Annotated in this window: 53 protein-coding genes and 4 pseudogenes (1 of these 57 only partly in view); 25 read left to right on the top strand and 32 right to left on the bottom strand. The window is 60.9% G+C overall.

Annotated features, from left to right (window positions below; translation table 11 throughout):
- From ACODSV_RS17855 to ACODSV_RS17865, 3 genes are all read left to right on the top strand, one after another.
- A partial coding sequence (locus tag ACODSV_RS17855) for an RHS repeat-associated core domain-containing protein (RefSeq protein WP_489046013.1) occupies window positions 1-525 on the top strand: 525 nt, incomplete at its 5' end.
- 1 nt (window position 526) lies between these two features.
- On the top strand, window positions 527-910 hold the full coding sequence (locus ACODSV_RS17860) for a hypothetical protein (RefSeq protein WP_150055530.1): 384 nt from the start codon (window positions 527-529) through the stop codon (window positions 908-910).
- Window positions 911-1,262: 352 nt separating this feature from the next.
- Window positions 1,263-1,472, top strand: coding sequence for a hypothetical protein (locus ACODSV_RS17865; RefSeq protein WP_317845867.1), 210 nt, complete (start codon window positions 1,263-1,265; stop codon window positions 1,470-1,472).
- 178 nt (window positions 1,473-1,650) lie between these two features.
- Here ACODSV_RS17865 and hemB read toward each other — a convergent pair whose 3' ends face one another.
- The 3 genes from hemB to ACODSV_RS17880 all read right to left on the bottom strand — a co-directional run bounded on the left by hemB (window position 1,651) and on the right by ACODSV_RS17880 (window position 4,286).
- On the bottom strand, window positions 1,651-2,625 hold the full coding sequence (gene hemB / locus ACODSV_RS17870) for a porphobilinogen synthase (RefSeq protein ID WP_150054079.1): 975 nt from the start codon (window positions 2,623-2,625) through the stop codon (window positions 1,651-1,653).
- Between the two features lie 116 nt (window positions 2,626-2,741).
- On the bottom strand, window positions 2,742-3,584 hold the full coding sequence (locus ACODSV_RS17875; protein ID WP_150054078.1) for a PhzF family phenazine biosynthesis protein: 843 nt from the start codon (window positions 3,582-3,584) through the stop codon (window positions 2,742-2,744).
- Between the two features lie 3 nt (window positions 3,585-3,587).
- Window positions 3,588-4,286, bottom strand: a complete 699-nt coding sequence (locus tag ACODSV_RS17880) for a glutathione S-transferase N-terminal domain-containing protein (protein WP_150054077.1) — start codon at window positions 4,284-4,286, stop codon at window positions 3,588-3,590.
- A 254-nt stretch (window positions 4,287-4,540) separates the two neighbouring features.
- Here ACODSV_RS17880 and ACODSV_RS17885 point away from each other — a divergent pair.
- Together ACODSV_RS17885 and ACODSV_RS17890 are read left to right on the top strand one after the other, a co-directional pair.
- Window positions 4,541-5,244, top strand: a pseudogene (locus ACODSV_RS17885) (histidine phosphatase family protein).
- Between the two features lie 103 nt (window positions 5,245-5,347).
- A complete protein-coding gene (locus ACODSV_RS17890; RefSeq protein WP_150054076.1) occupies window positions 5,348-6,403 on the top strand; it encodes a permease in 1,056 nt (351 codons plus the stop codon).
- On the opposite strand, the gene mnmH is transcribed toward ACODSV_RS17890, so the two are convergent.
- From mnmH to ACODSV_RS17910, 4 genes are all read right to left on the bottom strand, one after another.
- Window positions 6,393-7,496, bottom strand: a complete 1,104-nt coding sequence (gene mnmH, locus ACODSV_RS17895) for a tRNA 2-selenouridine(34) synthase MnmH (RefSeq protein ID WP_150054075.1) — start codon at window positions 7,494-7,496, stop codon at window positions 6,393-6,395. The two genes, ACODSV_RS17890 and mnmH, sit on opposite strands and share 11 nt — an antisense overlap.
- Entirely contained in the window at window positions 7,496-8,530 is a 1,035-nt protein-coding gene (selD, locus tag ACODSV_RS17900) for a selenide, water dikinase SelD (RefSeq protein ID WP_024074484.1), read from the bottom strand. Before selD ends, mnmH begins: the two co-directional genes overlap by 1 nt.
- Before the next feature lie 94 nt (window positions 8,531-8,624).
- The gene (locus ACODSV_RS17905; RefSeq protein WP_069075652.1) at window positions 8,625-9,374 is read right to left on the bottom strand and encodes a TerC family protein; all 750 of its coding nucleotides are present in this window, start codon (window positions 9,372-9,374) and stop codon (window positions 8,625-8,627) included.
- Between the two features lie 29 nt (window positions 9,375-9,403).
- Entirely contained in the window at window positions 9,404-9,655 is a 252-nt protein-coding gene (locus ACODSV_RS17910; protein ID WP_102625629.1) for a hypothetical protein, read from the bottom strand.
- 134 nt (window positions 9,656-9,789) lie between these two features.
- Between ACODSV_RS17910 and nhaR the strand changes: the two genes are divergently transcribed.
- The gene (gene nhaR / locus ACODSV_RS17915) at window positions 9,790-10,692 is read left to right on the top strand and encodes a transcriptional activator NhaR (protein WP_024074481.1); all 903 of its coding nucleotides are present in this window, start codon (window positions 9,790-9,792) and stop codon (window positions 10,690-10,692) included.
- 4 nt (window positions 10,693-10,696) lie between these two features.
- Here the strand turns inward: nhaR and ACODSV_RS17920 are convergent, their stop codons facing one another.
- Complete coding sequence (locus tag ACODSV_RS17920; RefSeq protein WP_150054074.1) at window positions 10,697-11,854, bottom strand: MFS transporter; 1,158 nt, start codon at window positions 11,852-11,854, stop codon at window positions 10,697-10,699.
- Between the two features lie 239 nt (window positions 11,855-12,093).
- On the opposite strand from ACODSV_RS17920, the gene sstT reads away from it, so the two are divergent.
- Window positions 12,094-13,314, top strand: coding sequence for a serine/threonine transporter SstT (gene sstT, locus ACODSV_RS17925; protein WP_150054073.1), 1,221 nt, complete (start codon window positions 12,094-12,096; stop codon window positions 13,312-13,314).
- Window positions 13,315-13,377: 63 nt separating this feature from the next.
- Here the strand turns inward: sstT and ACODSV_RS17930 are convergent, their stop codons facing one another.
- Window positions 13,378-13,887, bottom strand: a complete 510-nt coding sequence (locus tag ACODSV_RS17930) for a DUF1993 domain-containing protein (protein WP_024074478.1) — start codon at window positions 13,885-13,887, stop codon at window positions 13,378-13,380.
- 205 nt (window positions 13,888-14,092) lie between these two features.
- On the opposite strand from ACODSV_RS17930, the gene ACODSV_RS17935 reads away from it, so the two are divergent.
- Entirely contained in the window at window positions 14,093-14,743 is a 651-nt protein-coding gene (locus ACODSV_RS17935; protein ID WP_069075649.1) for a YceH family protein, read from the top strand.
- A gap of 120 nt (window positions 14,744-14,863) precedes the next feature.
- Here ACODSV_RS17935 and ACODSV_RS17940 read toward each other — a convergent pair whose 3' ends face one another.
- A complete protein-coding gene (locus ACODSV_RS17940) occupies window positions 14,864-15,682 on the bottom strand; it encodes a shikimate 5-dehydrogenase (protein ID WP_150054468.1) in 819 nt (272 codons plus the stop codon).
- Window positions 15,683-15,838: 156 nt separating this feature from the next.
- Between ACODSV_RS17940 and ACODSV_RS17945 the strand changes: the two genes are divergently transcribed.
- The 3 genes from ACODSV_RS17945 to ACODSV_RS17955 all read left to right on the top strand — a co-directional run bounded on the left by ACODSV_RS17945 (window position 15,839) and on the right by ACODSV_RS17955 (window position 16,914).
- Entirely contained in the window at window positions 15,839-16,213 is a 375-nt protein-coding gene (locus ACODSV_RS17945; protein WP_041160888.1) for a hypothetical protein, read from the top strand.
- A 232-nt stretch (window positions 16,214-16,445) separates the two neighbouring features.
- The gene (locus ACODSV_RS17950) at window positions 16,446-16,640 is read left to right on the top strand and encodes a hypothetical protein (protein WP_024074474.1); all 195 of its coding nucleotides are present in this window, start codon (window positions 16,446-16,448) and stop codon (window positions 16,638-16,640) included.
- Window positions 16,641-16,731: 91 nt separating this feature from the next.
- A complete protein-coding gene (locus ACODSV_RS17955; RefSeq protein WP_150054467.1) occupies window positions 16,732-16,914 on the top strand; it encodes a hypothetical protein in 183 nt (60 codons plus the stop codon).
- Between the two features lie 3 nt (window positions 16,915-16,917).
- Here the strand turns inward: ACODSV_RS17955 and ACODSV_RS17960 are convergent, their stop codons facing one another.
- Window positions 16,918-17,985, bottom strand: coding sequence for an AI-2E family transporter (locus ACODSV_RS17960; protein ID WP_024074472.1), 1,068 nt, complete (start codon window positions 17,983-17,985; stop codon window positions 16,918-16,920).
- A 160-nt stretch (window positions 17,986-18,145) separates the two neighbouring features.
- Here ACODSV_RS17960 and trhP point away from each other — a divergent pair, with 160 nt between their 5' ends.
- The gene (trhP, locus tag ACODSV_RS17965) at window positions 18,146-19,468 is read left to right on the top strand and encodes a prephenate-dependent tRNA uridine(34) hydroxylase TrhP (RefSeq protein ID WP_150054466.1); all 1,323 of its coding nucleotides are present in this window, start codon (window positions 18,146-18,148) and stop codon (window positions 19,466-19,468) included.
- 4 nt (window positions 19,469-19,472) lie between these two features.
- Here the strand turns inward: trhP and ACODSV_RS17970 are convergent, their stop codons facing one another.
- The 3 genes and pseudogenes from ACODSV_RS17970 to ACODSV_RS17980 form a co-directional block, all read right to left on the bottom strand.
- On the bottom strand, window positions 19,473-20,294 hold the full coding sequence (locus tag ACODSV_RS17970; RefSeq protein ID WP_371128941.1) for a methyl-accepting chemotaxis protein: 822 nt from the start codon (window positions 20,292-20,294) through the stop codon (window positions 19,473-19,475).
- A gap of 36 nt (window positions 20,295-20,330) precedes the next feature.
- Window positions 20,331-21,152: pseudogene (locus ACODSV_RS17975) on the bottom strand (cache domain-containing protein); the annotation flags it as partial.
- 162 nt (window positions 21,153-21,314) lie between these two features.
- A complete protein-coding gene (locus ACODSV_RS17980; RefSeq protein WP_162163605.1) occupies window positions 21,315-22,634 on the bottom strand; it encodes a Na+/H+ antiporter family protein in 1,320 nt (439 codons plus the stop codon).
- Between the two features lie 459 nt (window positions 22,635-23,093).
- Here ACODSV_RS17980 and ACODSV_RS17985 point away from each other — a divergent pair.
- Both ACODSV_RS17985 and ACODSV_RS17990 read left to right on the top strand, forming a co-directional pair.
- A pseudogene (locus ACODSV_RS17985) lies at window positions 23,094-24,164 on the top strand (cache domain-containing protein); the annotation flags it as partial.
- A 348-nt stretch (window positions 24,165-24,512) separates the two neighbouring features.
- Window positions 24,513-25,022 (top strand): annotated as a pseudogene (locus tag ACODSV_RS17990) (methyl-accepting chemotaxis protein); the annotation flags it as partial.
- Window positions 25,023-25,347: 325 nt separating this feature from the next.
- Here ACODSV_RS17990 and ACODSV_RS17995 read toward each other — a convergent pair.
- The 4 genes from ACODSV_RS17995 to ACODSV_RS18010 are packed head-to-tail and all read right to left on the bottom strand — an operon-like array spanning window position 25,348 to window position 27,945.
- On the bottom strand, window positions 25,348-26,667 hold the full coding sequence (locus ACODSV_RS17995; protein WP_024074467.1) for a sensor histidine kinase: 1,320 nt from the start codon (window positions 26,665-26,667) through the stop codon (window positions 25,348-25,350).
- On the bottom strand, window positions 26,664-27,332 hold the full coding sequence (locus ACODSV_RS18000) for a response regulator transcription factor (protein ID WP_069075642.1): 669 nt from the start codon (window positions 27,330-27,332) through the stop codon (window positions 26,664-26,666). The genes ACODSV_RS17995 and ACODSV_RS18000 overlap by 4 nt, the downstream gene beginning before the upstream one ends.
- A complete protein-coding gene (locus ACODSV_RS18005) occupies window positions 27,332-27,643 on the bottom strand; it encodes a PepSY domain-containing protein (protein ID WP_150055296.1) in 312 nt (103 codons plus the stop codon). The genes ACODSV_RS18000 and ACODSV_RS18005 overlap by 1 nt, the downstream gene beginning before the upstream one ends.
- The gene (locus tag ACODSV_RS18010; protein WP_024074464.1) at window positions 27,643-27,945 is read right to left on the bottom strand and encodes a PepSY domain-containing protein; all 303 of its coding nucleotides are present in this window, start codon (window positions 27,943-27,945) and stop codon (window positions 27,643-27,645) included. The genes ACODSV_RS18005 and ACODSV_RS18010 overlap by 1 nt, the downstream gene beginning before the upstream one ends.
- A 210-nt stretch (window positions 27,946-28,155) precedes the next feature.
- Between ACODSV_RS18010 and ACODSV_RS18015 the strand changes: the two genes are divergently transcribed.
- The 6 genes from ACODSV_RS18015 to codA all read left to right on the top strand — a co-directional run bounded on the left by ACODSV_RS18015 (window position 28,156) and on the right by codA (window position 34,469).
- On the top strand, window positions 28,156-29,235 hold the full coding sequence (locus ACODSV_RS18015; RefSeq protein ID WP_024074463.1) for a patatin-like phospholipase domain-containing protein: 1,080 nt from the start codon (window positions 28,156-28,158) through the stop codon (window positions 29,233-29,235).
- 122 nt (window positions 29,236-29,357) lie between these two features.
- Window positions 29,358-29,714 (top strand): 6-carboxytetrahydropterin synthase QueD, encoded by a 357-nt coding sequence (queD, locus tag ACODSV_RS18020; RefSeq protein ID WP_150055295.1) that lies wholly within the window; start codon window positions 29,358-29,360, stop codon window positions 29,712-29,714.
- 206 nt (window positions 29,715-29,920) lie between these two features.
- Window positions 29,921-30,544: an NUDIX hydrolase gene (locus ACODSV_RS18025; RefSeq protein ID WP_024074461.1), complete on the top strand. Its 624-nt coding sequence runs from the start codon at window positions 29,921-29,923 to the stop codon at window positions 30,542-30,544.
- Window positions 30,545-30,736: 192 nt separating this feature from the next.
- Window positions 30,737-32,005 (top strand): cytosine permease, encoded by a 1,269-nt coding sequence (gene codB / locus ACODSV_RS18030; RefSeq protein WP_024074460.1) that lies wholly within the window; start codon window positions 30,737-30,739, stop codon window positions 32,003-32,005.
- Complete coding sequence (locus ACODSV_RS18035; protein ID WP_024074459.1) at window positions 32,002-33,207, top strand: PucR family transcriptional regulator; 1,206 nt, start codon at window positions 32,002-32,004, stop codon at window positions 33,205-33,207. Before codB ends, ACODSV_RS18035 begins: the two co-directional genes overlap by 4 nt.
- Before the next feature lie 26 nt (window positions 33,208-33,233).
- Window positions 33,234-34,469, top strand: coding sequence for a cytosine deaminase (codA, locus tag ACODSV_RS18040; RefSeq protein ID WP_024074458.1), 1,236 nt, complete (start codon window positions 33,234-33,236; stop codon window positions 34,467-34,469).
- A gap of 8 nt (window positions 34,470-34,477) precedes the next feature.
- On the opposite strand, the gene ACODSV_RS18045 is transcribed toward codA, so the two are convergent.
- The 5 genes from ACODSV_RS18045 to ACODSV_RS18065 all read right to left on the bottom strand — a co-directional run bounded on the left by ACODSV_RS18045 (window position 34,478) and on the right by ACODSV_RS18065 (window position 41,562).
- Window positions 34,478-36,634: a lipase family protein gene (locus ACODSV_RS18045; protein ID WP_024074457.1), complete on the bottom strand. Its 2,157-nt coding sequence runs from the start codon at window positions 36,632-36,634 to the stop codon at window positions 34,478-34,480.
- A 14-nt stretch (window positions 36,635-36,648) separates the two neighbouring features.
- The gene (locus tag ACODSV_RS18050; protein ID WP_150055294.1) at window positions 36,649-37,428 is read right to left on the bottom strand and encodes a hypothetical protein; all 780 of its coding nucleotides are present in this window, start codon (window positions 37,426-37,428) and stop codon (window positions 36,649-36,651) included.
- Window positions 37,421-38,257, bottom strand: coding sequence for a DUF4123 domain-containing protein (locus tag ACODSV_RS18055; protein WP_150055293.1), 837 nt, complete (start codon window positions 38,255-38,257; stop codon window positions 37,421-37,423). The genes ACODSV_RS18050 and ACODSV_RS18055 overlap by 8 nt, the downstream gene beginning before the upstream one ends.
- Entirely contained in the window at window positions 38,257-40,275 is a 2,019-nt protein-coding gene (gene tssI, locus ACODSV_RS18060) for a type VI secretion system tip protein TssI/VgrG (RefSeq protein ID WP_150055292.1), read from the bottom strand. The genes ACODSV_RS18055 and tssI overlap by 1 nt, the downstream gene beginning before the upstream one ends.
- Before the next feature lie 294 nt (window positions 40,276-40,569).
- A complete protein-coding gene (locus tag ACODSV_RS18065; protein ID WP_150055291.1) occupies window positions 40,570-41,562 on the bottom strand; it encodes a diaminopimelate epimerase in 993 nt (330 codons plus the stop codon).
- A 360-nt stretch (window positions 41,563-41,922) separates the two neighbouring features.
- Here ACODSV_RS18065 and ACODSV_RS18070 point away from each other — a divergent pair, with 360 nt between their 5' ends.
- Window positions 41,923-43,074 carry an MFS transporter gene (locus ACODSV_RS18070; protein WP_024074452.1) on the top strand — a complete coding sequence of 384 codons (1,152 nt, stop codon included), beginning with the start codon at window positions 41,923-41,925 and terminating at the stop codon, window positions 43,072-43,074.
- 32 nt (window positions 43,075-43,106) lie between these two features.
- Here the strand turns inward: ACODSV_RS18070 and ACODSV_RS18075 are convergent, their stop codons facing one another.
- From ACODSV_RS18075 to ACODSV_RS18090, 4 genes are all read right to left on the bottom strand, one after another.
- The gene (locus ACODSV_RS18075) at window positions 43,107-43,655 is read right to left on the bottom strand and encodes a type III secretion effector protein (protein ID WP_150055290.1); all 549 of its coding nucleotides are present in this window, start codon (window positions 43,653-43,655) and stop codon (window positions 43,107-43,109) included.
- A gap of 1 nt (window position 43,656) precedes the next feature.
- On the bottom strand, window positions 43,657-44,019 hold the full coding sequence (locus ACODSV_RS18080) for a hypothetical protein (protein WP_150055289.1): 363 nt from the start codon (window positions 44,017-44,019) through the stop codon (window positions 43,657-43,659).
- Window positions 44,020-44,621: 602 nt separating this feature from the next.
- A complete protein-coding gene (locus ACODSV_RS18085; protein WP_454843871.1) occupies window positions 44,622-45,236 on the bottom strand; it encodes a hypothetical protein in 615 nt (204 codons plus the stop codon).
- A 1,004-nt stretch (window positions 45,237-46,240) separates the two neighbouring features.
- Window positions 46,241-46,678: a tautomerase family protein gene (locus ACODSV_RS18090; RefSeq protein WP_150054258.1), complete on the bottom strand. Its 438-nt coding sequence runs from the start codon at window positions 46,676-46,678 to the stop codon at window positions 46,241-46,243.
- Between the two features lie 95 nt (window positions 46,679-46,773).
- Here ACODSV_RS18090 and ACODSV_RS18095 point away from each other — a divergent pair, with 95 nt between their 5' ends.
- Window positions 46,774-47,736 (top strand): GlxA family transcriptional regulator, encoded by a 963-nt coding sequence (locus ACODSV_RS18095; protein ID WP_150054259.1) that lies wholly within the window; start codon window positions 46,774-46,776, stop codon window positions 47,734-47,736.
- Between the two features lie 250 nt (window positions 47,737-47,986).
- Window positions 47,987-48,520: an NADPH-dependent FMN reductase gene (locus ACODSV_RS18100; RefSeq protein ID WP_024074445.1), complete on the top strand. Its 534-nt coding sequence runs from the start codon at window positions 47,987-47,989 to the stop codon at window positions 48,518-48,520.
- 63 nt (window positions 48,521-48,583) lie between these two features.
- Here ACODSV_RS18100 and ACODSV_RS18105 read toward each other — a convergent pair whose 3' ends face one another.
- The 5 genes from ACODSV_RS18105 to ACODSV_RS18125 all read right to left on the bottom strand — a co-directional run bounded on the left by ACODSV_RS18105 (window position 48,584) and on the right by ACODSV_RS18125 (window position 54,715).
- Window positions 48,584-49,618 carry an alpha/beta hydrolase family protein gene (locus tag ACODSV_RS18105; protein ID WP_150054274.1) on the bottom strand — a complete coding sequence of 345 codons (1,035 nt, stop codon included), beginning with the start codon at window positions 49,616-49,618 and terminating at the stop codon, window positions 48,584-48,586.
- Window positions 49,619-49,772: 154 nt separating this feature from the next.
- Window positions 49,773-51,293, bottom strand: a complete 1,521-nt coding sequence (locus tag ACODSV_RS18110) for an MDR family MFS transporter (protein WP_150095332.1) — start codon at window positions 51,291-51,293, stop codon at window positions 49,773-49,775.
- Window positions 51,283-52,410 carry an HlyD family secretion protein gene (locus ACODSV_RS18115; RefSeq protein WP_102624322.1) on the bottom strand — a complete coding sequence of 376 codons (1,128 nt, stop codon included), beginning with the start codon at window positions 52,408-52,410 and terminating at the stop codon, window positions 51,283-51,285. Before ACODSV_RS18115 ends, ACODSV_RS18110 begins: the two co-directional genes overlap by 11 nt.
- The gene (locus ACODSV_RS18120) at window positions 52,407-53,858 is read right to left on the bottom strand and encodes an efflux transporter outer membrane subunit (protein ID WP_024074441.1); all 1,452 of its coding nucleotides are present in this window, start codon (window positions 53,856-53,858) and stop codon (window positions 52,407-52,409) included. Before ACODSV_RS18120 ends, ACODSV_RS18115 begins: the two co-directional genes overlap by 4 nt.
- A gap of 107 nt (window positions 53,859-53,965) precedes the next feature.
- Window positions 53,966-54,715 carry an AraC family transcriptional regulator gene (locus ACODSV_RS18125; RefSeq protein ID WP_024074440.1) on the bottom strand — a complete coding sequence of 250 codons (750 nt, stop codon included), beginning with the start codon at window positions 54,713-54,715 and terminating at the stop codon, window positions 53,966-53,968.
- Between the two features lie 157 nt (window positions 54,716-54,872).
- Here ACODSV_RS18125 and ACODSV_RS18130 point away from each other — a divergent pair, with 157 nt between their 5' ends.
- Together ACODSV_RS18130 and ACODSV_RS18135 are read left to right on the top strand one after the other, a co-directional pair.
- Window positions 54,873-55,673 (top strand): glucose 1-dehydrogenase, encoded by an 801-nt coding sequence (locus tag ACODSV_RS18130; protein ID WP_024074439.1) that lies wholly within the window; start codon window positions 54,873-54,875, stop codon window positions 55,671-55,673.
- On the top strand, window positions 55,666-55,956 hold the 5' end (the start) of the coding sequence (locus ACODSV_RS18135; protein WP_150054261.1) for a glycoside hydrolase family 15 protein. The gene runs 1,536 nt beyond the window's last position; the window shows 291 of its 1,827 coding nt (coding positions 1-291); the start codon lies at window positions 55,666-55,668; the stop codon falls past the right edge of the window. The genes ACODSV_RS18130 and ACODSV_RS18135 overlap by 8 nt, the downstream gene beginning before the upstream one ends.

Here is a 55,956-nt window from a genome sequence, read left to right on the forward strand (position 1 = left end):
GATGTTGGTCGTTACCTGACACCGGATCCGGTGAAGTTGGCGGGTGGGATCAATGGGTACCAGTATGTGCCCAATCCTACGGGGTGGGTGGATCCGCTAGGTTTGAGTACTTGTCCAGACGGAGATAAATGCAAGCCGAGCACCAGTGTTGAAGATCCAACAGCAAAAACACACGTTAATGAAGGCAGTCCACTCAGCCCCACAAGTTCAAACTCTCCACCTACACTGGGCTACCATAATGAAACCTTTGCCAATAAACCTGTAAAGCCGGAAGAAACCATTCAGAAATGGGATGAATTTCTGGGACCTGGCCCTCACACAAACACCAACCCACGAACTGGGAAGCCCGACCGCGACAGAATTGTTTCCAGCGACGCAAAAAGGAGTATTCGTTACGGGGCTCATGAAATGAACAGCAAGCCAAGCAAGCATCACTACCATGAGGAGACATGGACGTTCGAGATGAAAACCAACACCATGAACGTCGACAATACTGTTGTACGCGTTCCCCTGAAGAAGAAGTGAAATGAAGATAAAAGTAACTGATGTTTTTTCTGAAAAAGGCACTTTGAGAGTAAAATTCAACTCACCCTTTGGAAATGCCACGGCTTTATGGGGCGGAATCACGTTAAAAATTGGTGAAACTCTGGATGTAGAATTAGAACTGGATGAAATATTTTCATGGGGACAAAACATTATGTCCTCATCCGGCACAACACCAGAGATCACATCTGTAAACGGGGCTCATAAAATTATCGGCGAGCTTATCCAAGATGCAGACCAAAGTTGCGCAATACTAAAAATCGGCGAATCAATAACGCTGATTGAACTTGACAAACCAATCACCCAAAAGTCCAGATTTGTTGAAGTTATAGCAACTAACATTCTTCTTCACCCAACAAATGCCTGAGCATAAAATCGCCTACCCTATAGCCGCTCATTACGTGTACAAAACACGCCAACCACCGGATATATTTTACTTATGGGAACAAATAGGACTGCCAGAAAGGACTCAGAAAGGGGACACCCATTAGCCGGTCTCAAGTGAGCAGACAATGCTGAAGTGTCCATTCATGAATACTCCTTACACTCCTGATATCTCTCATATATTGGGAACTTTATTGATATACGACCTTGAGGAGACAGCTGGCAAATAACTATGGAAGTACAACCCCAACAATGAAAAAGACAGAGAGACAATTATAATTTCTTTTGTTTTGAAGAACCTTATGTATCTGTCATACAGACATCGCTTCGCATTGATGTCTACACTCAAGGATGCCCTAGACAAACCTGACTTTGAATTTTCAAAAGAATTCGAAAGTGATTACGACGAACACATAACTATGGCTTGGGACGAAACGGAAATCGCCGACCCTAGAGGCTTCTTCGCCGATATCTACCGGCTAGCCAATGAGGTATGGAAAGACGACCTGCAAAAAGCCAGCCTCGAAGACCAGTCAACGTGGTAACACCACCACTTTCCCTGACAGCCCAAAACGCTGTGGCGAGCGAGCTTGCTCGCGTTGGGCCGCGAAGCGGCCCCAGTCAGGGCGATGCGGTGTTTCAGGCAGTTCAGCGGTGTCGGTTTTAGGGCTGCTACGCAGCCCAACGCGAGCAAGCTCGCTCGCCACAGGGTTTGCACTGTTCTCAGATACCGGCCAACGCCAAGTCCATCGCGAAGTAGGTGAAGATCAAATCCGCACCCGCGCGTTTGATCGAGCCGAGGGTTTCACGCACCACCCGATCCTCATCAATCGCCCCCGCCTGGGCACCGAACTTGATCATCGCGTATTCGCCGCTGACCTGATACGCCGCCACCGGCAGGCGCGAGGCTTCGCGGATGTCGCGGATGATGTCGAGGTAGGCACCGGCCGGTTTGACCATCAGCGCGTCCGCGCCTTCCTGTTCGTCGAGCAGCGATTCGCGCACGGCTTCGCGGCGGTTCATGGGGTTCATCTGGTAGCTCTTGCGGTCGCCCTTGAGCGCGCTGCCACCGGCTTCGCGGAACGGGCCGTAGAGGGCCGAGGCGAATTTGGTGGAGTAGGCCATGATCGGGATATGGGTGAACCCGGCGTCATCCAGGGCGCGGCGAATCGCCTGGACCTGGCCGTCCATCGCCGCCGACGGTGCAATCACATCGGCTCCGGCGCGGGCGGCGGCAACGGCTTGCTTGCCCAGGTTGACCAGGGTCGCGTCGTTGTCGACGTGGGCACCGTGCATTACGCCGCAGTGGCCGTGGTCGGTGTATTCACAGAAGCAGGTGTCGGACATCACGATCATTTCCGGCACGGCGTCCTTGATGATCGAGGACATGCGCGAGACCAGCCCGCGTTCCTTCCAGGTGTCACTGCCACTGGCGTCCAGGTGGTGGGACACGCCAAAGGTCATCACCGACTTGATCCCGGCACGGGCATAGCGCTCGACCTCATGGGCCAGCTTCTTCTCGGGAATGCGCAACACCCCCGGCATGCTGGTGATCGGCACGAAGTCGTCGATTTCTTCTTCGACGAAAATCGGCAGCACCAGGTCGTTGAGGGTGAACTCGGTTTCCTGGAACAAACCGCGCAGCTCCGGGGAGCGGCGCAGGCGACGTGGGCGGGCTTGGGGAAACTGGCTGGTCATGGCTTTCCTGACTGAAGACTGAAAACTTTGGGGCGAAAGCTTATGCCCCTTGACCCCGGCAGCACAAATGCCCAGGGGCCAACAGTGTATTGCCAGGCCCGTAATAATTCATTGATCTAGAGCTGTAGACGCCCCTCGATGCACACCGCAACTGCGCCGCCGACCCAGATTTCATCGCCCTGGCGCTCGATGTGAATGCGCCCCGCACGCCCCATGGCCGTGCCCTGACTGACCACATAACGCGCTGGCGCCAGCCCCTCGCTCAGTAACCATTGCGCAATGCCAGCATTCAAGCTGCCGGTGGCCGGGTCTTCCTGGGCGCCATCGCCTGCGACAAAGGCACGCACTTCAAATTGCGCATCCACGTCGTCGTGGGCAGGGTTGCAAGGGGCGATGACACCCACGGCCAAACCGAGCAGTTGCGAATAGTCTGGCTGCAAGCCCAGCACTTGATTGCGATCGGCCAACATTATCGCCAGCCAATCGGCCCCGTTATCAACCCATTGGCTGCGCACAATCGCTTGCGGCTCCAGGCCCAAGGCCAGGCGCACGCGCTCGACCAACGGCGCTTCCACCGGGCCGTCGCGCAATAACGGCGGCGCAATAAACGCCAGTTCATCCCCTTGGCGGCGGACACGCACCAGGCCGATTTCACATTCCTGGATGATCTCCTCGCCCTTGGGGATACCTCCGGCCTGGAGCCACGCATGGCAACTGCCCAATGTGGGGTGCCCGGCGAATGGCAGCTCCTTCAAGGTAGTGAAAATTCGTACGCGGTAGTCGGCCCGTGGATTACGGGGTGTCAGCAAAAACGTGGTTTCACTGAGATTGGTCCATCGGGCAAAGTCGGCCATTTGCTGGTCGCTGAGGCTATCGGCGCCCAGCACCACTGCCAGAGGATTACCTTTGAGCGACTCGCGGCTAAATACGTCCAGTTGTTTGAAATCGAAAGTCGGCATGCTTCAGCTCGGAATACTCAGACCACGGATCACGGCTGGCCGGGCAACAAAACCGTCCAGCGCGCGCAGTACATTGGGGAAGTCGGCAATGCCGACCAGATCGCCCGCTTCATAGAAACCGATCAGGTTGCGAATCCACGGAAAAGTGGCGATGTCGGCGATGCTGTAGTCGTCGCCCATGATCCAGGTGCGCCCCAGCAAGCGTTTCTCCAGCACTGCCAACAAGCGACGGGACTCGGCGACGTAGCGGTCGCGCGGGCGTTTGTCTTCGTAGGCCTTACCGGCGAATTTGTTGAAGAACCCCACCTGGCCGAACATCGGACCGATGCCGGCCATCTGAAACATCAGCCACTGAAAGGTTTCGTAGCGGGTGGCCGGGTCTTCTGAGAGCAGTTGGCTGGTCTTTTCCGCCAGGTAAATCAAGATCGCGCCGGACTCGAACAGCGCCAACGGCTGGCCGCTGGGACCATTGGGGTCGATGATCGCGGGAATCTTGTTGTTGGGGTTCAGGGACATGAACTCGGGCGACAGCTGGTCCTGGGTGTCGAAACTGACCTTGTGCGCTTCGTAGGGCAGGCCCAGCTCTTCGAGCATGATCGAGACCTTGACTCCGTTAGGCGTGGGCAGCGAGTACAGCTGCAGGCGCTCAGGGTGCTGGGCGGGCCATTTGCTGTTGATCGGGAAGGCAGCAAGCGAATTCATCGGGAAACCCCAAGGCAGAAAGTCACCATGATAGCCACCCGCCTGCCGTCTTGCATAAGTCATCATTGCGCAACATTGGCGAGCTAATGTCCCGCACGGGCGAACCAAAGTGCCCAAGCGCACTCCTACAATGCGCCCGAACGGTAAATGGAGGCACCTGCTGTATTGACAGGGAACACACCGCAGGACGCTATCGGCGTGACTGGGGCCGGGCTTGTCCGCCTTAACCTGACGCACGAAGACTCGAACCTACAATGAAGATCAAGCCTCTGCGCCATGTACAACGACTGAAACGCTATGCATACGGCATGCTGCCGCTGCTGCTGGTCAGAGCGCCGCCATGGTCGCCGCCCTGGACGCTCGCGAAAGCCGCGCCCAACCGGTGGATGGCGTGCAAACCCTGGTTTTCCTGCGCCACGGCGAAAAACCCGCCGGCGGCCTGGGCCAGCTCAATTGCCAAGGCCTGAACCGTGCGATGAACCTGGCCACCGTATTGCCGGAAAAATTCGGCAAGGCTAACTTCGTGTTTGCTGCCAACCCCACGCGCAATATCGAAGAAGGCGAGAAAGATAACTCGTACAGCTACATTCGCCCCCTGATGACCATCAGCCCCAGCGCGATCAAGCTCGGCCTGCCGGTGAACATCAAGTTTTCGGCGAATGACACCAGCGCCCTCGCCGACGAACTGGTGGAAGACAAGTACCACAACGCCATCATCTACACTGCCTGGTCCCACGGTTACCTGCCGGAGTTGATCAACAAGGTGGCCAGTGAAGCGGTGGGCGAAAAGCACACCATCACCAATGACTGGTCCGGCAGCGACTACGACACGCTGTATGTGCTGACGCTGACCTGGCACAACGGCAAGGCCTCGTTGCTGAGCCGTAACTACAAGCAGGGGCTGAATAACGGCGAAGAAACTTGCCCGCAAGCGACCCAGGCCAGTGCCGATCTCTGACGCGCACCGTTTCGGCTTGAGCTTTGCGCACGCCGGCGCGCGGGTATGATCGAGGGCAGGGGCGTATGATGCTGCGCTCTTGACTCTCCTGCGGAACCTTTCCATGCCCAACCTCACCTCCACCCAGCCCAACCGAGGCTGGTCGTTCTGGTGGAAACCAGCGTTATTCCTGCTGGTGGCCTGCGTGGGCCTCTACTACGTGAAGTGGTCGCCTTATTACCTCAAGGCATTTGTGGCCGCTGATAACCACAGCATCGGTGCCTCGATTCTCAATGACCAGCAAAGCTCGCCGCTGGCGGCGGCGCTGGCCTATGCCCAGGTGTATTTCCTGGCGATCTGGAAAGCCGCTGTGTTGGCGGTGATCCTTGGTTCCTTGCTGCAAGTCCTGATCCCCCGCGATTGGCTGTTGCGCCTGTTCGGCCGCGCCGGGCTGGGTTCGACCTTGCGCGGCGGGCTGTTCGCCTTGCCGGGGATGATGTGCAGTTGCTGCGCGGCACCGGTTGCGGCGGGCATGCGCCGCCAGCGGGTGTCGGTGGGCGCCGCGCTGGCATTCTGGATCGCCAACCCGGTGCTGAACCCGGCCACGCTGGTGTTCATGGGGTTTGTGCTGGGCTGGGGGTTTACCGCGTTACGGCTGGTGGCCGGCGTGGTGCTGGTGGTGGGTGTGTCCCTGGTGGCGCAACGGATTGCACGCCCCGAACAGGTCCCGGACGCGGCACTGGACGCGATGGACGCGGTCAGCACCGTCGAATCACAGCCGTTCCTGGTCCGTTGGTTACGTACGCTGTGGCAGCTGTTCTGGAGCACTATCCCGGTGTACATCCTGGCCGTACTGGTATTGGGCGCGGCGCGGGTCTGGCTGTTTCCCCATGTGGATGGCGCCATGACCAACAGCCTGGTGTGGCTGGTACCGCTGGCAATTGTCGGCACCCTGTTCGTGATCCCGACCGCCGCGGAAATTCCTATCGTACAAACCATGATGACCCTGGGCATGGGCACCGGCCCCGCCGTGGCCTTGCTGATGACCTTGCCCAGCGTGAGCCTGCCGTCGCTGTTGATGCTGCGCAAGGATTTCGATGCGCGGGTGCTGGTGACGGTGGCCGGGTTGACCATGCTGGTGGGCGTGGTGTGCGGCTTGATCGGCGCAGCTATCCTTTAATCAGGGCGCGCTCGCGCAGATACGCCGTGACAGCGCCCTGCTCTCCTGCAAATTCGATGCGTGCGCCTTTGCTTTCACGCTGGAAGGCGTACATCGGATCGTAGTACTCGCGCAGCAAACCTTCGATCCACAGCCGATGCAAATCGACGATGCCGGTGCACGCCTGTTCCGCCAGGGCCTCCTGCAGAATCACCTGCAATCGCTGGAAGCGCTCGCCCCCCAGGCGCTTGTAGATATTGGCCAGGCCCTGGGTCAAGCGCTCGGCAAACAGCGCCTGGCCCTGCTCGCCAAACACCTCGATAAATTCCGCGCTCAGATCGACGACGTAATCGTTGAGGATTCGCTCGACGCGCCCTTCGATACTGTCCTCCAACCACACCATCGGAAAGGACTGCATGCCTTTGTGCAAGGGCAACGGCAGTGCGCAACTGCCGATCATGCGGCTTTCATCCTCGACGACGAACTGCTCGATGCCCGCCGCGCGCTTTTTCAGCAGGTCTACCGCCAGACGGTTTTCAAAGTCGATATTGGACGGCTGCGCCGTGGCCCGCTTGCCGAAGCTGGAACCCCGGTGGTTGGCGTGGCCTTCCAGGTCCAAGGCATTGCGCAACTGGCCCAGGACCTCGGTTTTGCCCGCGCCGGTCATGCCCCCCAGCAGCACGAAATCACACTCGGCGGTGGCGCGCTCGACGGTGTCGAGCAGAAAGGAGCGCATCGCTTTGTAGCCGCCGCCGACACGGGGGTACTCAATACCGGCCTCGGTTTTCAACCATTGCTGCACAATCTGCGAGCGCAGCCCGCCACGAAAGCAGTACAGGTAACCGTCGGGATGGGCCTGGGCAAATCGTGCCCACTGTTCGATGCGTTCGGCCTTGATCGCCCCCGACACCAGTTCATGACCCAGCACGATTGCCGCCTGCTGGCCCTGTTGCTTGTAGCAGGTGCCGACGCGCTGGCGCTCGTCGTCGGTCATCAACGGCAGGTTGATCACCCCGGGAAACGCGCCTTTGCTGAATTCGATCGGCGCGCGGGTATCCATCATGGGTCGGTCGTTGAGGAAGATATCGCGGTAATCGGTGATGTCAGTGGCCATCAAGACACCTCTACCGCGTTGGTCTGTCGCTCCACCAACTGGCCAATCGGCTCAAGAGCCAGGCCCAGTTCAGCCGCGACCGCGTGAAACTCGGCATCACCGTCGGGGCTGACAGCGATCAGCAGGCCACCGCTGGTTTGGGGGTCGCACAGCACGCGCTTGTGCAGTTCCTGCAGGCGCCCGAGCTTGCTGGCGTAGCTGTCGAAGTTGCGCAAGGTGCCGCCAGGGACGCAGCCTTGGTCAAGGTAGTACTCCACGCCAGGCAGGCGTGGGACCTTTTCGTACTCGATGCGCGCAGTCAGGCCACTGCCGTCAGCCATTTCCACCAGATGCCCCAGCAGGCCGAAACCGGTGACATCGGTCATCGCGGTCACGCCGGCCAACTTGCCGAAGCGACTGCCAGGCTTGTTGAGGGTGCACATCCAGTCACGGGCCAGGCCGATATCCGCCTCACGCAATTTGCCCTTCTTTTCGGCAGTGGTGAGGATACCGATGCCCAGAGGCTTGGTCAGGTACAGCTGGCACCCGGCGGTGGCCGTGTCGTTGCGCTTCATATGGCGCTTTTGCACGATGCCGGTCACGGCCAGGCCGAAGATCGGCTCCGGCGCATCGATGGAGTGCCCACCCGCCAACGGAATGCCGGCTTCGTCACACACCGAGCGCCCGCCTCGGATGACTTCGCGGGCGATCTCCGGGGCCAGCACGTTGACCGGCCAGCCGAGAATGGCGATGGCCATCAGCGGGTCGCCGCCCATGGCGTAGATATCGCTGATGGCATTCGTGGCGGCAATGCGACCGAAATCGAAGGGATCATCGACAATCGGCATGAAAAAATCCGTGGTGGAGACGACTCCACGCTCATCATCGATGGCATACACCGCCGCATCATCGCGCGAGGCGTTGCCCACCCACAGCTTGGGGTCAAGGTTCTGTGCTCCGCTGCCGGCCAGGATCACTTCCAGCACCTGGGGGGAAATCTTGCAGCCGCAACCCGCACCGTGGCTGTACTGGGTAAGTCGAATCGGCTCGTTCATGGTGGACCTCAAGCTATCAAGTGGGCCGATTCTAGCAGACAGCAAAAGGCCGGCTGGGCTCGGATGAGCGCAGCCGGCCTGTTTGTTCCAGCCGTTACTGACGGGCAGCGAGCAAACGCTTGTGCCGGTTACGCCGCGCGATGTTCAAGCATTCGATTGCCGCCGAGAACGCCATCGCCGCATATACATAGCCTTTTGGCACATGGGCACCGAAACCTTCGGCGATCAGCGTCATGCCGATCATGATCAGGAAGCCCAGGGCCAGCATCACCACAGTCGGGTTGTCGTTGATGAACTTGGCCAGCGGTTCAGCCGCCACCAGCATCACGATGACCGATGTCACCACGGCAATGATCATGATCGGCAAGTGCTCGGTCATGCCTACGGCAGTGATGATGCTGTCGATGGAAAATACCAGGTCAAGCAACAGGATCTGCCCGATGGCGGCGGCAAAACCGATGGCCACGACATTGCTGGTGCTGGCCTTCTCTTCCGGCTCCGGGTCCATGCTGTGATGGATTTCGGTCGTCGCCTTCCATACCAGGAACAGGCCGCCGGCGATCAGAATCATGTCTTTCCACGAAAACGCCTGGCCGAATATCTCGAACACCGGGGCAGTCAACTGCACGATGAACGCGATGGTACTCAGCAGGCCCAGGCGCAGCACCAGCGCCATGCTGATGCCGATGCGACGAGCCTTGGCCCGGTGCTTCTCCGGCAATTTGTTGGTGAGGATCGAGATAAAGATCAGGTTATCGATGCCCAGCACGATTTCCATGACGATCAAGGTGGCCAGGGCGACCCAGGCGGTGGGGCTGGCGGCCAGTTGTAAAAGGTAATCCATAGGTCAGTCCTGACGTTGTTCGGGGGGAGTTAAGCTTCTTTACTGTCCGATTGCGGCGCGTTTTCTGGCTGGTCATCCTTTTTTTCCGGGCTGATCAGGCCCTGGGTCGCTTCGCTCAAGGCCTGTTCGGCGGCCTTGTGGGTTTCATCGATGACTTGTTTGGCTTGCTCGGTGGCCTTGCCCATCACTTGCTGCGCGCTTTTTTCGACTTGATCACAACCGCTGACCACCACCAATGAAAGCGCAAGCAGCGATGCAGCGCACAGGGAGTTGAGTTTCATGATGTCTTCCTCGTTAGAACCATTGGGTCCAAATAGTGGCCCCGCGATAGCGAGGCATTCTATGCAGGCGAACAGTTCAGGAAAATTCGTATTTTTCTCGCGTATACTTCGATTTTTACGAAGTGTAGGGCGCCATGCTCAATTACCGACAACTGCATTACTTTTGGGTGGTAGCCAAGACCGGCAGCATCGTGCGCGCCTGCGAGCAACTGAACCTCACGCCGCAGACCATCAGCGGGCAGATCAGCCTGCTGGAACAAACCTTTGGTGTCGCATTGTTTCAACGGGTAGGCCGCCAGTTGGAGCTGACCGAAGCGGGTCGCCAGGCGCTGCCCTATGCCGAGCAGATGTTCCAGACCGGCAATGAACTGGAAGCGATGCTGCGCGCGCAACCCAATGAACAGCAGATTGTGTTCCGGGTCGGGGTAGCGGATGTGGTGCCCAAGTCCATCGTTTACCGGTTGATTGCACCGACCATGGAGTTGAGCGAACCGATCCGCATCACCTGCCGTGAAGACAAACTCGAACGTTTATTGGCCGACCTGGCGATCCAGCGCCTGGACCTGGTCATTTCCGATAGCCCTATGCCAACACACTTGGACATCAAGGGTTACAGCCAGAAACTGGGGGAATGTGGCATCAGTTTCTTCGCCACCCAGGCACTGGCTGACCGGCATGGCGGCGATTTCCCACAATGCTTGCATGGCGCGCCGCTCTTGATTCCGGGGGCGGAGACGGTGGTGCGCAGCCGCTTGCAGCGCTGGTTTGCCGAGCAGAAGATCCAGCCAAAGATCATCGGCGAGTTCGACGACAGCGCGTTGATGCAGGCATTCGGCCAATCCGGCAGCGGTATCTTTATCGCCCCCAGCGTGATCGCCGATGAGGTCGTGCGCCAGTACGGCGTGGCGCTGATCGGCCAGACTGATGCGGTGAGCGAGTCGTTCTACGCGATCTCGGTGGAGCGCAAGGTCAAGCACCCCGGCATCGTGGCGATTACCGAGGGTGCGCGGCGAGAATTGTTCACCGCCCTGCCCTGACAGCTCAGGCGTTGGAGGCAGCGGGTTGCTTGGCCGTCATCAGCCACAGCGCCAGCAGGATCGACACCAGGATAAACCCGGAGGCGGCAAAGCCCAGGCTGCCCAGGCCCAAGGTGTCGATGACATGCCCACCGACCATGGCCCCCAGGCCGATACCCAGGTTGGCCCCGGCGATATTCAGCGACGCGGCAAACGCCGGCGCATGGGGCGCGGCCTTCATCAGGCGGACATGGCTGACCAGGAACATCGCCGCCTGGGTCACGCCCCACACCGCCATCGCCGCCGCCAGCCCGATTGTCGAATGAATGGCGGGCACCACGGCCAGCATGCCAGCGATCATAAACCCGCAAAACACCATGGAGGCGATCAACGGGTGACGATCCACCGCGCGCCCGCCGAGGGAGTTGCCGATCAGGCCGACCGCGCCGAACCCCATCAGGCACCAGCCCACCAGCGTACCGTCGAACCCGGCCAGGCGCTCGAGGATGTCCGCCAGATAGGTGTAGGCGGTGAACATGCCGCTGAACACCAGGATCGACAGCAGGATATGCCCCTGCATCAGCGGGCTGCGCAGGATCTTGAACTGTGAGCGCAAGGTGACCTGCTCGTTCTTGGCGTTCGTGACGGGCAGGTAGATGTACAGCAGCAAGGCCTTGGCCAGCGCGATGGCCGCAAGCAGGGCAAACGCCGTACGCCAGCCGAACATATCGGAAATCAGCGTGCCGACCGGGATGCCAAACACCGTGGCGCAGACAATCCCGAAGCCGATCTTCTCAATGGCGCGCCCGGCGAATTCGGGGCCGACGATATCCACCGCGGTTTCACTGGCCAGGGCCCAGAACACCGGCAACCCCAAGGCCGGGATCAAGCGGGCCAGGGACATGACCCAGATATTCGGCGCCAGCGCGGCCACGCTATTGGCCACGGCGAACATGACCAGGATCGTGATGAACAGGCGTTTGCGCTGGAATCGGGCGAAGTAGGCCGTGAGAAACGGGCCGAACGCCGCCACGGTGAACGCGAACAGGGTCACCAGCAACCCTGCCTGGGACACGCTGACATTCAGGTCGCGGGCAATCGACGGCAGCAGGCCGACGATGATGAATTCCGTGGTCAGCACGGTAAAGCCGGCGGCCGACAGCAGCAGGATCGGAAACAGCATGAAAACTCCAGAAACGACGACATCAACGACTGCCCTGGGGGCTCGCTGACGGAGAGGAAAGATGAGAGGCCGGAATCTTAACAGAACATGTCCGGACTTGGCTAAGACCGGCGCCCGGCCGGTGACGCATTGCCGCATTGGCCGGGACAGTTCGTGCAGCATGCTAGACTTCGCGACCTGTTTCCTACAGCCCTTTCCGCCCGCCCTGCTGCACCCATTAAAAAAACAGAGACAACTTTATGACTGCTGCCCCTTCCCTCTTTCAACGACTTGCGCGTGTCAGCCTGGTCACGCAAATCGTCATCGGCTTGATCGCCGGTATCCTGCTGGCCCTGCTGTTGCCCGAAGCCGCCAAGGCCACCGGGTTTATCGGCAAAGTGTTTGTCACTGCGCTCAAGGCCGTCGCGCCGATCCTGGTGTTTGTGCTGGTCATGGCGTCGATCGCCAACCATAAACACGGCCAGGAAACCCACATCAAGCCGATCCTGTTCCTGTACCTGCTGGGCACCTTTGCCGCGGCAGTCGTTGCGGTGATCGCCAGCACCCTGTTTCCCTCGTTCCTCGTACTGGCCACCCATGACGCCATGGTGAGCGCCCCCGGCGGCATCGGCGAGGTGCTGCAAAGCCTGCTGCTCAGCGTGGTGGATAACCCGATCAGTGCCCTGATGAATGCCAACTTCATCGGCATCCTGGCCTGGGCCATCGGCATGGGGATCGCGATTCGCCATGCCGGCGAAACCACCCGCACCGTACTCGACGACCTGTCCAACGGCGTCACCTTGATTGTGCGCGTGGTGATCCGCTTTGCGCCGCTGGGTATCTTCGGCCTGGTGGCCTCGACCTTGGCCACTTCCGGTTTCAGCGCCCTGCTCGGCTATGCGCACCTGTTGGTGGTGTTGATCGGCTGCATGCTGTTCGTGGCCTTGGTGATCAACCCGGCCATCGTGTTCTGGAAGCTGCGCCGCAACCCGTACCCACTGGTGCTGATGTGCCTGCGCGAAAGTGGCATCACCGCCTTCTTCACGCGCAGCTCGGCGGCGAATATTCCGGTAAACCTGGCGTTGAGCAAACGCCTGGGCCTGCATGAAGACACCTACTCGGTGTCGATCCCCCTGGGCGCCACCATCAATATGGCCGGCGCCGCGATCACCATCACCGTATTGACCCTGGCTGCCGTGCACACCCTCGGGATTGCCGTCGACCTGCCCACCGCCGTACTGCTCAGCGTCGTCGCGGCAGTCTGTGCCTGCGGAGCCTCGGGGGTGGCCGGTGGTTCACTGCTGCTGATTCCCCTGGCATGCAGCCTGTTCGGCATTCCCAGCGAAATTGCCATGCAGGTGGTGGCGGTCGGTTTCATCATCGGTGTGTTGCAGGATTCGGCGGAGACTGCACTTAACTCGTCCACGGATGTGTTGTTTACCGCGGCCGCGTGCCTGGGCAAGGAAGAACTGCCTGCTTGAACTCCAGGCGTAAAAAAGCCCGGGGCCGTTCATTGAAGAACGCCCCCGGGCTTTTTTATAGGCTTAGAAAGCGCCCATATAGTCGCGCTTGCCCACTTCCACACCGTTGTGACGCAACAATGCGTAAGCAGTAGTGACGTGGAAGAAGAACTGCGGCAGGCCGTAGGTCAGCAGGTAGGACTGGCCCGTGAAGCGTTTCTCTTTCGGGGTGCCTGGGCGGGTGATGATTTCGATGCCTTCCTTGCCGTCGATCTGCTCAGGCTTGATGGTGTCGACAAACGCCAGGACCTTGGCGATCAACGCTTGCAGGTCGGCGAAGGTCACTTCGCTGTCTTCGTACTTCGGCACTTCAATCTCGGCCAGGCGTGCGGAAACACCTTTGGCGAAGTCGACCGCGATCTGCACCTGGCGCACCAGTGGGAACATGTCCGGGAACAGGCGCGCTTGCAGCAGGGCATTGGGCTCGATGTTCTTGGCGGTGGCGTGGGCTTCGGCTTTGTTCAGCACATCGCTCAGGGCGTTGAGCATTTGCTTGAAGACTGGGACGGAGGCGGCGTACAGGGAAATAGTCATGACAGTCTCATCGGTAATGGCAGGGTTGGAACCAGCGGCGATTATAGCCATGCCGAGCGCTTGTCTTTTATTTTTTCCGGCTTAGGCTAGGCGGGGGCGTTCTCAATTAGATTCCCCGCCGCGCCGGGCCTGGTCTGCTTTAAGGCGACACCGGGGTGGGGAAACCCATTGAGAACGCCCCCATTCACTGCATAGGGAAAGCGCGATGACCGCCGAGCACGACACCGACACTCCTGAGCCGCGCCTGAACAGCACGGAAATCCGCATCCTGGGCTGCCTGATCGAAAAACAGGCGACCAACCCCGAAACCTATCCCCTGACCCTCAACGCCCTGGTCCTGGCCTGCAACCAGAAGACCAGCCGCGAACCCGTCATGAACCTCAGCCCAGGCCAGGTCGGCCAGAGCCTGCGCGCACTCGAAGGCCAGGGCTTTACCCGATTGGTGATGGGCAGTCGCGCCGACCGCTGGGAGCATCGGGTAGACAAGGCGCTGGAGCTGGTGCCGGCCCAGGTGATCCTGACCGGGCTGCTGTTTTTACGCGGACCGCAGACGGTCAATGAACTGCTGACCCGCAGCGGGCGCATGCATGATTTCGAAGATGCCGAGCAAGTGGTGCACCAGTTGGAACGCCTGATTGCACGCGGATTGGCGCTGCTGGTGCCACGTCAGGCCGGACAGCGGGAAGATCGCTATACCCATGCGCTGGGGGACCCGGCGGATATCGAGGCGATTATCGCGGCGCGGGGGAGCCCGGTGGAGCGCTCTGCCGGCGCGGTCTCGCTGGATCGTATTGAAGAGCTTGAAGCACGGATTGCGGCGCTGGAAGAGCGCCTGGCGCAGCTGGAACAGGCCTGACACGGTCAAACATGTGGGAGGGGGTTTGCCCCCGATAGCGGTGGTTCGGTCAATACATTCATTGCCTGATACACCGTCATCGGGGGCAAGCCCCCTCCCACATTTGATCACCAGCGTTCTTCAGCTTCGGGCAAACACCACGGCCTTTTCGAACTGTTCCTGAGTCGGTCGAATGCCGGTGTACAGGACGAACTGCTCCAGCGCCTGGATCGCAATCACTTCCAGGCCAGTAATCACCCGCTTGCCCTTGGCCCGCCCTCGCACAATCAACGGCGTTTCGGCGGGGATCGCCACCACATCGAACACTGTCTCGGCTTTATCAACGGCATCCGCCTCAAACGCCAACGCGTCCGCCTCGGCCCCGCCGGTCATGCCGATCGGCGTTACGTTAATCAGCATCCGTGGGCGCAAATCACCCAGTTCAGCCCGCCATTCGTACCCAAGATTCTGCGCCAATGCCCGCCCCGCCGTCTCATTGCGCGCCACGATCACGCCATGGGCATAGCCACCGTCACGCAAAGCACTGGCCACGGCCTTGGCCATGCCGCCGCTGCCACGCAGGGCAAAGGTCGAATCCTGCGGCACCCCGTGTTTTTTCAGCAGTTGTTCGATAGCGATGTAGTCGGTGTTGTAGGCCTTGAGGTGGCCGTCGGTGTTGACGATAGTGTTCAGGGAGTCAATGGCTTGAACCGAATCATCCAGTTCGTCCACTAAGGCAATGGCGGCTTCCTTGAACGGCATGGACACCCCGCAACCGCGAATGCCCAAGGCGCGAATACCGCCGATCGCACCGGGCAAATCCTGGCTGCTGAAGGCTTTATAGTAGAAGTTCAAACCCAACTGCTCGTACAGATGGTTATGAAAACGCAAGCCAAAATTCCCAGGGCGCGCCGACAGTGACATGCACAATTGGGTGTCCTTGTTGGGGTGCATCTGCATCGCAAGCTCCTTTAAGTAAGCAAATGGGTACAGACCTTACACAACCTTTACCTAGCGGCTGTGCTGTTTTTCAGAAATACGTTGTCTTAAAAGTATCCCCGCGACAATCCTTGAGTCTATTGATTGCAGACCACAAGCGCAGGGGCTAACCGAGGAATGACCATGATGCGTAAACTCCCCAAGATCGCCCTGCTTATCGGCGCACTCGCTATGGCAGGCCAAGCCTCAGCCCACGGTGGTGGTTGGGGTGGCCCGGCCGTTTTGGGTGCGCTTGTCGGTGCCGCCGTCGTCGGCTCCGTGGTTGCCAGCCAGCCGCGTGAGGTCTATGTGCAGCAGCCGGTGTACGTCCAGCCGCAGCCGGTGTATGCCGCTCCGCCGCCGGTCTACTACGCCCCGCCGCCCCCGGTGTACGTGCAGCAACAGGTTTACTACCGTCCGGCGCCGGTCTATTACGGACCGCCACGCGGCTACTACGGCCCTCCCCGCGGTTACTACGGCCCGCCCCACGGTTACTACGGCCGCGGCTGGTAAGCTTGAATTGACACACCTGAACAGGCCTCGCCCACACGCGGGGCTTTTTTTCGGGCGAAAAAGGCTGGATTCGGGAGGCCAATGTCGCTTTGAAGACAACAGCCAAACAGCAATCCCACATCATTCAGATCGAAAGTCTACTTGCCCGACCGGGGCTCGCGCTGTCATGTTTACGTCACGACACCCCCTCACTCTTAAACCAGTCCACCCCAAAACAACAAGGACGACTGACATGCCCACACAAAACCCGCACCGCACCGCCGGCCTCTGTACGTCCAGCAGGGTCTATAGCGCCCTGACTGAACTCAAGCACCTCGAAGGCCACCGCAGCGCGAAGTTCCTGGCATTGCTTACGGAAAACCTGGTACGCAAGGGCCTGCTCAGCGAGCAGGAAGTCGTGAGCATGCTCGATCAAGTGGTGGATTGACGCCTGGCGTTGATGTCGACTATCGAGCCAGGTGATTTTTCCTGCACGCCTGCACCCCGTAAGGTGACCTCCATAGCGATTGGAGGTATTTATGCCCACTGTTCAGATCATGTCCGTTATCGGTAGCGCCGTCCCGGCGCCCCTTCGCAAGGCCGGCTTGCTTGCCTGCTGGTATGTAGTCCGTGATGGCGAGCCCATCAGTGGCCCGCTCACCTCGTTATCGGCCGCAGAAAAACAACTGCAACACGTGACCCACTTCCGGCTCCACGCCTGAGGATCAAGGCAGTGGCAGCTTGACCCGTGGCTTGCTTTCGACAAATAGCGCCCAACTGGACATGAACAACGCCGCAACCAGCGGCCCGATCACAAACCCGTTGAGGCCGAATACCGACAGGCCGCCCAGGGTCGAGATCAGAATCAGGTAATCGGGCATCTTGGTGTCCTTGCCCACCAGGATCGGGCGCAGCACGTTATCCACCAGGCCGATCACAAAGACGCCGAACAAGCCCAGCACCACACCCTGCCAGATCGCCCCGCTGAGCAGGAAATACACGGCAACCGGCGCCCATACGATCCCCGCGCCCACGGCCGGCAGCAGCGATAGAAATGCCATCAATACCGCCCAGAGCAACGCACTGGGGATATCCAGGAACCAGAAAATCAAACCGCCCAGCGCTCCTTGGGTCACGGCCACCAGGACGTTGCCCTTGACCGTGGCACGCACCACGCGGTTGAACTTGAGTTGCAGGCGACGCTTTTGCGGTTCGGCCAAGGGCACTGCGGTACGCACCTTGCGCACCAACTCCGGGCCGTCGCGCAGCAGGAAGAACAGCAGGTACAGCATGATGAAAAAGCTCACCAGGAAATCAAACGTGCCCTGGCCAAAGCTGAACGCCTGAGTGGCGAAGAATTGGCTGCCCTGCATCGCGCTCTTGACGATTTTCTCGCGCAAGCCCTCCAGGTTGCCCATGCCGAAGCGATCCAGCAGGTGCTGGAAGTACGGTGGCAGGACGTTCTTGAACTGTTCGATGTAACCGGCCACGTCCAACTTGCCGCTCTCGATGTTCTTGTACAGCGTGGCCCCTTCCTGCACCAACAACGCACTGGTGATGATCACCGGCAGGATCGCGATGATCAGGCAGGCCGTGAGAGTCGTCAGGGACGTGAGGTTGCGATTCCAGCCAAACTTGAACTGCAGCCGGCGCTGCAAGGGCGCAAAGATGATACCGAGGATGACCGCCCAGAACACCGCGCCGTAGAACGGCAACAGAATCCAGATAAAGGCCATGGTCACCAGGACCAGTAAGAGCAACAGGGTTTTGAATTGCAGGTTGGTCGCGTTCATGTCCGATCCATGTCAAAAAAGCAGGGCGCGTGTGTGCGCCCTGGTGCTTAGTCCGCTGCGAACCCTGCGAGTGCCATCTTTGTTACAAACGTAGACCCAGATCAATAAAGCCTTCGCCAGCTTGCACTACCCTGCCGCACTTTTGCCCCAAGTGCCGACCATGCTGCCTATCATCGCTCCCGAACTGCTCGCCCCCGCCGGCACCCTGAAAAACATGCGCTACGCCTTCGCCTATGGCGCCGATGCGGTCTATGCCGGCCAGCCGCGCTACAGCTTGCGAGTGCGCAACAACGAATTCGACCACGCCAACCTGGCGCTCGGTATCCAGGAAGCCCACGTGCTGGGCAAGCGTTTCTACGTGGTGGTGAACATCGCGCCGCACAACGCCAAGCTCAAGACCTTCCTCAAGGACCTCGCCCCGGTGATCGCGATGGGCCCGGATGCGCTGATCATGTCCGACCCGGGGCTGATCATGCTGGTGCGCCGGCATTTCCCGATGATGCCGATCCACCTGTCGGTGCAGGCCAACACCGTGAACTGGGCCAGCGTGGAGTTCTGGCAACAGCAGGGCATCTGCCGTGTGATCCTGTCGCGGGAGTTGTCCCTGGAAGAAATCGGCGAGATCCGCCAGCAAGTGCCGGCCATGGAGCTGGAGGTGTTTGTGCACGGTGCGTTGTGCATGGCCTATTCCGGGCGTTGCCTGCTCTCGGGTTATATGAACAAGCGCGACGCCAACCAGGGCACCTGCACCAACGCGTGCCGCTGGAAATACCAGGCCACGCCCGCAGTGGAAAATGCCACCGGCGATATCGTCCAGGAATATCAGCCCGAGCCAACCCTGGGTATCGGCGCACCGACCGACCAGGTGTTCCTGTTGCAAGAAGCCAATCGCCCCGACGAACACATGCCCGCCTTCGAGGACGAACACGGCACCTACATCATGAACGCCAAGGACCTGCGCGCCGTACAGCACGTGGAGCGCCTGACCCATATGGGCGTGCACTCACTGAAGATCGAAGGCCGCACCAAGTCCCACTTCTACTGCGCGCGCACCACCCAGGTGTACCGCCAGGCCATCGACGATGCGGTGGCCGGGCGTGAATTCGACCGTAGCCTGATGACCAACCTGGAGTCCCTCGCCCAGCGCGGCTACACCGAAGGTTTCCTGCGCCGTCATGTCCATGACGAATACCAGAACTACCAGAACGGCAGCTCGGTTTCCGAACGCCAGCAGTTTGTCGGGGAGTTGACCGGCGAGCGCCGTGGCGAGTTGGCCGAGGTCAAGGTGAAAAACCGCTTTGCGGTGGGCAATCACCTGGAACTGATGACCCCCGCCGGCAACTTTCACTTCGACCTGGCCACGTTGCATAACGCCAAGGGCGAGGCTATTGAGGTGGCACCGGGGGATGGACACACAGTGTATGTCCCCCTGCCAGCCGAGATGGATTTGCGCTACGGCCTGTTGATGCGCGACATCGTGTAGCCGCTCAGATCCTGAACTGACCGACCAATTGCCCCAGGCGCTGGCCCAGATCAGCCAGGCTGCGCGACGTCTGGGCGCCCAATTGGGTTTCATCGGCCACGCTGTCCACGGCCACGGCAATCTGATGCACGCTGCGATTGATCTCTTCGGCCACTGCCGTTTGCTCTTCAGCGGCGCTGGCGATCTGCGCGTTCATCGAATTGATGGTGCCGATCAACTGCGCCATGGTGTCGAGTGACGCCCCGGCTTCGTTGGCCTGGGCCGAAGTGCCGTCACCGGCATCGCTGGAGCGGCGCATGGCATCGACAGCGGCCTCGGTGCCTTTTTGCAGGCGGTCGATCATGCCCTGGATTTCCTGGGTGCTGGTCTGGGTACGGCTGGCCAGCGCGCGCACCTCGTCGGCGACTACGGCGAAACCCCGCCCGGCCTCCCCGGCCCGGGCGGCTTCAATGGCGGCATTGAGGGCCAACAGGTTGGTCTGCTCGGCAATCGAGCGGATGACGCTCAGTACGCTGACAATCGACGATACATCCTGCTTCAAGCTGTCGAGGGACACGCCACTGCTGCGGATATCGTTCACCAGCGCATGGATTTGCGCGATGCTGCCGTCCACCACGCGCTTGGCGGCCTGGCCTTCGGCGTCGGTCTGTTGCGCGGCCACGGAGGCACCTTGGGCACTGCGCGCCACTTCTTGCGCAGCGGAAGACATCTGGTTGATCGCCGTGGCCACCTGGTCGGTCTCGTGGCGCTGGCGCTCCATGGCCTGTTCTGAACGCTGGGCCTGCTCGGACACCTGGCTGACCAGGCCGGTGAGTTGCGCGGTCATTTCGGTGATCTGGCGCACCAGGCCGTGGATCTTGTCGACAAACCGATTGAACGCCCCGGCCAGGTCGCCCAGTTCATCCTGGCTGGTGATGGCCAGGCGGCGGGTCAGGTCGCCTTCGCCGGCGGCGATGTCGTCGAGGTTGGCTTTCATCAGGTGCAGTGGACGCAGGATGGTATTGGCCAGCACCACGCCCACGGCGGCGATCACCAGCAACACCACCACGGCCACGCCGAGGATGCTCAGCAATACGCCTTCCATGCGTTTTTCCACCTTGGCCTCGACCACCGCCACCTGGGCTTCAATGCCGTCCAGGTTGACCGACGTGCCGATCACCATGTCCCATTTGGGCAGGTATTCGGTGTAGCCCATCTTGGGTACCAGTTCGGTCTGGCCCGGTTGGGTCGAACTGTATTGCAGGTAGTGGGTGCCATCCTTGCCGACCTTGACCAGGTCGCGGTTGACGTAGACGCCGTTGGGGTCACGGTTGTCCTTGAAGCTCTTGCCCACACCGTCCGGGCTGTTGCCCTTGAACAGGCGGATGGTCTCGGAGTCGTAGCCAAAGAAGTAACCGTCCTTGCCGTAGCTGGTGTTGGACAGCAGCTTGACCACCTCGGCGCGCGCCGCCGTATCGCCGGGGGCCGCCGCGTCGTAGAGCGGCTTGATGGTGGTCATGGCCACTTCTACATAACTTTTCAGGGTGGCCTTGGCGTCATTGAGCAGGCGCTGGCGGGTTTCATCCACCTCGTTACGCGCTTGCCCCTGGAGGATCGACACGGTGGTCAGGCTGATCACCAGGGCAAACAAGAGCACCGGCACGACGGCGAGGGACAGGACTTTGGCCTTCAAACTCAGACGCATGGCTTTTCTCTCTTATTAGTGGCGACTTAAAGAGGTTAGCGGCCAATTGAGAAATATCTGTAGGAGCGAGCGTGCTCACGAAAAACCTGAGCACCGCAGGGTGTCAGGTTTGCCGCGTTATCGTTGACGTTCTTCGCGAGCCAGGGCGGTGCAACATGCCGGTCAGAGGATCATGGCGGCCAGCCAGCCAAACGCCAGCAGCGGGATGTTGTAATGCAGAAATGTCGGCACCACGGTGTCCCAGATATGGTGGTGCTGGCCGTCGATATTCAGGCCGGAAGTCGGGCCCAGGGTGGAGTCCGAGGCAGGCGAGCCGGCATCGCCGAGGGCGCCGGCCGTGCCGACGATGCATACGATGGCCAGCGGGCTGAAGCCCAATTGCACGCACAGCGGCACGAAAATCGCCGCCAGGATCGGCACGGTGGAGAACGACGAACCGATCCCCATGGTCACCAACAGGCCCACCAGCAACATCAACAACGCCCCAACCCCACGGCTATGCCCGATAAACGCCGCCGAGGCCTCCACCAAGGAGCGCACGTCGCCGGTGGCCTTGAGCACTTCGGCAAAACCCGACGAGGCAATCATGATGAAGCCGATCATGGCCATCATCTTCATGCCTTCGGTGAATAAATCGTCGGTCTCGCGCCAGCGCACGATGCCCGACACCGAGAAAATCAGGAACCCCGCCAGGGCGCCGATGATCATCGAATCCAGCCACAGCTGAATAATGAACGCCGAGGCAATCGCCACACCCGCCACCAGCAGGGTCAGCGGGTTGTACTGCACCGCCACTTGCTCGACCCGCTCGATTTTCTCCAGGTCATACACGCGTTTCTTGCGATAGCTGATAAACACCGCCACCAGCAGGCCAACCACCATGCCTAACGCCGGCAGCCCCATGGCATGGGTGACATTGACCTGGCTGATGTCCACGCCGCTCTTGGCCACGTTGGCCAGCAGGATCTGGTTGAGGAAGATATTGCCGAACCCTACCGGCAGGAACATGTACGGCGTGATCAGGCCGAAGGTCATCACACAGGCGATCAGGCGGCGATCCAGTTGCAGCTTGGTCAACACGTAGAGCAGCGGTGGCACCAGCAGTGGGATAAAGGCGATATGGATGGGCAAGATGTTCTGCGAAGCAATTGCTACCCCCCACAACAGGCCGATCAACACCCATTTGACATGACTGCCGCCCGTGGCTTCCTGGCGGTCCACCAACATCAACGCCTTGTCCGCCAGGGCATGGGCCAGGCCGGACTTGGCAATGGCCACCGCAAAAGCGCCGAGCAATGCGTAGGACAACGCCACGGTCGCGCCACCGCCCAGCCCACCATTGAAGGCCTGGAGAGTGGCCTCGATGCCCAGGCCGCCAGTCAGGCCACCCACCAGGGCGCCGACAATGATGGCAATGACCACATGCACGCGGGACAGGCTGAGCACCAGCATGGTGCCGACCGCGGCGATGACTGCGTTAATCATGGTTACCTCAAGACAGAAACATAAAAACAGGCATGCCCACGCGTGCGGCCACGGTAATGGCGGCCAGCATGCAGGCTTCAAGGAGGTCTTATTAGAGGGCGCGCACTTTGCAGCAGGCGGGGCCGCATGTCAAAAAACGACGCCGCTGCGAGATTTAAATTGAACGTTTGAATAAAGAAAAACTTGCAGCGGTCGATACAGGGGTTCTTTGTGTTTTCAGGTTAAGGATGCTCCGCGATGTCCCTCAGACAGCTCTCCATTCAATGGAAAATCACCCTGCTCGCCGGCCTTTGCCTGTTGGGGATCGTGACCCTGCTGGTAGGTCTGTCGCTGTATCGCATGGAGCACAGCTCCGAACAGGTCAAGGTTTCGAGCATGCAGATGCTCGATGAAGCCGCCCAGGCGCGTATCGAGGCGCAAGGCGACGTGCAGGCGTTGGGTATTCGCCAGCAGTTCATGGACGCCTACCAGTACGGCCACGGTTTTTCCCGCCAGGTGCTGTTCCTGCGCGAACAGGCCGAGAAACGCTTCCTCGACGCTTTCGACACCCGCGAAGACCTGACCCGCCAGGTCAAGGCTGCACTGCAGGCCAACCCGGACCTGTTGGGCCTGTCCCTGGTGTTCGAAGCCAATGCACTGGACGGCAAGGACGAACTGTTCGCCAACCAGGCAGAGCTGGGCAGCAACGACAAGGGCCGGTTCGCCCTGTACTGGTCGCAACCGACGCCGGGCAAACTGACGTCGATGCCGCTGCCCGAAAGCGACATGACCGACACATCCGTCGGCCCAAGCGGTGAAAAAGCCAACGCCTGGTTCACCTGCCCACGCACCACCCTCAAGCCGTGCGTGATCGAACCCTATTTTTATCGGATCGACGGGCAGAACGTGCTGATGACCAGCATCGTCTTCCCGCTGATGGTCAACGGCAAAGTCATCGCCTCGTTGTCGGTGGACATCAACCTCAACAGCCTGCAGAGCATCAGCCAACGGGCCAGCGAGAAGCTGTATGACGGGCAGACCCAGGTCAGCATCCTCAGCCCCACCGGCCTGCTTGCCGGCTATAGCCCGGACGCCAGCAAGCTCAGCCAGCGCCTTGAGCAGGTCGACAGCGCCAACGGCGCACAACTGACCAGCGCCCTGGCCGGCAGTACGCAAATCAGCAGCCTGCGCACCGACCATCGACTGAAGGTCCTGGCGCCGTTCGCGCCGATTCCCGGTGGCAAGTCGTGGGGTGTGTTGCTGGATGTGCCGGAAAAAGTCCTGGTGGGGCCGGCAGAAGCACTGAAGGCGCAGATGGATGCCGATAACACCCGCGGCACCCTGCTGGAACTGGGCCTGGGCCTGCTGGCCGCCGTGATCGGCCTGATCCTGGTGTGGCTGATGGCGCGCAGCGTGACCCGACCGATCCTCGGTGTGGCGCACATGCTCGAAGACATCGCCAGCGGCGAAGGCGACCTGACCCGTCGCCTGGCTTATGACAAGCCAGACGAACTGGGCCAACTGGCCGGCTGGTTCAACCGCTTCCTCGACAAGCTGCAACCGATCATTGCCGAGGTCAAACGCTCGGTGCAGGACGCCCGTGGCACCGCCGACCAGTCCGCCGCGATTGCCAGCCAAACCAGCGCCGGCATGGAACAGCAATACCGCCAGGTCGACCAGGTGGCCACCGCCTCCCATGAAATGAGCGCCACCGCCCAGGACGTCGCCCGCAGCGCGGCCCAGGCGGCCCAAGCGGCGCGGGATGCCGACCAGGCAACCCGCGACGGTCTGACGGTAATCGACCGCACCACCACCAACATCGGGCTCCTCGCTGCGGACATGAGCACGGCCATGACCCAGGTCGAAGGCCTGGCGGCCAACAGCGAGCAGATTGGTTCGGTGCTGGAAGTGATTCGCGGCATTGCCGAGCAAACCAACCTGCTGGCCCTTAACGCTGCCATCGAAGCTGCCCGCGCCGGTGAGGCAGGCCGTGGCTTTGCCGTAGTGGCTGACGAAGTGCGCAACCTGGCGCGACGGACCCAGGAGTCAGTGGAAGAAACCCGCCTGGTGATCGAACAGCTGCAAAGCGGCACCACCGACGTGGTCGGCGCCATGGGCAACAGCTATCGCCAGGCCCAGGGCAGCGTCGAACAAGTGGGCGAAGCGGTCACCGCACTGCGCCAGATCGGCGACGCGGTGACGGTGATCAGCGACATGAACCTGCAAATCGCCAGCGCCGCCGAAGAGCAAAGTGCGGTGGCCGAAGAGATCAATAGCAATGTGGCAACGATCCGCGATGTCACCGAGTCGCTGTCGGAGCAAGCCAATGAATCGGCGCGGGTCAGCCAGGCGTTGAACAGCCTGGCCAACCAGCAGCAGGGGTTGATGGACCAGTTCCGCGTCTGAGGGTCGAAGGCAGTCCAATGTGAGAGGCCCCACACCCTCGTCGACGTGGCGCTGTCTCACAGCCGACTGTGACCTCTAGGGTGAGTGGGCTGGTAAGTGGGCTTGTTGTGATGAGTGGCCTTGTGGCGAGTGGCCTTGTTGTGGCGAGCGGGCTTGTCCCGCGTTGGGCTGCGAAGCGGCCCCAAAACCTGGCGATTTAATATGCCTGGATAAACGCGGTGGCTTTATTGGGGCTGCTGCGCAGCCCAACGCGGGACAAGCCCGCTCGCCACAACAAGCCTGCTCACCACAACAAGCCCGCTCCCACATTTTTATCTAAGGTGTGTCAGCCATGGCGCTTGGGTAATTCGATCAACGCCTTCAAGCCGCCCAACTCGCTCTCCTGCAACTGCAACACCCCGCCCCACACCTCGACGATATCCCGCACGATCCCCAGGCCCAGGCCATGGCCGTCCGTCTGCTCATCGAGACGTGTACCACGGCTGAACACTTCGTCGCGCTGGGTCTCGGGAATGCCAGGGCCGTCATCCTCCACCGTCAGCAGGTAACTGTGTGGCGTCTCGCTGACGCTGACGCGTACTTCGGCATCTGCCCATTTGCAGGCGTTGTCCAGCAGGTTGCCGAGCAGCTCCAGCAGGTCTTCGCGATCCCACGGCAGTTGCAGGCCCGGAGCGACGTGGTGGCTCAGGTCCAGGTGGTCGCCGTGGATCATGTTCAACGTGGCCAGCAGGCCGGGCAGTTCTTTTTCACAATCAAACAAGGCGCCCGGCAGGGTTTCGCCGGCCAGGCGCGCACGGTTGAGTTCACGATTGAGGCGTTGCTGCACCTGCTCCAACTGGTCACGCAGCAATTTGCGCAACTCGGGGTGGTCCTTGAGCGCCTCGCTGGAGGCCGCACTCAGCAGCACCGCCAGCGGGGTTTTCAGTGCATGCCCCAGGTTGCCCAGGGCGTTGCGCGAGCGCTTGAGGCTGTCTTCAGTGTGAGCCAGCAGGTGGTTGATCTGCGCCACCAGCGGCTCCAGTTCCAGCGGCACCTGGGTGTCGAGCTGGGAACGCTGGCCCTGTTGCAATTGGGCGATCTGGTTGCGCGCGGTTTCCAGGGGGCGCAACGCCCGGCGCACGGTGACTCGTTGCAGGATCAGCACCAGCAGCAGCGCCGCCAGCCCCAGCACCAGGCCGATTTGGCGCATCAGTCGGAAGCTTTCGCGCACCGGTGTGTAGTCCTGGGCCACGCTGATCGAAATCGCTTGGCCAAAGCGCTTGTAGTCCGAGCGTAGTACCAGCAGCTGCTGGCCCTCCGGCCCCAGTTGCAGGTTGCCCTTGAGCCCGGTCTCGGGGAGCCGGGGCAGTTCCTGGTCCCACAGTGAGCGGGAGCGCCAGTGAATGTCGGCAAAATCGATACGAAAATAATGCCCGGAGAACGGCCGCTGATACGCCGGCGACAGGCGGTGCTCATCCAACTGCACGCCGTTGGGCCCACGCACCAGCGCCACCAGCAGGTTCTCGCTGTCGTTACGCAAGCCAGCTTCCAGGTAACGCTGCAAACCGGCCTCGAACAACCACAGGCTGGTTTGCGCGAGTACCACGCCGACGATCACCATCACGCTGATCAGCCCCAGGCTCAGGCGTCGCTGGATCGACTTCATGCAGGGCTGGCGCCAAACCGGTAGCCCTGGCCGCGCCGGGTTTCGATCACGCTGCGGCCCAGCTTGCGGCGCAGATGGTTGACGTGGACTTCCAGCACATTGGAGTCGCGCTCGGTCTCGCCGTCATAAAGATGCTCGGCCAGATGGCTTTTCGACAGGATCTGTTCCGGGTGCAGCATGAAATAACGCAACAGGCGGAATTCGGCGGCGGTCAGTTGGATTTCCTCGCCGTCGCGCAACACGCACTGGCGGCCCTCGTCCAGATGCAGGCCGGCAGCTTGCAGGGTGGGCTGGTTGGCCTGGCCATGGGAACGGCGCAACAACGCCTGGATGCGCAGGTGCAGCTCTTCAGGGTGAAAGGGTTTGCTCAGGTAATCGTCGGCGCCGGCCTTGAGCCCCTCGATGCGCTCGGCCCAGGAATCCCGGGCGGTGAGCACCAGCACCGGGGTGGCCAGCGCGGCTGCGCGCCATTGCGCCAGCACTTCCAGCCCCGGCAAGCCAGGCAGGCCAAGGTCGAGGATGATCAGGTCATAGGGCTCGCTGCGGCCCTGATACACCGCGTCGCGCCCATCCGCCAGCCAATCGACCGCATAGCCCTGGCGTTGCAGCCCAGCCAGCAGTTCATCGGCCAGGGGTACGTTGTCTTCCACCAGCAGCAGGCGCATCAGTCTTCCTCGTCTTTGATCAGCGCACCGGTCGTGGCGTCGAGCTTAATCTCGCGCACCACGCCTTCGGTGGTCACCAGTTCCACTTCATACGCGTACTGGCCATGTTTTTTCTCAAGTTCCGCCTCCAGCAACCGCGAGCCGGGGTGCCGCGCCATGGCCTGCTGCAACAGTTGCTCCAGCGGCAGGATCACGCCCTGCTGGCGTAGCGCCAAGGCTTCATCCTGGTTGAGGTCACGGGCCGACAGGTTTGAGCAGAATGCCAGGAGCACCAGCACCGCCAAACCCGTGGCACGTCGATATACCTTCATTACGTATCCTGATGATTCTTGAGAACTTGCCCGGTGAGCGCGTCCAATTCAACGTCCCATTCGATACCGTGGGCATCTTCCAGTTCGACTTCATAGATGTACTTGCCATAGGCCTCATCCAGATCGGTGTCCAACAGCGTTGAGCCGGGATGCAGGGCCAGGGCGGTGGCGTCCAGTTGATCAAAGGCGACAATTGTAACAGTGGCGGGCACGGTCAGTGGCTTGTCAGGGTCCACGGCTCCAGCCTGGGTCGCCGTGGACGTGATGATAGCGGCGGCGACCAGAGCTGTGAGGCGCTTCATGATAAGTCTCCGTTACACGATGTTTTCCTACGCCGGTCACGGTAACGGCTGCAACTTAACTGAAACTGAATTGCCACCATGGCAATTACGAGTATGCGCAAACGCGGTCACAAAGATTTCGCCAGCATCGTGTGTATCCAGGATTCACGCGTTATCGTTGACGTTTTCGCGAGCAACCTCGCGCCTGAACTTGCCTCAACAGAGACCGGTATGACAGCCATCCATATCAAGTTTCCCGCCCTGACGCTCAAGGCCGGTAAACGTGCGTTCACCCGCATTCGCGAACAGGGCCTGCAGCCGGCCGACGTCGGCACCCTCCCCGGCGCGGCCGGCGGCCCTAAAGCCTTAGGCATCCAGGGCCTGGACCTGGCCCTGTTCGGCGACTGGCTGCCCCGCGCGCCCCGGGAACGCGCGCTGATCGGCGCGTCGATCGGCTCCTGGCGCTTTGCCAGTGCCTGCCTGCCCGACCCGGTGCAAGGCTTGCTCGACCTCGGCCGACTGTACAACGAACAACGCTTTGCCAAGGGCGTCACCATGGCCGACGTCAGCCAGAGCTGCCAGCGCATGCTCGATGACCTGCTGGCCGGACGTGATGCCCAGGTGCTGGACACCCCCAACTATCGATTGAACATCATGGTCGTCAAGAGCCACGGCCTGCTCGCCGATGACCATCGCGGGCGTCTTGGCCTCGGCCTGTCGTCGGTGATTGCCGACAACCTGCGTGGCCGCGCGCGGCTGTCGCGGCATTTCGAACGACTGATCGTCCACGACCCCCGCCAGGCGCCGCCGGTGCATCCGTTGAAGGATTTTCCGTCGCGCTTCCTCACCCTGGACCTGGGCAACCTGCGCCAGGCGCTGCTGGCCTCCGGCTCGATCCCCATGGTGATGCAAGGCGTGCGCGACCTGCCCGGAGCGGGTGCCGGCACCTACCGCGACGGCGGCCTGCTGGACTATCACCTGGACCTGCCCTACCACGGCGACGACATCGTGCTGTACCCGCACTTCACCGACCGGGTCATCCCCGGCTGGTTCGACAAGGGCCTGCCGTGGCGGCGCAGCAACCCACAAGGCTTGCAGGATGTGTTGCTGCTGGCGCCGTCCAAGGACTACCTGGCCCGCCTGCCACACGGCAAACTGCCGGATCGCAGCGATTTCAAGCGCTTCATGGGGGATGACCCGAGTCGTAACCGGTACTGGCAGACCGCGATGAGCGAGAGCCAGCGATTGGGCGATGAGTTTCTGGCATTGGCCGATAACGGTGGATTAGGCGAGCGCTTGCAAGCCCTTTGACCCAACGCCTTTCTCCTGGAGGAGCGAGTCTGTTCGCGCCTGCAGAGGGACGGTATGCGCGACGTGTGATGTAGCTGTTAAACTCGCCGCCTGCCAGAAACCTGACCGAGCCGAAAAATACTGTGGAAATCTTCAAGGAATTTACATTCGAGTCCGCCCACCGCCTGCCCCATGTACCGGAAGGCCATAAGTGCGGGCGCCTGCATGGGCATTCGTTCAAGGTGGCGATCCACCTGAGCGGCGACCTGGACCCTCATACAGGCTGGATTCGCGACTTCTCGGAGATCAAGGCGATTTTCAAGCCGCTCTACGAACGCCTCGACCACAACTACCTGAACGACATCCCGGGCCTCGAAAACCCGACCAGCGAAGTACTGGCCAAGTGGATCTGGGCCGAACTCAAACCCCTGCTGCCGGAGCTCTGCGCCATTCGCATCCATGAGACCTGCACCAGCGGCTGCATCTATCGCGGTGAATAAACCCATGCGGTACAAAACACCCTGGCGGTAATGCCAGTCAGCCAAGGAAGAACACGGTCACTGTGGCGAGGGCGTTTGCGCCTTCGCCACAGGTTAGCGGTGACCCGCTCTATCCCTTGCTTGACCCGCATCACCCTTGCGGTGTTTTTTTATGCCCGGTATTACAGGCTTGGACCTGCCCCTGTTCAGTCACCCACGAGGTTCGTATGGAAAACATCTGGCTGGCCCAGGCCAAACGCTTGCAGGCACTGGCTTCCACCGGGCTGCATTTTTGCACCGACGATTTCGAGCGCGAGCGTCTGGAAGAAATTGCCGAAATTGCCCATAGCATGCTCGCGCAACTGGGCAATGTGCCGCTGGAGCGCATCACCGGGTTGGTGAGCGATTTTGCCCAGCGCTATTCCACGCCGATGATCGATGTGCGCGGCGCGGTGATCGAGGGTGACAAGATCCTGCTGGTGCGCGAGTTGACCGACGGTTGCTGGGCCCTGCCAGGGGGCTACGCCGATATCGGCTTGTCGGCGGCAGAAAACATCATCAAGGAAATTCGCGAGGAAGCCGGGCTGACCGTGACCGCACGGGCGCTGTACAGCGTGACGCACAAGGCCAAGGGGTTGTACCGGCCGGATGTGCGGGACTTCTACAAGCTGTATTTCCTGTGTGAGCGGGTCGACCAACTGGCACCCGCGGCGGGTTTTGAAACCACCGAGGTGGGTTTTTTCGCCCTGGACAACCTGCCGCCACTGTCCCGTGGCCGCACCATTGAAAGTGATCTGGAAGCGGCGTTTGCCTTTCATCGCGGCGAGACCACCCAGACCCTGTTCGACTGATCCAATTTGTATCACCGCTGCACCGCTTTCGTGCCCGATTGGGCACACAGAACACTCCTGCCCGCGCGCGCCCCCCTGATTGGCTATAAATACTGTGCACACTGCACAACGCCCGCCATGCGTCCTTCACTGCGGCGAATGTGGCACGCGCGGTGCAATAGGCCTGCGTCACTCATTCAGGGAGCAAGGCACATGACGCAGCAAGATCCAGGCAACGATTACCCCCTCAGCGAAGTCCCCATGCATGCGCGCAAGGGGCTGGCGTCGACCGCCATGGTGCTGCTGGGTTTCACGTTTTTTACCGCAACCATGTTTGCCGGCGGCAAGCTGGGGGTGGCCTTCAGTTTCATCGACATGCTCGGCGTCGTGGCCTTGGGTAACCTGCTGTTGGGCATCTACGCCGCCGGCCTGGGTTACATCGCCTTCAAGAGTGGGCTGAATTCAGTGCTGATGGGACGCTTCTGTTTTGGCGAAGTGGGCAGCAAGCTCAGTGACTTGATCCTCGGTTTCACCCAGATCGGCTGGTATGCCTGGGGCACCGCCACGGCCGCCGTGGTGCTGGGCAAATACTTCGAGCTGAGCCAGGGCAGTGTGCTGGCGCTGATGGTGCTGTTTGGCCTGGTGTTCTGCGCCACGGCCTATGTGGGCTATCGAGGGTTGGAGATTCTGTCGTACATCGCGGTGCCGGCCATGGGCATTCTGCTGTTTCTGTCGATGTGGGTGGCGACCGTCAAGGTCGGCGGGCTGGACGGCCTGCTGGCGGTGGTGCCGAGCGGTACGCTGGACTTGTCCACGGCGATCACCCTGGTGTTCGGCACCTTTGTCAGCGGCGCGACCCAGGCCACCAACTGGACACGGTTTTCCCGCTCGGCCAAGGTCGCGGTACTGGCCAGCCTGATCGGCTTCTTTGTCGGCAATGGCCTGATGGTATTGATCGGCGCCTATGGGGCCATCGTCTATCAGCAACCGGATGTGGTGGAAGTCTTGCTGCTGCAAGGTTTTGCCATGGCGGCGATGGCCATGCTGTTGCTCAACATCTGGAGCACCCAGGACAACACCATCTATAACTTCGCCGTCGCCGGTTGCAACCTGCTGCGCACCCGACGTCGCAAGACCGTGACCCTCGCCGGGGCGGTGATCGGCACCCTGCTCGCCCTGCTGGGCATGTACGACCTGCTGGTGCCTTACCTGATCCTGTTGGGCACGGTGATCCCGCCCATCGGCGGCGTGATCATGGCGGACTTCTTCTATCGCTATCGCGGCCAGTACCCGCGCCTGGCAGAGGCGCGCCTGCCCGCGTTCAACTGGCCGGGCCTGGTGGCGTACGCCGTGGGCACGTTGCTGGCATTCAACTCACCCTGGGTCGCGCCGCTGGTGGGGATTGTGGCGGCGTCGCTGACCTACGTGGTGCTCACCGCCGTCCTGCGTGTGCGCACGCCATTGGCTGACGCCCAGGCATGAGCCTGACCCTTGCCGATGTGCTGGCCCTGCCGGGCCTGGAGTCCATGCGCCTGCGCGCTGGCTCGGCCGGCCTGGATAACGTGGTGCGCTGGCCGTATGTGGCCGAAAACACTGGGATCGCCGAATGGGTGCTCGGCGGTGAACTGGTGTTCGTCACCGGTATCAACCACCCCCGGGATGAGGCCAACCTCCTGCAACTGCTGGACGAAGCCTGTCAGCGCCAAGTGGCCGGGTTGGTGATCCTGACCGGCCCCGCCTATATCCAGGTGATCCCCCAGCGCTTGCTGGACGCCGCCGAAGCCGCTGGCCTGCCCCTGATCGAGCAGCCCTACTCGTTGAAAATGGTGTTGGTGACCCAGGCGATCGGCTCGGCGCTGATCCAGTCCGAACAACTGGGGCGTTCGCGGCACGATGTGCTGGAACGCTTGCTGGCCGGCGACTTTCAATCCCTGGACCTCCTGCTGCACCGCGCCGCTCAACTGGGCCTGTCGCTGGCAGGGCATTGGCAAGTGGTGCAATTACAGCTGGAGGGCAGCGACGCATTGTTTACCCAGGGCGATGCCGGGCACATGGAAGCGCAGTTGGCTCGGCAACACGAAAGCATTACTCGGCGCCTGCGTCAGTATTCGGCGTCGATACCCGTCCTCGGGAGGGCCGGGCAATGGACGTTGTTGCTGCCGGCCGCGGATGCCGTTGCCGCCTTGGCCAACCGCGAGCAGTTGGCCAGTTGGTTGAAGCCATTGAACCTGCGCCTGGCGCCCCTGAAAGTGTTTATCGGCCTGAGCGCCGCCGCCCATCCGCCTGCGCGCCTGGCCCTGGCACAGGAGGAAGCACGCCAGGCGTTGACCGCCGCGCGACGCTTCAGCGAGCGCGCCGGGCTGTGCGTGTATGACGAACTGGGCGTGCTGAAACTGCTCAGCGGTGTTCGCGATCGCGCGCTGCTCGATCAGTTTCTCAATGAGCGCCTGGGCCCGTTACTGCGCCATGACCGGCATCACGGCCCAAGCCTGATGCCGACCCTGGAAGCCTGGTTTCATGAGAATGGTAACCTTGTGGCCGCCGCCCAGCGCCTGGCCGTTCACCGCAATACCCTGACGCACCGCGTCCAGCGCATCGAAGCCCTGTGCGGGCTGACGCTGGATAATTCATACGACCGCCTGGACATCGGTATCGCCCTGATGATCTGGCGGCTGTCTGCCTGATTGTTTTAGCCAAGAGGAACTTGCCCATGCACATCATCAACGCCCGCCTGCGCCACCGTGAAGGCCTGCATGATCTGCACCTGGAACATGGCCGGATCGCCAGTATCACTGCGCAAACGGGGTCGCCAACTGCAGGGCCCGACGACCTGGACGCTGCCGGTAACCTGGTGACGCCACCGTTCGTCGAACCGCATATTCACCTCGACGCCACCCTGACTGCCGGAGAGCCGCGCTGGAACATGAGCGGCACCCTGTTCGAAGGCATCGAGTGCTGGGGCGAGCGCAAGGCCACCATCACCGAGGAAGACACCCGCACGCGCGCCAAGAAAACCATCCAGGCCCTCGCCGCCCATGGCATCCAGCATGTTCGCACCCATGTCGACGTCACCGACCCGGACCTCACGGCGCTCAAGGCCATGCTGCAAGTGCGTGAAGAAAGCACGCACCTGATCGACCTGCAAATCGTCGCCTTTCCCCAGGAGGGCATCGAGTCCTACCGCAATGGTCGCGAACTGATGGAAGAAGCCATTCGCCTGGGCGCCGACGTGATCGGTGGCATCCCGCACTTCGAATACACCCGTGACCAAGGGGTGAGTTCAGTGAAGTTCCTCATGGACCTGGCCGAACGTACCGGCTGCCTGGTGGACGTGCACTGCGACGAAACCGACGACCCGCACTCGCGCTTCCTTGAAGTCCTCGCCGAGGAAGCCCGCAGCCGTGACATGGGTGCCCGCGTCACTGCCAGCCACACCACGGCCATGGGTTCCTATGACAACGCCTACTGCGCCAAACTGTTTCGCCTGCTGGGGCATTCCGGGATCAGCTTCGTCTCCTGCCCCACCGAAAGCATTCACCTGCAAGGGCGCTTCGACAGTTTTCCGAAACGCCGCGGCGTCACCCGCGTCAACGAACTGCTCGAAGCCGGCATGAACGTGTGCTTCGGCCAGGACTCCATCGTCGATCCCTGGTACCCGTTGGGCAACGGCAACATCCTGCGCGTTCTGGAAGCCGGCCTGCACATTTGCCATATGCTCGGCTACCGTAACCTGCAAAGCGCCCTGGACCTGGTCACCGACAACAGCGCCAAAGCCATGGCCCTGGGCGAGCGCTACGGCCTGGAGCCTGGGCGGCCGGCCAACCTGTTGATCCTGTCGGCCGACAGCGATTATGAGGTGATTCGCAGCCAGGGCCTGCCGCTGTATTCGATCCGCCATGGCAAGGTGTTGATGAAGCGGCGGCCGGCGCAGGTCGAGTTCCTGTAAAGAGTGGGCTAAACGATCGAGTCGATATCCAGCGAGTGCACCCTCCCCCGGTCGCCATGAACGGGGGACGGGACACTCGCTACCGGCGAACGCTCACGGTTTTCTCGGTGGCTGAACCAACGCTTGAGACTCGGTTGCAGGCTGGCGGAGTGACTATGACTGCCATACACGTCACGGACCTCGAGACGGCGCCAGCGCAGACTGTGCAGCCGCTCGCGGCTGGTGTTCAAGCGGTCGATTTCGGCATTGAGGGCCTGATTGTGCTCATGGGCCTGGCCACGCTGGTTCGGCGGACGCCGCTGCTCAAGCTCGCGGTTCTTGTCACGCAATTGTTGGCGCATGGTCTCCAGCGCATGGTCGAGCAACGCGTATTCCCTCGGTGTGACCAAAGGCCCCTGGCTTTCCAGGGTGTGCTGCCAGCGGCGCAACGTGGCCCAGGCGGCGGGGATGTAGCTGGCGGTCATGAAATGCTGGTCGGCCTGGAACAGCTGTTTGAGCAAGTTGTCGCGGTCGGGCATATCGCCGTGCAGTTGCAACGCACGATTGCAGGCGGCCTCCTGGATGGACTCACAACCGGGTTTCCACAACACCGACGCCTGCGTGCCATCCTCCAATGTGATCGGCATGAAGTGCTGCTGTTCGCCATGATGTTGGTAGGGATTGCCACCAACCCGCACCAGGCCAGCGGCGAACAACAGGCCCCCGGGCGTAGGGGCACTGAATAACGTCACGGCGCCGGGGATCCAGAGTTTGGCGGTAGTGTTCATCCAGGGCGCGGGAACGCTGGGGACGGGATCGTTATGGTTGACGATACGGTGGTGGACCAGGGCTGAGGCACCGTCGGTGAATTTGGAATCGGCGGCGCGGGGGGCGCCGTAGGTGTAGAGGAGGACATCGTAGTTGACCTCCGGCACACGGCGCAGTCCTTCCGAAAGCAGCAACGCGATAGCGCCGCCCAGGCTGTGACCACATATAACGATTCGTTGTCCTTCGTAAAACTGGTCGAGATAGCGCAATACAAAATCACGCATTGCCCGGTAAGCCAGATAAAACCCCTCGTGCACCTTGCCAACACCGTCGGCGAAAACAACCTGATGGGCGTTGGCGTCACGTAGTACATCGGTATGACTGTAGGTACCTCGCACAGCGATCAAGATCACCTCATCGTGATGCGTGATAAAAGCCTGGGTGTCAGTACCAAACGCCTCATCATCAAAAAAGTGCATGCGTGCCGGGTGTTCCTGATCGTCCTTCAGTTCCGGACGGTTTTGTGGATACAACTCAGGATCAAAGGGCAAGATCTCGAAGCGCTTGGAGTAAGGCACATCCTCATAAACAGGATAAAAACGCTGTGCCTGTTCGGGATCAATTCGCCAGGCTTCTCGGTACCCAGACAACTTGTCGGCAAATAGATTTCCAACAGAGGGATCGAACGGGAACTTGACTTGATCAACTGGCCGTTCAGCAGGGTGTTGACCAAAATCGCAATAACTCAGCGCAGACATCAGCGCCAACTGGTAAAGGTTCAAGGCACAAAACCGGTCATCGATGGAAAGCAGCGGACGCAAGGCCCGCAATGGCCGAACCTCCAATACACTATGTTGATTGGGGAACAGTACGATACCCGACAGCGTCGGCTGAGGCGGACCAAATCCCAGATCAGCCATCATTTTCAGCGCGTGGGGCTGTGGGCGGCAGGCCGTAGGCACCACCGCCGGTAAATGAGCGATATGACGAACCAAGTCACTCACTTCAACCTGATAAAACCTATCCGCTTGTTGCCGCGCTGGATTGCCATCAATGCGCCTACCATCAGCGTTGGAAAAGTGTGATTGCTCGGCCCGAGTTTGAAGTTCAGTGATTGGCAGCTTGTAGGTCAGGCGCTTGCTCAGCCGAGCGTAGGGTTCTTCTGTTCCAGAATATCGTTCATCTAACAGGAGAATCACCGGACCACAGTAGAAGTCCTGCAGTTTTGCGAATCCCTCACCGTCCAATCTGCCTTCGTATTGGCACCCTGTACTGTCGTAGGCCGTGAATGAAAGGCCGCCGTATGCCTTCCCACTACCCGCTTCATCTACCAGACAAAAACTCACCCAATGTCCTCGCATTGAGCAAGCCAGCATCTTGTCATTGAAAAAAGGTTGCTTCCATGCGTCCAGCTTCATCAATACTCTCCTTGTTACATGCACGTTGGATAGACGTCACAGATGCGCCCATCCGGCATTTTTATAGGTTTAAAGTCCGTTGTATTGCCGCTGCAATAGGCAGACAAATCTTCGACACTCTTACCTTTGCAACGCCTCCACCCTCCAGGAACACTTATCCATCTATCATCAAAAGCAGGTAACTCTTCTTCAGTAACAGTCAATACGAGCCTAAGTGTCTTGCCTGATAACTGATCTCGTTGCGCAACAGCAGCAGCTGATTTTTTTTGTGGCCGGCCCACCGCATCCAGAGCATTGCATAACAGAATTTTCCTGATCGCGTGGTGAGGCCCCACCGTCCGGAAGTGCCACTGGCATTGCCTCGACAACTCCAGAACATCGGCGTCAAGCTTCATAGGCACGTCAACTTCCCGGCGATCTCGAATGGAGATACCTGCAATATCCCCCCCAACATCCGTATCCCGCTTGCCCCACTTCGCATAAAAATCAAACATCACACTACTCACGACCAGCGGGCAGCCGTCTACTGTTTCAGTCAGCGGCAGCTCATAACTCACCCGACTGGCCACGGGTTTGTATTCAGTAAAAAACACCTTACGCTCAGGACGCCTGCCCCGGCGCTGCGGCAACGTGCAAGTCTCACCAGGGGCGGGATGGTAGTTGGCCGCCGTTTTGACTTTGAACTCCGCCGGCATATCCACCTCCAGCGTAAAATGCTCACCTCTCTTCCCCGTACACCCAGGGAGCCACACCAGGGCAACAACTAACAACGCACCGCCTATCCATCTACTCATGATTGCGCTCCTCCCCACGCCATTGCTCCACCAGCCGTTCAAAATGCTCCCCTGGCGCCTCACCCGCTCGCGGCTGCCAACAGATCACACGGTTGCGAGTCGCCTCCTTCAGCCGTCGAACCACCAGGAATTCCAGCTGCTCCGGCGCGTGCCATTGCCAGGCGCGAGCCTGCTCCAGCACTTGGCTCAGCCACGCCCTGGGGTCTTGAAACTCGACCAGTGCGGCAAGGTCTTCACTGTGTTCGGCCAGCAGGTATCGCAGGATATTGGCGTGCAGGATGGCGTCGGCCTGAGGGTTCGGGGTGTTCAGCCATGGCGCCGGCACAGGCACCGGGTAGTGGCCGGGGGCAGGGTTTTCGCCATGGCGCCAACCTCCTTCGTGCCAGTAGCACACGCTGATCAGTGGCCCGAGGAATTCCGGCCACAGCGCTGTGGGCAGGTAGGCCAGGGCACGGGCCAGGGTGCGATTATCGTGAAGACGGTAGAGCGCCTGCTCCCCTTCGGGCCCGACCATCAGCCGCTCGCGCCAATGCGCTGTCACACCGGTCAAGTCGTCGTCAGGCACGCTGCCCAGCCACCCCCAGTTGGCTTCGGGGTGTTGCAACAGGTTCACCAATGCGGGCTCGCTCATCGGCCCCAGCAGCAGGAGTACGGGCCCCGTGTTCGCCAGTTCTGCCGCGACGGTCTCGCTGTAGAGACAGCGATAGTGCAACAGGTCGCGGGCCGCCAACATAGGCTGGCGGGCCGCGCTGTGACCATCGAGCATCAGGCATATCCGGCGTCCTGCCTGCTGTTGTTGGGCCATCCATCGGTTGGGAAGCATCGGCATCAAGCCGCCCTCCCGGTCATGTCGCATTGGCCTTCACGGCAGCGTTCGCACAGGGGGCAGAAGTCCGCGCCCAGTTGCCGCGCCAGGTCCATGATGACGCCTTGCACGGCGGCGACTTTCAGGCTGCCGGTAACAGGCGAGGCATTCGCAGCACGGGTTTCGGACGGTGAGCCGCCAAGGCTGATGGGCCGACTGCTGAAAATCCCCCCTGCCTGCAGCACCAGGTGCTCTCCGCCAGCCTTGAGGCTCAGTTGTGCGCCCGCATCGATCACCAGGTTGGCACCAGCCTTGATATGCACCTGTTGTCCGGCTTCGACTACCAGGGTCTGCTTCACATAGGTCCGGCTCTCGCCCTGTACGTCAAGGTGGTCGTTCGCCTGCAACACCACCTTGCGATCACCGGTGATGTGACGATGCTCCTCGTTATCCAGGCGGACCGTACTTAACCCGTGGATGATCTCGCGTCGCTCCCCGGCCACCTCCAGCCGGCTGTCATGGCCGACCTGTTGTTCCAGGTCACGTTGGGCGCGCAGGTAAATAAGCTCCTCGCCGCACCGGTCTTCCAGATGCAGCTCGTTGCCGCCCGCGCCTCCCGGGGAACTGCAGGTACGCAGCACACTACGGGTCTTATGCTGCGGTAACGAATAGGCCGGCAGGCGTAGCGCATTGGGCAGGCAGCCGTTGATCAGCGGCTGGTCGGGGTCGCCTTCAAGAAAGGTCACCAGCACCTCCATGCCGACCCGGGGAATCATCATGGCGCCAAACCCGGCACCGGCCCAACCGGTGGCCACGCGCACCCAGGCGCTGCTTTTATCATCCGTCGGGTCCAGGCGATCCCAATGAAAGCGCACCTTGACCCGGCCATAGGCATCGCAGTGCACCTCCTCCCCCGCAGGCCCGGTCACCGTAGCGGTCTGGCTGCCCTTGATGGTTGGCTTGGCATGTTTGAGGGGCGGACGATACACCGCGCGCCAGGGCGTCGCGGTGAAGCGGTTGCGATAGCCCTGGAAGGCCCCTGGCGCAAATACCGCCTCTTCAAGTACTTGCGGTTGATAACCTTCGTGACGCACCGAGGTGAGCAACCACAAGTCATTGCAGGCCGGGTCCGGATGGTCACGCAGGTCGAGGAAATGACCGCTGCGCAATACGGGTTGATCGCTCTGGCCCGATGCCCGATGACGGTCGCTCTGATGGCGCTCCAGGCCACGACGCGCCAATTGCACACCCCGCGCATGGCCAGTGAAACCAGCGGGATAGTCATAGTCTTCCAGCGGTTGCGCAGACACCGTGCCGGCCTGGTTCTGCAGGCGCAACGCTGGGTGTTCGAAGTCATGATCGCGGCGCACCGTTTGCCGGCTGCGGGTTTCCAGGCGCCTGTCGAAACGCTGGACGCCCCGCGCCTCGGTCGTCGGATCAGGCGAGGCGCAGTAACGCTGCTGTGGCAAGCGTCGAAACACCGTCTGGTCATCCCCGAACACCAGCAGGTGATTGTTCACGCTGTGGCGGAAATGGTAGTGAATCCCCTCCTCTTCACATAGGCGCTGGATGAAGTGCAGGTCGGTTTCCGCGTATTGCACGCAGAATGTGCGCGGCGGATAGACCACCGGGCCGAGCTCAAAGGCATAGGCGTCGGCCAGGATGCCATGGTGCTCGAGGACGGCCATGATGATCTGCGGCACACTGCGCTGCTGGAAGATGCGTTGGTCGCGCCGGTAGGCCAGGCTGGCCAGGCGCGGTGCCAGGGTGAGGTGGTAGCGGGTGAGCCGAACACCCGGATCAGCCCGGCCAATGGCGTAGACCTGCCCATGCAGGCCTTGATCGGCCTCGCCAAAGTCCAGATAGGCAAGTTGGTGAAGCAAACGCTCCAGGTCAAGGGAGGGGTTTTCGCTGACGAGTTGCACCTCAATGAAGTACGGCTGATCGACGGCCTCGCTGCCGTTGAAAGCCAGTACTTGAAAGTCTGTATTTATGCCTGGAACTATTAATTTGAAACGTGACGAAACAAACGCATTAACCATCCGTTGTTACCCGCCATCCACTTTCTGACTGAAATACCCTCTCTCGCAACATCGATCGAGTTGCAGAGAAAAAGCGCCTGAACGCCCGAAAGCTTAGCGTCTCCGGCGGAAATTCGGCCGGTCAGAAATAAAACAGAATATTCGTACGATGAGGATGGAAGTGTCTTTTGCTAAATATTAAATACAGCCACTCAACCAGTGATCAACAATAAGAAAAGTACGACACAGGCTTACATCTAAATAACTAACCGCTAAAGAACTAGCCCACATCAATTAAAGCCGCCAAGGGTTCCCCTACGCTGCGGGGAGTGGTCGCGCCGTCCCAAACAGGCTGACACTGAGCAGGCGTTCGGCCTGCGTTTGCAAGCGCACTGGCGCCGTGCCGCCCGGCATGACCACGGCCACTTCACCGCCCTCAACCCAACCGGCCCGCCACGCCGCGCATGCCACAGCGCTGGCGCTGGTGCCCGACGACGCCGTAGGTCCCTCGCCCCGTTCGAAGACTCGCGCCAACACCCGGTTGCCGTGATCACGCGCCGCCCATTGCAGGTTAATGCCGGCGGCACAGGGTTGGCCGCTACCGACAGGTGGTGCGAAGGCAACGGCTTGCAGGGCGAGGAACAATGCAGGCTGGTGCATCGACGGGTTGTCCGGCAATGCCGAAGCCTGGTCGACCAGCGTGACGCAATGAGGGTTGCCGACCCGCACAAACTGACTGCAGGCCCATTGCGGATTGATTGCCACCAACGCGTCCACCCGGCTGAACCCATGCGCCTCCACCCGCACTGGCTCGACGCCCACCGCCCCCACGGCCAAGGGCCCGAACTCAGGTTGCCCCAAGGCCAGCCAAAACCCATCGACCTGCCCATACCGTGCGGGCTCGACCGACGTAGCCACCGGCGACGCTGCATCCGATTTGTCGTGATGCACCCGCAGTTCACAGCCCAGGGTCATCAAACCCTGGTCGGTCAACGCCTGCGCAAAGATGGTCAAGCCGTTGCCACTGCGCTCGGCGAGGGAGCCATCGGTATTGACGATCAACAGATCGAACGGCGGCTCAGCCTGAAACGGCCCGACCAGCAGCCCATCACAGCGGTGCGCCTTGGCGTCGGCCGGACGCGGCAATGAACCCCAACCGCATTCGGAGGCGATGGCCGATGCCGTCCATGCCTCCCGGTTACTCGCCGCGAGGACGGCGCTATCGGGCACACCCACACCCCGGCTGCGCAAAAAGACGGGGTTGACGACCCCATAGATATTGCCGCGCGCATCGTAGAACAGGGTCATGCTGCCGCCTGCCTGAGAACTTTCATCAGCTCGTCCATCCAGTTGTCTACTCACTGGGGCAGCAGCGTATTACAGAATGGTCGAGCTGTGGGAGGTGGTCTGGAAGGTGGTCATCCACCGCAAGAAAGCTGGGGTTCATCCGTTCTCACAGGAATTACACACCTTCCAGACCACCTCCTACAAACTCGACAGGCTCTGTGTGGCAAATCAGGTCCACAGCGTTCCGTGTTTGTAAAAAAAGAATTCACCGCCTGGGCAGCAAACCTGAAACCAGGGGAACCCTGACTCGCTCGATATGGCTTGATATGCAAGGATGTCGCGCCGGACATCGTTCATTGAACGCAAGACCAAGGATTTTTCATGACTGCCATCCCCACCCCAGCGCCCGTGGTTCCCGGTCGGCTGGAACAAATGTCGACCCGTATCGCTTTTTTTATCGCTGGCTTCGGCATCGCCGCCTGGGCGCCGTTGGTACCGTATGCCAAGGCGCGCGCGCAGTTGAATGAAGGCACGCTTGGCCTGTTGCTGCTGTGCCTGGGGGTGGGTTCGATCATTGCCATGCCCGTGGCGGGCGCGCTGGCCTCGCGCTACGGTTGCCGACGCGTACTGACCGCCGGGACGATCCTGATCTGCCTGGCCCTGCCGATGCTGGCCACCGTCAGTTCGATCCCCTTGTTGATCGCCGGGTTGTTCCTGTTTGGCGCAGGCCTGGGCACGGTGGATTCCACGGTCAACCTGCAAGCGGTGATCGTTGAGCGCGCCAGCGGCAAAACCATGATGTCGGGCTTCCATGGTTTGTTCAGCCTGGGAGGCATCGTCGGCGCTGCGGGCGTTGCCGGGATGCTGGGGCTGGGCTTGTCGCCCTTGCAGGCGACCCTGGTAGTGATCGTCATCATGGCGGCAGCACTGCTCAAGGCTGGGCCACACTTCTTGCCCTATGGCAGTGAAAGCTCGGGGCCGGCCTTTGCGGTGCCGCACGGCGTCGTGCTGTTTATCGGCTGCCTGTGCTTTATCGTGTTTCTGGCCGAAGGGGCCGTGCTCGACTGGAGCGCGGTATTCCTCAGCGCCGAACGCGGCCTGGACGAAGCCTATGCCGGCCTGGGTTATGCGGCCTTTGCCTTGACCATGACGGCCGGACGCCTGACCGGTGATGCGATCGTGCGGCGTCTGGGCGCCACCCGCGTCATCATGATCGGTGGTGCGCTGGCCACCACGGGCATGTTACTGGCCACCCTGCTCCCTGCGTGGGAAACCGCCCTACTGGGGTACGCCCTGGTGGGCGCCGGCTGCTCGAATATCGTGCCGGTGCTGTATACCGCGGTCGGCAAGCAGACCGTCATGCCTGAACATATCGCTGTGCCAGCCATCACCACCCTCGGCTATGCCGGCATACTCGCAGGCCCGGCGATGATCGGCTTTATCGCCCACGGCAGTAGCCTGAGCACCGCCTTTGTGTTGATCGCGCTGCTGCTGGCGGGTGTGGCCATCAGTGGCAAGATCCTCAAGGTATAAGGCCACTCAAGGCAATAAGCCCGGATCGAGGGCTACCTGGCCTTATGCGCCTTGTACTGTTCAAGCCAGCGCTCAAGACTTTTATTGCTGAGCCAACCCTCATACCGGGGCCAACCAAACAGGCGCGTGTGGTTGGCACGCTCCAGCGAACGCAGTAAACCCGGGCGCTCGATAATATTTTTCGCCATGTACACGCAATGTTCGCTGTACTTCTTCCTGGGCAGGCCAGTGCAAGGCTCCAATATGGGCAGGCCCAGAGAATCAATGGCATCGGGGTCATTCATCACGGTTTTGAGCAGCGCAATTTCCACGTACTCAAGTGCTTCAAAAAAAAACTTGCGATCCTTGGTCGGGTCTTTCAATTGCTTGAAATGACCTTGCAGGGCCTCGACAACCAGGGCATTGCCCTGCCCCTGGAAAGGATCCTGGCTGAAGGCCCCTGGCGTACTGTTGCCCAGCAGCGTCGCAGCGGCCACCCTCAAGCTGTCGCGAGTGATGTACCCCTCGCAATCGACGATTGCGTCGTTAAGAGGCGGACGCTTGAGAATTTCCCTGACCATCAGGATCATGCGGTCCCGCACATTACTCTCCCCTCAACGCTTCAGCAGCGATGCGATGCAAGGACGACTGCGTCAGGCGCCCTTCCTTGAAAAACGAGTGCAATTCACCAAAGCTTTTCTCCAGCTCGCCCGCCAACTGGCTATCGGTGGAGAGAGGACCGGGCGGGGCCGTATTCGCGCGCGCAGCCGGTGGATTTTGTAATGCCTGGTAGCGCAACGCCGACAAGGACCCGCGCAACAGCATCGGACGCCGTGGTCGCACATCCGGTGCGAGGCAGGGTTCCTCGCACGGCGTGTGAACAACGGGCGCCGGCAAAACCGATTGCACCTCTGCCCCTCCCATGGCCGCTGGCCGCCCGCGAGGTATTGCACCATCAATTTTCATGCATTATCTCCAACTTTTTCCAGATCCGAGCTTGCCCGGCGACCACTGCCAAGGTGGCCGAAATCCGCAAATGGATACCAGTCAAGCCACCGATGTGTGGCTGGGCGATCGCAATAGTTCCGGGGGATGAGCGAATAGCGATGACAGCATGTAAACGCACGCACCACGATGGCCGATCAGTCGCGGTCGTGAGGAGGCGCCGCGCGGTTGTTTTCGGCCTTTTGCCCACTGCACATGGACCTCAGCCCAATCATCACCGAGACCATGACACCACGAAGCGACGCCAGGGGTTGAGCGTCCCTTCCAAGTTCCTGGCCGGGCGCAAGCATGCCTCGGGCAAAATCGTCAGCCACTGGCGCCTGGAACCTGCGCTGACCGGCAAAGTCCTTCATGCGCTGGGTCTCATAAGCATGGAGTATTTGCGCGGGGGCTTTGTCACAAGTGGGCTCTTGCGCCTGCGCATGGGTTTGATCGCTGGCAGACTGTCGGTATCCAGACTGGCGAGCGTTGAACGAAGTCGAAGTCATAGGCCCCCCAAGGGAATGCGCCACGAGGGGTTCGTGGCGATTCTCCCGCTCAATGAATTACTCTGCGGTGCGCTTTTATCCGCGGGACATCTGGCGCAATGTGTCCCAGTGAATCCAGCCGTCCTTGCCCCAGCGATCCCCACCGTCCATGTTTTCCTTCACCTCGGAGCGCTTGAGGACTTCCTGCGCAATCCAGGCCAGACGTCCATGAACCGGATCGCTCGTCGGCCACGAGGCGAGCCCGTGCAACTTGTCGATGCTGATGAAGCCCGGGTTGGCCGGGTCCTCCAACCCCTCGAAATGCTCGAGCATCTCTTGCGCCAACCGCGAGTCATCCTGGTATTTCAAAGGACTTTGGCTGCTGAGGGTCATCTGAATTTTTTGCCGGTCGATCAGGCCATCCAGCGCGCCGGTGGAGCTGTGTCGATCCAATGCGTTCACCACTTCCGGGCGCCTTAACAGCTCACGCGCCAGGCGGATGTTCTGATCCTGGGCGGGGTTACCGGTCAACGGCTTGTTGGCCACGTCCGAAAGACCTTGCGTAGTGACGTACCACGGCGTTTTCGGATCTTTGAAGGCATCGAAGTTGTTCAACAGCTGGCGCGCCAGATCGTCGTTACTCTTCTGTGAGTACTCAGGGTCGGGCTTGTGGCCGTAGCAAGGATCAGGCTTGCAGGGCGTGGGGCGCACCGGCGGCTTGCTGTAGCAAGGGTCGGGCTTGCACGGCGTAGGCCGCTCTGGTGGCTTGCTGTAGCAAGGGTCAGGCTTGCACGGCGTAGGTCGCTCTGGTGGCTTGCTGTAGCAAGGGTCGGGCTTGCAGGGGACCGGCTTGGGTGGCTTCGGTGGCTTGCCGTAGCAAGGGTCAGGCTTACACGGCGTAGGTCGCTCCGGCGGCTTGCTGTAGCAAGGGTCGGGCTTGCAGGGGACCGGCTTGGGCGGCTTCGGTGGTTTGCTGTAGCAAGGGTCGGGTTTGCACGGGACCGGCTTGGGCGGTCGCTGCCCACCGCACCAGCCCTTCATTTTTTGCGTGATTTGGCTGAGGGTCCCAGACGCCGGTGTCTGTCGACTTTCACCCTGCGCCCCGCTCCCACCTTCTCGGTGCTGGGCAAGCTCTTTGTTGGCAAACAATTTGCCAGGTTTGTCGCCGCCCGGGTTGAATGCGATACTTGCGCCTTTTTGCCCATCACCCTGGGAGGTGACAGTGTCCTTGACCTTGGTCTCGGCTTTGGAGGACGACGAATTAGGGGGCGAATGAGACACGGATTTATCGAGGGCTGATACCGCCATTTTTTTGAATCTCCAGTCCGGCTGTATTACAGGGTTCACCGGCTTCCAATAAGGGAATGCAGGCAACCTCTGTGTGGCGGACAGGTCTGATTCAGTTCCTCCAGTCGGCATCAAATCGCCGACTGATCGGTAGGAGATCGGATCGATACGCGAAAAAAAACACAGCGTGGCGCTGCGACTTTTCTCCTTCCTCCCAGAGTCAGAACCCGACACTGGCCCGTACGAAGAAAGTACGTGGCTCGCCCAGTGAATCGCCCCCGCCTCCGTAGATGTTTTCCAGCCTCGAAGTGAGGCACTTTCGGATGCCTCGGGGCTGACGCCGCCCAGGTGACGGTGACGACATTTCAACTGAAGACAGGGGGCACGGAAGAAGACATAGAGGTTCAGATGTAAGCTACCTGGAGGGCCTATAGATGCCCGTATCCGGCTGCACGGGTGAAGTCGGCCAAATGCCAAATATCACCATTGGCCCCCCAGGTTCCGTCAACAACCTCCTGGATCTGTATTGAGCTCAGCAACTGGCGCTGATCCCCCACTGCCTGGCTCGATCGTATTGCGCGATGCAGTTCACGCACGTAGCGCTGGCGCATCGGCGCATCAAGAACGCCGGCAGGTACCTTGACGATGACCATGCATGGGACAAGTCGGGCATGAGGAGCAACGCCTCCACACAGCCATTCATCAGCCTGAACTTCCTCGATGAGCACCCAGCACAACGCACGCTGTTGAGGGGCATCGCCCATATGCTCGTTAACCATTGCCACATCGCTCACGCGTCGAAGCAGCTGTTGGCGCTGTGGCTGATTGAAAGCTCCGGTAGGCACTTTGATCAGAATGTTTGGCATGGCGAAACCTCATTGTTAACTGGAAACGCCATTGGGCCAGTTATCTCTTCTGCGCATAAGTGACCGATTCGTCTGTTTTCGGGCACAATCGGACAATGTACGATTTCACTATTCTCATTTTTCCTGGGGCGTTCGCTTCAAGCGTCGCAGCGACCCTGGACATCCTCGGCACCGCCGCAACACTTGCGCAACGGCACGGCCTTGCCGTGCCACGCTGGCGAGTTTGTGGGCCGCAGTCGGGGCTGGTTGCGCTAGGGCACGGCATGCACCTGTTGGTTGACGAACTGACAACAGACGTCGAGGACAACTCCTGCTGGGTCATTCCAGGCCTTGGCATCAGCGACTTCGACACGCTGCTGCAGCGTCTTGAGGAAGACTGGGTGCGTCAGATACTGCCGGCGCTGAAGGCACATGCGGATAAAGGCAGGGAGATTGCAGCGTCGTGCTCGGCGGTCTTTCTCCTGCATGCCGCAGGGTTACTCGATGGTCGACAGGTAACGACCTCCTGGTGGCTCGCCCCTTGGCTGTCGAGCATTGCGTCTGACTGCATTGTCGACCCCAACGTCATGGTGCTCTGCGACCCACCCTTGACGACCGCAGGCGCGGCCTTCGCGCAAACTGACCTGATGCTGCACCTGCTGCGCAGGCGCCTGTCGCCGGAGCTCGCCGACTATGTGGGCAAAGCGCTTCTGCTCGACGGCCGACAGCTACAGTCCCCCTTCATCAACCCAGCAATCATGGCCCAGGGCAATACACTGGTCGCTAACCTCACCGCCTACATCGAAACATGCCTGCCCCATCCGCCCAGTGTCCCGAGCCTTGCAGCGTACGCCGGCATGTCTGAGCGAACGCTGTCCCGACACCTTCGAAAAGCTACCGGCCTTTCAACCCAATATTTGATCCAGCGTGTGCAACTCAACCGGGCCCGTGTGCTGCTGGAAACCAGCAGATATTCCGTTGAATCTATCGCCGAACAGGTGGGATACCAGGATGCCACGGCCCTACGGCGACTTGTGCGCCGCCTGTTGAACGCCTCCCCAAAACAACTGCGCCAGTAGTCCGCAGACTTGCACGCCAGCGTCAGCCAAGCGGGCGCTGCTTATGCGCTCGGTGCGATGACGGGTTCGCCTATATATCCGACCAACCCTCTCCCTGAATCCAATGAATAGATTTTCATCCTGTAAACACATTCGTTCGTAGCCGCAAGCGGGAAGAACATGTCCATTGCCGCATGGCTATGCCGCAATGGTGCATGCGGTTCGGCTCGTGCGAAACTTCACCGCTTGATGAACCACGAACGGTGCTGAAATGGTGCGTTTGCTTGCTGTCTCGGGAAGTCTGCGTCAGGCCTCCTCCAACTCAATTTTGCTACAAGCAGCGGAGCGTCTATGCCCCGAAGGGGTATCGGTCGCACAGTACGACGGTATCGGTAAATTGCCTCACTTCAACCCGGATCTGCTCGAGGATCCCCCCGAGACAATCATTGAGTTACGCTCAATTATCGGGCAAGCGGATGGGCTGTTGTTTTCATGCCCCGAGTACGCTCGAGGTATTCCCGGCGCATTCAAAAACATGCTCGATTGGCTCGTGAGCAGTGAAGAGTTCCCAGGCAAGCCTGTCGCGCTTTTCAACGCTTCACCCAGAGCCAGTCATGCGCAAGCCGCATTGCGGCTGGTCCTGGATACGATGTCCGCCCGCGTCATCGAGGAGGCGTCGATGTCGGTTAACCTCCTGTCCAGCGAGTTGAGCGCCGAGGGCATCACCACCGACCCGGTGATAGGCCCCCTGATTGTTACTGCGCTCGACGCGTTTAAACGGCACCTCGACAATCAAAACCCTTGATGCTCCTGCATCGCTTGCCGAGTGGTTGGCCGCATGCAGTCGAACTGCTAGCAGCCAGCGCATCTACTGGCCGGATCTTGCATGAACCCACTCGTTTATCGTTTCAAGGGCGCCTGGTGCGTAGGCATGACGACTTTCCATCAGGAACCTCATCGTGGTGAACCAGGACCATTCGCTGGTGAGTTGGGTGTTGTAAGACGCCGCCCTCAGTAGCCCATGAGTTGCATCCGGGATGACTTCAATCCGGTTGGCTGGATGGTTGCCCCCAACTGTCTTTCGATAGAGGGCTGGGTTGGCTTCGGGATCGACATTCAGATCGTCCGCCCCCCACAACGCAAGGAGTGGTATATCGAGTTTTTTCAAGGCGCTGGTCGCATCTTCGTGAAAATTTCGCCGTACAAAAGCCCAGCGCTCTGGGCTTATACCGTCCAGAAGAGCAGCCGACGGCACCTGCGAAGAGGCAAACAAGCGGTCATCGGCGGCGGCCATCTCAGCCATCGTTGTGTCAATGTCACGCTCGGACATCCCAGTGCGTTGCAACCGCGTCCGAGTGTAATAGTCACCTTGCCGTTGCCAGGATACCGCACCGCCGACAAGCACCAGAAAGTCGGCCTCACCCGACGCAAAGCGGGGCAGTACCCAGCCGGCTTGAGAAAACCCAAGCGCACCGACAGGGATTCCTTGCAGCTTACTGCGCAAGGCGGACAACGCGCTGCGCGCGTTCACGTAGCGATCAGCCATGGACTGGCTGAGCCAATTCCCCTGCGACGCCCCAATGCCTGGTTTATCCCACGAAGCAACCGCGATACCTGCATCGAGAAGCGCATTGATGAGGGGATCGTAACCTTGCTGCGACGTGCGATCCTGGGGGCCATCTCCGTGAACCAGAACGACTGCCGCTGTCGCTGCGTGGTCAGGAAGCCAGAGCGTGCCGGCCAGGCGCAGTCCATTTGCGTCGAATGCAAAAGGTTCGCTGGCCCTGCGATCCAGACCATAAGTGTCAAGCCGCGCGAGAACCACCAAAGCGATAGCCACGATGAGACAGACCACGGAAATCAACCTTGCGCGGTAACGCTTCATCCAGATTACTTTGTGCATCGTCACTACTTTTTTCCTTTCAAGCGTTTCGGCTAACAGGCTCGAATCGCAGTGCCACTCCCTTAAGCAGTGCATGCATTAAATAACGCGCAACCTATTGATTTTTAAGATCGAAAAGCATCATTTTCTTGAGGGCCTTCACTGGGGTCAAGACTCAACCGCGCCGCAACATCAACGCCGCCACGGCACACAGCGTCAAGGCCACACATGCCAGGTAGAACGCATCGCTGTAGGCCATCAGGAACGCCTGATGATGAATGCCCTGATCCAATATCTGCAAGGCCCACTGCTGGTCCGGCAGTTGCGCCTGCAACACACCCTCACCGGGCAAGCGTTGCTGCAAGGCTGGGTCGAACACCGTGACTGACTCATTAATGCGCGCCGCATGCACCCGCTCACGCACCACCACCAGTTGCGCCAGCAGCGCCGTGCCGACGGCACCACCCAGGTTGCGCAGCATCGAAAACACCGCCGACGCCGAGCCCGCCTCCGCCTTCGCCAACCCCTGCACGGCGAGTACTGACAAGGCCACCATGATCAGCGGCTGGCCGATGCCGCGCACGACGATCGACGGCACGATCACATTGCTGGCACTGTCGGTCGATAGATGGGCGCCCATCCAGCAGCCCAACGCCATGATGGCGAAGCCCGAAGCGACCAGCAGCTTGGCGCTCAGCCACTTCATCAGGCGTGGCAAGAACGGCGCCATCACCAGTTGCACCAGCCCGTAGAGAATCAGGCTTACCCCGATTTCCCGCGCGTTGTAGCCCTGCAGTTGCGACAGGTAATTGGGCACCAGGAACACCAGGCCGAAGGTGCTGGCGCCGAAAATGAACATCGCCACACTGGCCACCCCGAAGTTGTAATGCCCCAGCAACCGCAAGTTGATAAACCCGTGCCGCCCTCCTAACTGACGAGCAACAAAGCCGATCAACCCCACCACCGCCAACAACGTCATCCACACGATGAACGGCGAGCCGAACCAATCTTTGCGCCCCCCCTCCTCCAGCACGATTTGCAGCGCACCGAGGCCCGGCACCATGCAGGCGATTCCCCACCAATCGCCCTGGCGCAACAGCTTCAGTTGCATGGGCTGACGATCGATGGACCAGGCCACCGCCGCCAGCAACGCGATACCGGGGAAGAGTTGAAGGTAGAAAATCCAGCGCCAGGAATACATGTCCGTCAGCCACCCGCCCATGGAAGGGCCGGCCGCCTGGGCCACGCTATTGGCCAAGCTGAACAGCGCCATGCCCAACGGCACCTTGCTGGCCGGCAACTCGGTGATGATCAGTTGGAACGACAACGGAATCAGCACCGCCCCGGCCGCGCCCTGCACCACGCGGATCACGATCATGGTTTGCAGGTTTGGCGCCAGCGAACAGGCGACCGACGCCACCAGGAACAGGCCCGAGCCCACCAGCATCACGCGGCGCAGCGAGAACACCTGCACCAGCCAGGCAGTGAGGGGGATCATGATGATTTCCGCCACCAGGTACGCGGTGGAAATCCACGAGCCTTCCTCGAACGTCGCCCCCAGGGCGCCTTCGATTTCCGGCAGCGCGGCGCTGGTAACATGCACGTTCATGCCGGCCATGAAACAACCAAACAGCCCGCCGATCACGGCCACCCAGGCACGCAGCGAGACCTGGGACGAATGCGCCTCAGCCTCCATGGGCACGCTCCCCACGGGTATCGACCGTGGCGATCACCGACATGCCCGGCAGGATCGGCGGGCTCGCGCCGCCCCGCTGCACCAGGCGGATCTTCACCGGAAAACGCTGGACGATCTTGGTGAAATTGCCCGTGGCGTTGTCTGGCGGCAACAGCGCAAACACGGCGCCGGAACCGGGGGCGATGCTGTGGACTTCACCCTGCCAGTGCTGGCCACTGAAGCTGTCCACCGCAATCTCCACCGCCTGCCCCGGTGCCATGTGCTGCAGCTGGGTCTCCTTGAAATTGGCGATCACATAAGCCTGGGTCACCGGTACCACGGCCAACAGCGGCAGACCCGGCGTTGCGTATTGCTGGCGCCGCACCTTGCGTTGCCCGACCACGCCGTCAAAGGGCGCACGGATGGCGGTATCGGCCAAGGCATTGCGGGCCAGGGCCAGGCTGGCCTGGGCTTCGCCAATATGCGCCTGGCGCTCGAGCAACTGGGCCTGGGCTTGCTGTCGACGCGCCTGGATAACCTGCGCCTGCGCCTGCTGGCGCGCGACCTGGGCACGCGCCTGGGCCAGCGCCGCCAGGGCTTGGGCCTGGCTGGCGCTCACGGTTTCCAGGTGCTGCGCGCTGGCCACCTGTTGTGCCACCAAGTTGCGATAGCGCTGGTAGTCCAAATGCGCCCGTCGCGCTTCAGCCTCACCGCTGTCGAGGGCTGCACGTGCTTGAACGATGCGTTGCTGTTGTTCGCTCAATTGTGCGTCCAAGGTGTCCAGGCGTGCCTGCTGCGCGGTGACCGCCGCATGTGCTTGCTGCAACTGCGCCTCGGCACTGTGCAGGCGCTCGGTGTAATCCCGTGCATCGATACGCACCAGCACATCTCCGGCCTTGACCGCCTGGTTGTCGTCGACCAGCACCTCGCTGACATAACCGGCCACCCGCGGACTGATTGCCACCCAGTCGGCGCGCACATAGGCATCATCGGTTTCCTCCAAGTATTGGCCCAGGTTCCACCACCAGGCGCCAGCCCCTACGACGCCCAGCAAAGCAGCGACTGAAACAGCGCTGACCAGTGCCCGGCGATGACGCTGCATCAACGTAGGAGGAAGGACTTCAATTGCCTGGTTCATGGGCGAGCTCCAAGGGTATTAACAGTGAGGGAAGACGCCGGGTCGTCACGCTGCCAGCCGCCACCCAGGGCCTGGAACACGTCGATCTGACGGTTGATCAATTGCAGGTCGACCTGGGCCAGGCGTGCCTCGAGGCTGACCCGGTTGCGTTCGCTGTCGAGCAGTTGCAGGGCATCCAGCCCACCGGCCTGGAAGCCACGCCGGGCCAGGTCGAAGGCGCGACGGCTGTTATCGAGAGCGTCGGCGACGGCCTGGCGACGCTGCTGTTCGCCCTGGTACAGGGCCAAGGCTTGCTCGACTTGCTTGAGCGCGCCCAGCACCGTGGCATCGAATTGCGCGAGGGCCTGGTGGGTCTCGGCCTGGCGTTGGCTGATACGCGCATGGGCGATCTGCCGGTCGGGAAACTGCCAGGACAGCAAGGGCCCAATGCCGTACACCACAGCATCAGCATTGCCCAGCTTACCCAGGCTGGCAGCCGAAGAGCCCAGCATGGCGCCAAAGGTGATACGCGGATAAAGCTGCGCGCGGGCAACGCCCGTGGACGCTGTGGCTGAACGCAACCGCGCTTCGGCGCGACGGATATCGGCGCGCCGTTGCACCAGCGCCCAGCCCTCGCCCACTGGCAACGGTGCCTGCAATTGCGGCGCCTGGGCACAGCGCAAGGCGATCACCTTTTCCGGGGTTTGGCCGCTGAGCGCGGCCAGTTCATACAGCGCGCTCTGGCGCCGGGCAGTGAACATGGGCAAGGGCGCACGGGTCTCCTCCAGCAAACCCTGGAGGCGCGCGACGTCCAGTTCGGTGGCGGCACCGGCGTGGCGCAAGCGCTGGGTGATGTCGACGCTCTGCTCCAGCAATTGCACCGAATGGCGCTGCACCTGCGCCTGTTGCGTGTAGACGCACGCCTGGGCATAGGCCCTGGCGGTCTGCGCCGCCACGGTCACGCGCCACTCATCTTCCATCGCCCGTGCCACCTGGGCATCGGCGCGGGCGGCGGCAATGCGATAGCGCACCGCGCCCCACAGGTCCAGGGTGTAGCTCAGGGAAAATTGCGGGGTATGGCTCCACTGTCCATCCGCTGACTGGCCAGAGGCCTTGGCCAGGGTCTGGTCATCACGACTGCGTCCATAGTCCAGGCCATAGGACAACGTCGTCGAGGCACGGCGTTCACCTTCAAATTGCTGCAACTGCGCGAGCAATGCATCGACATGGGCACCGGCTGCCTCCAGGTCTTTGTTCTCACGCAGTGCCTTTTCCACCAGGGCATCCAATTGCGGGTCGCGGTACAACTGCCACCAATGGTCGGGCAGCGCGTCACTGGTTTCCACCGACAAGCGTGGCGCGGGCTGCGCGGTGACCTGGGTCGACGGCACGTGGCCGCACGCGACCAGCGCACTCAACACAACCGCGAGCGGTGTGCGGTGTAAGGCGACAATCACAGAGCTGGGCATCACAAGGCTCGTTCAAGAAAGGGCCTTGCAGCATAGGCAGTCGCCTCGCGGGTTTCGCGCGCGCCCAGGCCATGTGTCGTCGCCGGACAGACACCGGGATGAGCGAATCAAGCGCCCGGGCGGAAATGACTCGGCGGGTAACCCATCGCCCGCCGAAACATCGCACTGAAGGCGCTCGGGCTTTGATAGCCATGCTCCAGCGCCACCTCCAGAATGGAGACGCCCTGGGCCAGCAATTTCAGGCTCAGGGCCAGCCGCGCGCGCTTGCGCCATTCGCCAAAGCTCATGCCCAGTTCGCGCTGGAAAATCCGGCTCAAGGTCCGTGTACTCATGTTCAGGATGTCGGCCCAGGCTTGCAGGCTGCTGTCATCGGAAGGGTTGCGGATAAAGTGCGTGCACAACCGCGCCAACCGCGCTTCGGCGGGCACCGGCACATGCATCGCGACCACGGGCGCCGTGAGCAGCTCCATGCGGATCAGCTCGATCATCGCCTGCATGCGCGGGCTGTTCTGCCCGGCGATCAAGGTGGCGGCGACGATCAGTTCGCGCAGCAGCGCCGACACTTCAATCACCTGGCACACTCGGCCCAATTCGGGCTCGGCATCCGGCGCCAGGAACAGTGTGCGCATATGCACGTCACCGGCCATGCGAATCTCATGGGCCGTCCCCGCCGGCACCCACAGCGCATGCCCGGAAGGCACCAGCCAGCTGCCTTGCGCGGTGCTGACCAGCATGACCCCGGAGACGCCATGAATCAGTTGGGCTTCGGCATGGCAATGGGCGTGCACCACCTCATCGTTGTGGTAATTGTCGGCATAGGCTTCAAGCCACGGCCTGGGAGACGATTGGGCAGTCATGGGCGGGTCTCGCGTCAACAGGCCCTGAGTCTAGCGAAAAGCACACTGGCGAAAACGATTGAAAGAGACAGCTGTCGTCGCATTCAAGACATCCGGTGAACTTCCGCGCCGCGCCGCCAGTCAGCTGAAAGGACTCTGACAATACGGTGGATGGTCGATGCAGATTTCATTGCAGCAACAAGTGGCCCTGGTCACCGGCGCCAGCTCCGGCATCGGTGCCGGCGCAGCCAAGGCCCTGGCCGCTGCCGGTGCGGCCGTGGTGCTCAACTACAACGCCCAGGCGGCACCCGCCGAGGCCCTCGCCGCACAGATCAATGCCGACGGCGGCCGGGCGATTGCCATCGGTGGCGATGTGTCCAAGGAGGCCGACGTGGAACGCCTGTTCGCAAAGAGCCTCGAAGCCTTTGGCCACCTGGACATCCTGGTGGCCAATTCCGGCCTGCAAAAAGACGCGAACCTGGTCGACATGAGCCTCGACGACTGGAACACGGTGATCGGCGTCAACCTCACCGGCCAGTTCCTCTGCGCCCGCGCCGCCGTGCGAATTTTCCAGCGCCAGGGCGTGCGCGATGGCGTGTCGCGAGCGGCGGGCAAGATCATCCACATGAGTTCGGTGCACCAGTTGATCCCCTGGGCCGGGCATGTGAACTACGCCGCGTCCAAGGGCGGCGTGGAGATGCTGATGCGCACCCTCGCCCAGGAAGTCAGCGAGCAACGCATCCGTATCAACGGCATTGCCCCAGGAGCGATTCGCACGGCGATCAACCAGGCGGCCACTGAGGGTGCGGCGGAAAAAGAGCTGCTCAAGTTGATTCCGTATGGGCGTGTGGGCGACGTGGAAGACGTGGCCAATGCGGTGGTCTGGCTGGCCAGCGACGCCTCGGACTATGTGGTGGGCAGTACCCTTTTCATTGATGGCGGGATGAGCCTTTATCCGGAGTTTCGTGGCAATGGTTGATTTGAACAAAGAGCCACAAAGCGCCATCGATGCCCACGGCATTATCGGCGACATGCGCAGCGCCGCCCTGGTGAACGACAAGGGCAGCATCGACTTTTTCTGTTGGCCGGAATTCGACAGCCCTTCGATTTTCTGCTCGCTGCTCGACACCCCCGAGGCCGGCATTTTTCAACTCACCCCGAACCTGCCCGAGGCCCGCCGCGAGCAAATCTACCTGCCCGATACCAACGTGCTGCAAACCCGCTGGCTCAGCGACGAGGCGGTAGTGGAAGTGACCGACCTG

Source organism: Pseudomonas sp. FG86 (assembly GCF_057808775.1).

What these genes read in the sequence shown, in the direction of transcription:
- ACODSV_RS17860 (WP_150055530.1), top strand. Translation starts at nt 527, where the DNA reads ATGAAGATAAAAGTAACTGATGTTTTTTCTGAAAAAGGCACTTTGAGA.
- ACODSV_RS17865 (WP_317845867.1), top strand. Translation starts at nt 1,263, where the DNA reads ATGTCTACACTCAAGGATGCCCTAGACAAACCTGACTTTGAATTTTCA.
- hemB (WP_150054079.1), bottom strand. Translation starts at nt 2,625, where the DNA reads ATGACCAGCCAGTTTCCCCAAGCCCGCCCACGTCGCCTGCGCCGCTCC.
- ACODSV_RS17875 (WP_150054078.1), bottom strand. Translation starts at nt 3,584, where the DNA reads ATGCCGACTTTCGATTTCAAACAACTGGACGTATTTAGCCGCGAGTCG.
- ACODSV_RS17880 (WP_150054077.1), bottom strand. Translation starts at nt 4,286, where the DNA reads ATGAATTCGCTTGCTGCCTTCCCGATCAACAGCAAATGGCCCGCCCAG.
- ACODSV_RS17890 (WP_150054076.1), top strand. Translation starts at nt 5,348, where the DNA reads ATGCCCAACCTCACCTCCACCCAGCCCAACCGAGGCTGGTCGTTCTGG.
- mnmH (WP_150054075.1), bottom strand. Translation starts at nt 7,496, where the DNA reads ATGGCCACTGACATCACCGATTACCGCGATATCTTCCTCAACGACCGA.
- selD (WP_024074484.1), bottom strand. Translation starts at nt 8,530, where the DNA reads ATGAACGAGCCGATTCGACTTACCCAGTACAGCCACGGTGCGGGTTGC.
- ACODSV_RS17905 (WP_069075652.1), bottom strand. Translation starts at nt 9,374, where the DNA reads ATGGATTACCTTTTACAACTGGCCGCCAGCCCCACCGCCTGGGTCGCC.
- ACODSV_RS17910 (WP_102625629.1), bottom strand. Translation starts at nt 9,655, where the DNA reads ATGAAACTCAACTCCCTGTGCGCTGCATCGCTGCTTGCGCTTTCATTG.
- nhaR (WP_024074481.1), top strand. Translation starts at nt 9,790, where the DNA reads ATGCTCAATTACCGACAACTGCATTACTTTTGGGTGGTAGCCAAGACC.
- ACODSV_RS17920 (WP_150054074.1), bottom strand. Translation starts at nt 11,854, where the DNA reads ATGCTGTTTCCGATCCTGCTGCTGTCGGCCGCCGGCTTTACCGTGCTG.
- sstT (WP_150054073.1), top strand. Translation starts at nt 12,094, where the DNA reads ATGACTGCTGCCCCTTCCCTCTTTCAACGACTTGCGCGTGTCAGCCTG.
- ACODSV_RS17930 (WP_024074478.1), bottom strand. Translation starts at nt 13,887, where the DNA reads ATGACTATTTCCCTGTACGCCGCCTCCGTCCCAGTCTTCAAGCAAATG.
- ACODSV_RS17935 (WP_069075649.1), top strand. Translation starts at nt 14,093, where the DNA reads ATGACCGCCGAGCACGACACCGACACTCCTGAGCCGCGCCTGAACAGC.
- ACODSV_RS17940 (WP_150054468.1), bottom strand. Translation starts at nt 15,682, where the DNA reads ATGCAGATGCACCCCAACAAGGACACCCAATTGTGCATGTCACTGTCG.
- ACODSV_RS17945 (WP_041160888.1), top strand. Translation starts at nt 15,839, where the DNA reads ATGACCATGATGCGTAAACTCCCCAAGATCGCCCTGCTTATCGGCGCA.
- ACODSV_RS17950 (WP_024074474.1), top strand. Translation starts at nt 16,446, where the DNA reads ATGCCCACACAAAACCCGCACCGCACCGCCGGCCTCTGTACGTCCAGC.
- ACODSV_RS17955 (WP_150054467.1), top strand. Translation starts at nt 16,732, where the DNA reads ATGCCCACTGTTCAGATCATGTCCGTTATCGGTAGCGCCGTCCCGGCG.
- ACODSV_RS17960 (WP_024074472.1), bottom strand. Translation starts at nt 17,985, where the DNA reads ATGAACGCGACCAACCTGCAATTCAAAACCCTGTTGCTCTTACTGGTC.
- trhP (WP_150054466.1), top strand. Translation starts at nt 18,146, where the DNA reads ATGCTGCCTATCATCGCTCCCGAACTGCTCGCCCCCGCCGGCACCCTG.
- ACODSV_RS17970 (WP_371128941.1), bottom strand. Translation starts at nt 20,294, where the DNA reads ATGACCGCGCAACTCACCGGCCTGGTCAGCCAGGTGTCCGAGCAGGCC.
- ACODSV_RS17995 (WP_024074467.1), bottom strand. Translation starts at nt 26,667, where the DNA reads ATGAAGTCGATCCAGCGACGCCTGAGCCTGGGGCTGATCAGCGTGATG.
- ACODSV_RS18000 (WP_069075642.1), bottom strand. Translation starts at nt 27,332, where the DNA reads ATGCGCCTGCTGCTGGTGGAAGACAACGTACCCCTGGCCGATGAACTG.
- ACODSV_RS18005 (WP_150055296.1), bottom strand. Translation starts at nt 27,643, where the DNA reads ATGAAGGTATATCGACGTGCCACGGGTTTGGCGGTGCTGGTGCTCCTG.
- ACODSV_RS18010 (WP_024074464.1), bottom strand. Translation starts at nt 27,945, where the DNA reads ATGAAGCGCCTCACAGCTCTGGTCGCCGCCGCTATCATCACGTCCACG.
- ACODSV_RS18015 (WP_024074463.1), top strand. Translation starts at nt 28,156, where the DNA reads ATGACAGCCATCCATATCAAGTTTCCCGCCCTGACGCTCAAGGCCGGT.
- ACODSV_RS18025 (WP_024074461.1), top strand. Translation starts at nt 29,921, where the DNA reads ATGGAAAACATCTGGCTGGCCCAGGCCAAACGCTTGCAGGCACTGGCT.
- codB (WP_024074460.1), top strand. Translation starts at nt 30,737, where the DNA reads ATGACGCAGCAAGATCCAGGCAACGATTACCCCCTCAGCGAAGTCCCC.
- ACODSV_RS18035 (WP_024074459.1), top strand. Translation starts at nt 32,002, where the DNA reads ATGAGCCTGACCCTTGCCGATGTGCTGGCCCTGCCGGGCCTGGAGTCC.
- codA (WP_024074458.1), top strand. Translation starts at nt 33,234, where the DNA reads ATGCACATCATCAACGCCCGCCTGCGCCACCGTGAAGGCCTGCATGAT.
- ACODSV_RS18045 (WP_024074457.1), bottom strand. Translation starts at nt 36,634, where the DNA reads ATGAAGCTGGACGCATGGAAGCAACCTTTTTTCAATGACAAGATGCTG.
- ACODSV_RS18050 (WP_150055294.1), bottom strand. Translation starts at nt 37,428, where the DNA reads ATGAGTAGATGGATAGGCGGTGCGTTGTTAGTTGTTGCCCTGGTGTGG.
- ACODSV_RS18055 (WP_150055293.1), bottom strand. Translation starts at nt 38,257, where the DNA reads ATGCCGATGCTTCCCAACCGATGGATGGCCCAACAACAGCAGGCAGGA.
- tssI (WP_150055292.1), bottom strand. Translation starts at nt 40,275, where the DNA reads ATGGTTAATGCGTTTGTTTCGTCACGTTTCAAATTAATAGTTCCAGGC.
- ACODSV_RS18065 (WP_150055291.1), bottom strand. Translation starts at nt 41,562, where the DNA reads ATGACCCTGTTCTACGATGCGCGCGGCAATATCTATGGGGTCGTCAAC.
- ACODSV_RS18070 (WP_024074452.1), top strand. Translation starts at nt 41,923, where the DNA reads ATGACTGCCATCCCCACCCCAGCGCCCGTGGTTCCCGGTCGGCTGGAA.
- ACODSV_RS18080 (WP_150055289.1), bottom strand. Translation starts at nt 44,019, where the DNA reads ATGAAAATTGATGGTGCAATACCTCGCGGGCGGCCAGCGGCCATGGGA.
- ACODSV_RS18090 (WP_150054258.1), bottom strand. Translation starts at nt 46,678, where the DNA reads ATGCCAAACATTCTGATCAAAGTGCCTACCGGAGCTTTCAATCAGCCA.
- ACODSV_RS18095 (WP_150054259.1), top strand. Translation starts at nt 46,774, where the DNA reads ATGTACGATTTCACTATTCTCATTTTTCCTGGGGCGTTCGCTTCAAGC.
- ACODSV_RS18100 (WP_024074445.1), top strand. Translation starts at nt 47,987, where the DNA reads ATGGTGCGTTTGCTTGCTGTCTCGGGAAGTCTGCGTCAGGCCTCCTCC.
- ACODSV_RS18105 (WP_150054274.1), bottom strand. Translation starts at nt 49,618, where the DNA reads ATGCACAAAGTAATCTGGATGAAGCGTTACCGCGCAAGGTTGATTTCC.
- ACODSV_RS18110 (WP_150095332.1), bottom strand. Translation starts at nt 51,293, where the DNA reads ATGGAGGCTGAGGCGCATTCGTCCCAGGTCTCGCTGCGTGCCTGGGTG.
- ACODSV_RS18115 (WP_102624322.1), bottom strand. Translation starts at nt 52,410, where the DNA reads ATGAACCAGGCAATTGAAGTCCTTCCTCCTACGTTGATGCAGCGTCAT.
- ACODSV_RS18120 (WP_024074441.1), bottom strand. Translation starts at nt 53,858, where the DNA reads ATGCCCAGCTCTGTGATTGTCGCCTTACACCGCACACCGCTCGCGGTT.
- ACODSV_RS18125 (WP_024074440.1), bottom strand. Translation starts at nt 54,715, where the DNA reads ATGACTGCCCAATCGTCTCCCAGGCCGTGGCTTGAAGCCTATGCCGAC.
- ACODSV_RS18130 (WP_024074439.1), top strand. Translation starts at nt 54,873, where the DNA reads ATGCAGATTTCATTGCAGCAACAAGTGGCCCTGGTCACCGGCGCCAGC.